This window comes from Hyella patelloides LEGE 07179, assembly GCF_900659865.1.
Taxonomy (GTDB): domain Bacteria; phylum Cyanobacteriota; class Cyanobacteriia; order Cyanobacteriales; family Xenococcaceae; genus Hyella; species Hyella patelloides.
The window spans coordinates 1-48148 of sequence record NZ_LR213786.1 but is presented as its reverse complement, the minus strand read 5'-3'; the positions used below and the strand labels follow the sequence as shown (position 1 = coordinate 48148).

Annotated in this window: 35 protein-coding genes, 1 tRNA gene and 1 pseudogene; 19 read left to right on the top strand and 18 right to left on the bottom strand. The window is 36.8% G+C overall.

Annotated elements, in window-relative coordinates:
* Positions 1–18 precede the first annotated feature (18 nt).
* The 3 genes from H1P_RS05575 to H1P_RS05565 form a co-directional block, all read right to left on the bottom strand.
* Entirely contained in the window at positions 19–828 is an 810-nt protein-coding gene (locus tag H1P_RS05575) for a response regulator transcription factor (RefSeq protein ID WP_144864971.1), read from the bottom strand.
* A gap of 58 nt (positions 829–886) precedes the next feature.
* Positions 887–2050, bottom strand: a complete 1164-nt coding sequence (locus tag H1P_RS05570; protein ID WP_144864969.1) for a PAS domain-containing sensor histidine kinase — start codon at positions 2048–2050, stop codon at positions 887–889.
* A 244-nt stretch (positions 2051–2294) separates the two neighbouring features.
* A complete protein-coding gene (locus H1P_RS05565) occupies positions 2295–5420 on the bottom strand; it encodes a two-partner secretion domain-containing protein (RefSeq protein WP_144864967.1) in 3126 nt (1041 codons plus the stop codon).
* 93 nt (positions 5421–5513) lie between these two features.
* Between H1P_RS05565 and H1P_RS05560 the strand changes: the two are divergent.
* From H1P_RS05560 to H1P_RS05535, 6 genes and pseudogenes are all read left to right on the top strand, one after another.
* Positions 5514–5687: pseudogene (locus tag H1P_RS05560) on the top strand (IS982 family transposase); the annotation flags it as partial.
* A 118-nt stretch (positions 5688–5805) separates the two neighbouring features.
* On the top strand, positions 5806–6432 hold the full coding sequence (locus tag H1P_RS05555; RefSeq protein WP_144864965.1) for a helix-turn-helix domain-containing protein: 627 nt from the start codon (positions 5806–5808) through the stop codon (positions 6430–6432).
* A 128-nt stretch (positions 6433–6560) separates the two neighbouring features.
* Complete coding sequence (locus tag H1P_RS05550; protein WP_144864963.1) at positions 6561–7244, top strand: sigma-70 RNA polymerase sigma factor region 4 domain-containing protein; 684 nt, start codon at positions 6561–6563, stop codon at positions 7242–7244.
* 71 nt (positions 7245–7315) lie between these two features.
* Positions 7316–8284, top strand: a complete 969-nt coding sequence (locus H1P_RS05545; protein WP_144864961.1) for a DUF1822 family protein — start codon at positions 7316–7318, stop codon at positions 8282–8284.
* Positions 8285–8305: 21 nt separating this feature from the next.
* Positions 8306–10675 carry a CHASE2 domain-containing protein gene (locus tag H1P_RS05540; protein ID WP_144864959.1) on the top strand — a complete coding sequence of 790 codons (2370 nt, stop codon included), beginning with the start codon at positions 8306–8308 and terminating at the stop codon, positions 10673–10675.
* 83 nt (positions 10676–10758) lie between these two features.
* Positions 10759–11589, top strand: a complete 831-nt coding sequence (locus H1P_RS05535) for a DUF928 domain-containing protein (protein WP_144864957.1) — start codon at positions 10759–10761, stop codon at positions 11587–11589.
* On the opposite strand, the gene H1P_RS05530 is transcribed toward H1P_RS05535, so the two are convergent.
* Positions 11560–12468: a tetratricopeptide repeat protein gene (locus tag H1P_RS05530; protein WP_144864955.1), complete on the bottom strand. Its 909-nt coding sequence runs from the start codon at positions 12466–12468 to the stop codon at positions 11560–11562. The genes H1P_RS05535 and H1P_RS05530 overlap by 30 nt on opposite strands.
* A gap of 225 nt (positions 12469–12693) precedes the next feature.
* On the opposite strand from H1P_RS05530, the gene H1P_RS05525 reads away from it, so the two are divergent.
* Positions 12694–13902 (top strand): 4-hydroxy-3-methylbut-2-enyl diphosphate reductase, encoded by a 1209-nt coding sequence (locus H1P_RS05525; RefSeq protein ID WP_144864973.1) that lies wholly within the window; start codon positions 12694–12696, stop codon positions 13900–13902.
* 154 nt (positions 13903–14056) lie between these two features.
* On the opposite strand, the gene H1P_RS05520 is transcribed toward H1P_RS05525, so the two are convergent.
* The 3 genes from H1P_RS05520 to H1P_RS05510 form a co-directional block, all read right to left on the bottom strand.
* On the bottom strand, positions 14057–14386 hold the full coding sequence (locus tag H1P_RS05520) for an MgPME-cyclase complex family protein (protein WP_144864953.1): 330 nt from the start codon (positions 14384–14386) through the stop codon (positions 14057–14059).
* Positions 14387–14550: 164 nt separating this feature from the next.
* Positions 14551–17616: a PhnD/SsuA/transferrin family substrate-binding protein gene (locus tag H1P_RS37235; RefSeq protein WP_144864951.1), complete on the bottom strand. Its 3066-nt coding sequence runs from the start codon at positions 17614–17616 to the stop codon at positions 14551–14553.
* A gap of 64 nt (positions 17617–17680) precedes the next feature.
* Positions 17681–19519: a two-component system response regulator gene (locus tag H1P_RS05510; RefSeq protein WP_144864949.1), complete on the bottom strand. Its 1839-nt coding sequence runs from the start codon at positions 19517–19519 to the stop codon at positions 17681–17683.
* Between the two features lie 498 nt (positions 19520–20017).
* On the opposite strand from H1P_RS05510, the gene H1P_RS05505 reads away from it, so the two are divergent.
* Positions 20018–23995, top strand: a complete 3978-nt coding sequence (locus H1P_RS05505) for a CHASE domain-containing protein (protein WP_144864947.1) — start codon at positions 20018–20020, stop codon at positions 23993–23995.
* A gap of 3 nt (positions 23996–23998) precedes the next feature.
* Positions 23999–25312 (top strand): response regulator, encoded by a 1314-nt coding sequence (locus H1P_RS05500; protein WP_144864945.1) that lies wholly within the window; start codon positions 23999–24001, stop codon positions 25310–25312.
* Between the two features lie 106 nt (positions 25313–25418).
* Here H1P_RS05500 and H1P_RS05495 read toward each other — a convergent pair whose 3' ends face one another.
* Entirely contained in the window at positions 25419–26441 is a 1023-nt protein-coding gene (locus tag H1P_RS05495) for a glucokinase (RefSeq protein WP_144864943.1), read from the bottom strand.
* Positions 26442–26890: 449 nt separating this feature from the next.
* Here H1P_RS05495 and H1P_RS05490 point away from each other — a divergent pair, with 449 nt between their 5' ends.
* Both H1P_RS05490 and tsaE read left to right on the top strand, forming a co-directional pair.
* A complete protein-coding gene (locus tag H1P_RS05490) occupies positions 26891–27115 on the top strand; it encodes a hypothetical protein (RefSeq protein WP_144864941.1) in 225 nt (74 codons plus the stop codon).
* A 52-nt stretch (positions 27116–27167) separates the two neighbouring features.
* Complete coding sequence (gene tsaE / locus H1P_RS05485) at positions 27168–27662, top strand: tRNA (adenosine(37)-N6)-threonylcarbamoyltransferase complex ATPase subunit type 1 TsaE (RefSeq protein WP_222426943.1); 495 nt, start codon at positions 27168–27170, stop codon at positions 27660–27662.
* On the opposite strand, the gene petG is transcribed toward tsaE, so the two are convergent.
* On the bottom strand, positions 27659–27775 hold the full coding sequence (gene petG / locus H1P_RS05480) for a cytochrome b6-f complex subunit V (RefSeq protein ID WP_144864937.1): 117 nt from the start codon (positions 27773–27775) through the stop codon (positions 27659–27661). The two genes, tsaE and petG, sit on opposite strands and share 4 nt — an antisense overlap.
* Before the next feature lie 192 nt (positions 27776–27967).
* On the opposite strand from petG, the gene H1P_RS05475 reads away from it, so the two are divergent.
* Positions 27968–28354 (top strand): c-type cytochrome, encoded by a 387-nt coding sequence (locus H1P_RS05475; protein WP_144864935.1) that lies wholly within the window; start codon positions 27968–27970, stop codon positions 28352–28354.
* A 173-nt stretch (positions 28355–28527) separates the two neighbouring features.
* Here H1P_RS05475 and H1P_RS05470 read toward each other — a convergent pair.
* Positions 28528–28598, bottom strand: a tRNA-Gln gene (locus H1P_RS05470).
* 97 nt (positions 28599–28695) lie between these two features.
* Positions 28696–29601, bottom strand: coding sequence for an alpha/beta fold hydrolase (locus tag H1P_RS05465; protein ID WP_144864933.1), 906 nt, complete (start codon positions 29599–29601; stop codon positions 28696–28698).
* A 144-nt stretch (positions 29602–29745) separates the two neighbouring features.
* Between H1P_RS05465 and H1P_RS05460 the strand changes: the two genes are divergently transcribed.
* Together H1P_RS05460 and H1P_RS05455 are read left to right on the top strand one after the other, a co-directional pair.
* A complete protein-coding gene (locus tag H1P_RS05460; protein WP_144864930.1) occupies positions 29746–31974 on the top strand; it encodes a PBP1A family penicillin-binding protein in 2229 nt (742 codons plus the stop codon).
* A gap of 106 nt (positions 31975–32080) precedes the next feature.
* Positions 32081–32464: a nuclear transport factor 2 family protein gene (locus tag H1P_RS05455; RefSeq protein ID WP_144864928.1), complete on the top strand. Its 384-nt coding sequence runs from the start codon at positions 32081–32083 to the stop codon at positions 32462–32464.
* A gap of 50 nt (positions 32465–32514) precedes the next feature.
* On the opposite strand, the gene msrB is transcribed toward H1P_RS05455, so the two are convergent.
* Both msrB and H1P_RS05445 read right to left on the bottom strand, forming a co-directional pair.
* Complete coding sequence (msrB, locus tag H1P_RS05450; protein ID WP_144864927.1) at positions 32515–32931, bottom strand: peptide-methionine (R)-S-oxide reductase MsrB; 417 nt, start codon at positions 32929–32931, stop codon at positions 32515–32517.
* Positions 32932–33028: 97 nt separating this feature from the next.
* On the bottom strand, positions 33029–34354 hold the full coding sequence (locus H1P_RS05445) for a flippase (RefSeq protein ID WP_144864925.1): 1326 nt from the start codon (positions 34352–34354) through the stop codon (positions 33029–33031).
* A gap of 823 nt (positions 34355–35177) precedes the next feature.
* Here H1P_RS05445 and H1P_RS05440 point away from each other — a divergent pair.
* Positions 35178–36128: a glycosyltransferase family 2 protein gene (locus tag H1P_RS05440; protein ID WP_144864923.1), complete on the top strand. Its 951-nt coding sequence runs from the start codon at positions 35178–35180 to the stop codon at positions 36126–36128.
* A 560-nt stretch (positions 36129–36688) separates the two neighbouring features.
* Here the strand turns inward: H1P_RS05440 and H1P_RS05435 are convergent.
* Both H1P_RS05435 and H1P_RS05430 read right to left on the bottom strand, forming a co-directional pair.
* Positions 36689–37975, bottom strand: a complete 1287-nt coding sequence (locus H1P_RS05435) for an O-antigen ligase family protein (protein ID WP_144864921.1) — start codon at positions 37973–37975, stop codon at positions 36689–36691.
* Between the two features lie 140 nt (positions 37976–38115).
* The gene (locus H1P_RS05430; RefSeq protein ID WP_144864919.1) at positions 38116–40338 is read right to left on the bottom strand and encodes a GumC family protein; all 2223 of its coding nucleotides are present in this window, start codon (positions 40336–40338) and stop codon (positions 38116–38118) included.
* A gap of 734 nt (positions 40339–41072) precedes the next feature.
* On the opposite strand from H1P_RS05430, the gene H1P_RS05425 reads away from it, so the two are divergent.
* Positions 41073–41504, top strand: coding sequence for a hypothetical protein (locus tag H1P_RS05425; RefSeq protein ID WP_144864917.1), 432 nt, complete (start codon positions 41073–41075; stop codon positions 41502–41504).
* A 51-nt stretch (positions 41505–41555) separates the two neighbouring features.
* Here H1P_RS05425 and H1P_RS05420 read toward each other — a convergent pair whose 3' ends face one another.
* The 3 genes from H1P_RS05420 to purC form a co-directional block, all read right to left on the bottom strand.
* The gene (locus H1P_RS05420; protein WP_144864915.1) at positions 41556–41936 is read right to left on the bottom strand and encodes a hypothetical protein; all 381 of its coding nucleotides are present in this window, start codon (positions 41934–41936) and stop codon (positions 41556–41558) included.
* Between the two features lie 406 nt (positions 41937–42342).
* Positions 42343–44859, bottom strand: coding sequence for a BamA/TamA family outer membrane protein (locus tag H1P_RS05415; RefSeq protein WP_425461524.1), 2517 nt, complete (start codon positions 44857–44859; stop codon positions 42343–42345).
* A 301-nt stretch (positions 44860–45160) separates the two neighbouring features.
* Positions 45161–45883 (bottom strand): phosphoribosylaminoimidazolesuccinocarboxamide synthase, encoded by a 723-nt coding sequence (gene purC / locus H1P_RS05410; protein ID WP_342799533.1) that lies wholly within the window; start codon positions 45881–45883, stop codon positions 45161–45163.
* A gap of 287 nt (positions 45884–46170) precedes the next feature.
* On the opposite strand from purC, the gene H1P_RS05405 reads away from it, so the two are divergent.
* The 3 genes from H1P_RS05405 (at position 46171) to H1P_RS35785 (ending at position 47954) form a co-directional block, all read left to right on the top strand.
* The gene (locus H1P_RS05405; RefSeq protein WP_144864909.1) at positions 46171–46434 is read left to right on the top strand and encodes a DUF7219 family protein; all 264 of its coding nucleotides are present in this window, start codon (positions 46171–46173) and stop codon (positions 46432–46434) included.
* 118 nt (positions 46435–46552) lie between these two features.
* Positions 46553–47578 (top strand): ABC transporter permease, encoded by a 1026-nt coding sequence (locus H1P_RS05400; RefSeq protein ID WP_144864907.1) that lies wholly within the window; start codon positions 46553–46555, stop codon positions 47576–47578.
* Between the two features lie 205 nt (positions 47579–47783).
* A complete protein-coding gene (locus H1P_RS35785) occupies positions 47784–47954 on the top strand; it encodes a hypothetical protein (protein ID WP_186375851.1) in 171 nt (56 codons plus the stop codon).
* The last annotated feature ends 194 nt before the right edge of the window (positions 47955–48148 follow it).

Here is a 48148-nt window from a genome sequence, read left to right as displayed (position 1 = left end):
GCTCACCCACTTCGACGACTATTTGTTCAAAGAAAAATAGGTTTGACGATTAGCTTTACGCCAGGCTTTCGGGCTAGCTCCATAGTATTGACGAAACTGGCGGAAGAAGTGATTAATACTTTGATAGCCCACTGCTTCGGCAATTTGTTCCACTGACTGTTCTGTTTCTAATAATAAACTTCGTGCTGCTGTTACTCGACGTTTGATAATCCACTGATTAATCGGTTCTCCTGTATGATCTTTAACTAACTTAGTTAAATAGCCTGGGGAAAAGCCGAGGTGTTTGGCGACATCTCGTAGACTAATCGATTCTTGATAGTGGCTGCTGATAAATTCATAGACTGCTTTTAATTGAGAACAAGAAGCAAATAAAGTGGCAAATTTAGCAAATTCATCGATTTCTGGTTCTGATGACTGGGCGATATCTTCAGATTTGACGGCAAACCACTGCTGGAAAATATTGTTTCGTTTGAGTTGGGCGGCGATCGCTTTTAGTAGTTCTTCTGGAGTAAAAGGCTTCAACAGATAGTCACTTGCTCCTAATTCCATACCTTGACGCAGTTCTTGTTTGGTATTTCTACCAGTCAGAAAAATTAGCGGAATAATGGCTGTATCTAGGTTTTGACGAAGTGTTCTAAGAACTCCATAACCATCTAATTTAGGCATCGCGATGTCACAAATAGTTATATCTGGTAAATGGGTATGAGCTTTTTCTACCCCAACTAGACCATTTTCTGCACCAATTGCCTTAAAGCCTTCTAGCTCTAAGAAGTCTAATAACATCTCTCTAGTTTGTTCTTCGTTTTCAATTACTAATACTTTGGTCATTTTTTGCTCCACATTTTACACTTAAGATTTTGGTTAAAGAATTGATTAGTGGGATAGGTTATTCTGATTTCGGAAAAGAAATCACAAATTCTGTTCCTATTCCCAGTTGACTTTCTACATTAATTTGACCGCCACTAAGCTCAACTAGCTTTTTGACTATAGCCAGTCCCAAGCCATTACCAGGGATGTTATCCACATTTTCTCCCCGATAAAACGGTTGAAATAAATGCGGTCGATCGCTTTGATTGATTCCCATACCTCGGTCTTTAATTTTGAAAATAACCTTTTTTGGGCTACAAGCAACTGTAAAATCAATCTCTTTCTCTTCAGGCGAATATTTGATCGCATTTTCTAACAGATTCGTGAGGATAAGCTGAAGTATTCTGCGGTCTAAATTTACTAATGAGTCATTTCCTTGATTAAAAAAGTTAATCTGCCGAGGACTGCGCTCGCCTAGCTTACAATTATTCGAGTGCAAGTTCGTATGGTAATCGCCTAACTGGAGATCGGATAATAAATTGTCACAGAATTGTTCTAAGTTGAATGGTTTTGGCTCAAATTTCAACTTTCCCGTATCAATTTTGCCTAAAATCAGCCATTCGTCAATTAGCAGACTGAGAGTATCGACTCCTCTTTGCAACCTTTCGAGATACTTTCTTACTTTGCTTGGCTTCCAGCGATCGCCGTAGTTCTTTAATAGTTTAGAGGAAAAGGAAATTACATTTAAAGGAGTCCGTAATTCATGGGAAACCATCGAAACCAGTTTTTTTTCTTGTTCGAGGACTTGCTGGATTTTCTGTTCTGCTTGTTTGTGTTTAGTAATATCGACTGCCACAATCGAGATAGCTGGCTTTTTAGCAAATTGAATTACTCGAAGTGAGCAGTCTAACCAGCATTCCTTGCCATTTTTAGTTGACAATCTAACCTCTTGTCTTTGAGTAGCACCATGATTTCCACAGTCCGATATTGGGCATTTTTGATGAAGTTGAAGCTGCGATCGTAAATTGGTATTAGTTAACAATTCATCTTGGTTGTAGCCAGTCAAGATTTTGGTCATTGGATTGGCATAGCAAATTCTGCAATCTTGAAAAATCAAGATCATAACTTGGGCATTTTCAATTAAAGTCTGAAATTCAAATACTTCTCCTCCACAGTTTTGTAAATCAAATCGATCATTAATTAAAGCCTTGTTCTTAAAATTTTTAGAGTTTGAGACAGCCATAAAATATTTCTTCTTATGTTTGATTTAACCCAGATAGCAAGGAAACAAACCAGTCTCACTACTCATCATGATATTGGTCAGATTTGAAAAAAACAACTAACAAAACTAATATAATGCTGATAAAATTAGCCCTCTTTAGTTAGTTTAAGGGGTACTGTTGCAAAAACTCGATCTGGTTTGTAATATAGTTAAAGCTTTCGATTGGAATTCGCAGTCAAGAGAAACTCTTACTGATAATTAATAATTATTGACCACAACCATAAGGATTTTCAGGAGTTCGAGACGTGATATTTTGATGGGGAACGGCAGTTAAAATAACAGTTCCATCTTCTTGTTTAATTACTCCTCTGGCAAGATAAATTGGTTCCCCATTATCTTTGTATGCTACTGGCTTTACATAATGTGGAATGTTATTGGAATCTATGTGGTTACCATTACTTTGAGGCAGAGCTAATGTTTCTGGTTCCCCATAAATAATTAAAGCATCGCCATCAAAGGGTGCAGTGGGTTCGTGAGGCACTCTGTCTTGTCCTTGAATTGTAAGACTAGAAACATCTTCGATATCAGATGCCGAACAAATATCAGATGCTGTAATAATCTCTGCGGAGACGATGTTATCCGATAGTTCGGTGGTTTCTCGCAAAGAATTATTATCAGGGGTTTCGATAGAAACTGTACCGTCTAAACCGTCTACTTCAGAACTAGCATCGATATCGTTAGTGGCGTTGTTGTCAAATGCTCTACGTTCTTCAATTCCTAGTAGAGACTCTGCTGTGATACTGATTCTGCCACCATTACCTTGTTCGGCACTAGCAAGAATATCATTGCCATTACCATTACCACTGCTGGGATAAGAAATAATAAATTCACTGTTGATGGAGACATTTCCACCATTAGCATTTTCTAGGGCTTGAGCGGATATCAGACTATTATTTCTGAGGGTAAGAGCTTCAGCAACTTCGAGAGTGATATTAGCACTATCATCAGTTTCCGATTCCGATTGACTCACTGCATTAATGGTGGCTCCATTGACTAAATCAATCGAATTGGCTTCAATGCGAATGTTCCCTGCATTCCCTTTCCCTAATGTTCCAGCCACAACTTGTCCTCTATCACTCAGAGTCAAATCACCAGTAAAAATTTCAATATTGCCCGCATTTCCTTGTCCTTCCGCATCAGCCCTGATGGCTGCCCCATCTCTAATTTCTAGTTGGGGAGTCGTAATTTTTAACTCTCCTCCTTTACCGATAGCTGTAGCTCCTACGCTTGTGGTTATTGTACTTTGTGATTCGCTATCGAGATTATCTTCTCCCGCTAAGCTAAGAGAACCAGCAGCTTTAATGATGATATTGCCAGCATTTCCTGTTCCCGCAGTACGAGCATCCAACCTTCCTCCATTACCAATCTCAACTGTTCCTGTCTCGATTGTCATATCACCTGCATCACCTCTGGCAATACCATCGACCTGCGTCAATAAACTTCCCCCGTTGCTAATAGATAACGAATCGGTATTAATATTGATGTTACCTGCATCCCCAACACCTTCGGTTGTGTTGACTAATCGAGCTTGATTATCAATTGATAGGGAGCTGCTCCTAATTGTAATATTCCCCCCATTGCCTTCTGCTGGAGGAATATTGGGATTTTCTAAGTTTCCTCCTATTAGGCTGAAGACATCGCTGCGTAGTCCATCAAAGACCACATCTCCACTAGCATCTATTGTTAAGTTGCCTGCATCCCCTTGTCCAAAACTGGCAGTAACCAATTGACCAATATTACTACTGATTAATTCTGGAGGAATTCCTGTGACTAAAAGCGAACCAGTAGTAATCTGAATATCCCCAGCACTGCCTTCTCCGCCTGCTTCCAATCTACTTCGGGCAAAACCACCATTAAAGACAACATCATTGGCTTTGATCGTAATATCCCCAGCTTCTCCTCTGGCAAAACCACCGACATTAGATTCCAAAGATGCTCCTTCCAACACAGATACTGTGGTGGCATCAATCTCAATGTTTCCACCATTGCCTTGACCAAATGTATTGGTAGCAATTGTTGCTCCATTGGTGAGATTCAGATTGTTGGTAGTGATACTCACATCTCCTGCATTGCCTTGACCAAATGCACTAGCATCAACTAGCCCTCCATTGGTGAGATTCAAATTGGCAGCAGAGATTTTAATGTCCCCACTATTTCCCTCTGCTCCTGGTATAACCACACTAATAGCCCCACTAGGAGCTTCAGTACTATCATCAATCCCATCAAAAGTCACATCTCCTTTCGCAGTAATAGTGATTCCTCCTGCGTTTCCTTGACCGATAAAAGTACTAGAAGAAATTTGTCCTCCATTGCTTACTTCCACCGAACCAGTGGTAATCTCGATCTTGCCTGAATTACCCACTCCATCTACCAGATTGAGAATATAGCTTCGATCTAGAGTTAGATTCTCAGTAACCTGAATTACAATATCTCCTGCTTGAGCATCATTAGAAGTTGAATCTGGAGCTATTCCAGAGCTAATTGAACTGTTATCTAATGTTATATTTTGCGCTGTAACATTAACACTGCCACCACCACTAGCAGTAACATCGACAACTGCTGTATTCTGTAATGTAATATCATCAAAAGAAGCTATCCCATCGTAATCTAAAGTAAAGCCAATATCTGTTTCAATGATACCGACTTCTCCAGCACTCCTCACACTACCAATTTCAATATGACCACCTTTTGCTGTTAAATTACCATCGTCAAGTAAAACATCACCACCAATAAGAGCTAAAATTTCACCATTAGGGACTTGTAACCCTACTGGATCATCAATAATATTAGTTTCGCCGTTGGGATTTCGACCTACAGAGGTATTAACAATCTCTGCTGGGTTATCTCGAAACCCTAAACCAATAGGTGCGTTAACCGTAATCAAAGGCGGATTATCTAAATCTGTCGCGCTAAATTCCCCATCGGGAAACACAATACTACTAGCAGTACTGCCATAAAACGAACCGCCTAGTTGCAAACTTGCACCTTCTCCAAAAATAATTCCTGCGGGGTTGATTAAAAATAAATTAGCTGTACCGTTAGCACGAATTAAACCATCAATGTTAGAAATATTACCCCCTGTAACTCGAGAGAAAATATTAGTTATATCATTGGCATTGTTGAAAAAAGCTTCACTTTCTGTGGGGAGCGAAAACTCATCAAAGCTATGAAATAAGTTACCGCCAGCGCGATTTCCATTATCGATGCGTACTCCCGTTTCTGTAAGAGTAACTGTCGTGGAAGTGGTGCCATCTCTGGTTATTTGAGCAGTAGCACTAAGAGGAAATAATAGAGTAAATAAGAAAAATACTGTTTTAAAAATCTCTTTCATCTTTGAATAAACCTAAATGGCATTGTATGGTGAGATAGTACTATAATTCTGTTTATTAAGGTACTAATAAGTAGCTCTGGGGTGTTGATTTTGGAAAATGACCAACTCCAGAATATCTTCCAAATTGAGCATCTTTTGCATCGAAGTATGGGGAATTTTCTAGTTAATCTGATGGCTGGATTAATTGCTTATTCCTCTTTGCCGAATCAACCTTCCCTGAATTTAGAGACGAAGGCATTACTAGCTCTACCTCCTGCTGTTTTTTAATTTTGTCGAACTCACGTTAGAACAAGCGTCAACAAAGAGATAATCGTAAACTTTTGTAACAACCTGCGTAACAACTGGGATTTTAATCGGAATCATCAGTAGAAGATAACTTGGCTCGTTGCAAGCTAAGCAACAAGTAAGCGATCTAGCTGTTATGATTTTTCCCATTTTAGCGATCGCATTTTACGATCCAAAATTGAATTTTATGCTAAGTAACCAATCAAGTAAAACCGATTTTCATCACAAGATATCTAATTACCAAGAGCATTCTAGTTGCGATTTTGCTGATACGGATCGAATAGAAGAAACTTTTGATAGATATGTCTACTCCCTGAGTTTTAATCTGGTTATTGAAACTCTAGATATCTTGTTCTTAGAGATGTATGATAAATCTCCTGGTACAGTAGAAGTGTTGATCTTAGAGGGTGTTTGGCAAAACAAAACCTATAGTGAAATTGCCAGAGAAAATAACTATAGTTCTGATTACTTTACTAATGTGGCTGCACCAAAGTTATTTAAAAAGCTTTCTAAATTAATCGAATGTCGTATTACTAAAAAAAACTGTCGCTCTCTAGTGACTAAATATGTTTTAAAAAAAATATCGACTAATATAGAAAGCTGTTTATCTAAAAAAACACAGTGTAAGGAAAGCTCAAATATCTTGTCTAATTATCATTTTAATTTCAAGCAAAAACAAAATTTTTCTTTTTTAAAGAATGCTATTTTTTCCTCTCAGACTATTTAGTAAATAGACAAAAGTTAAGCCTAGGTATAGTAATCCTATTAATTTAACTTGTATTGTAGCAATTAGAAGATAGTTATTGAGAAAATAGAACAGTATATAGACTGAAAATCCATGAGGAAGTATTAATAGTGAGTGAGTTTTCAGAAAATAATTTAAATAGCAAAGAACGTGAAGAATACCTCAAAAAATTGGCTATTGAAGCTCAAAAATACCCATCTCAGAGTAGTCAAAGACAGTTAGCTATTAGTCGATTAGTGAATGAAATTTGGCAATCTCCTAAATTAGGTCATCCTCAAAATGGTTCTTGGTCAGTCAATTTTTACACAGAAGTTTATCATGAGGCATTACAAAGAACTCTTCTAGAAGTTTGCCATCGTATCGATTTTTATAATCCTCAACATCCAGTAATGGCTTGGGTCAATTTTCGCTTACAGAAACAGTTTATTAACGTAGTTAATGACTATCGTAAAAAAGGCATCACCAACATTCCTAAAATTCGGCAAAAGGAGACAATTTTTATTCCCAATTTAGATGATTTAGATGAGCGTTTATCAGTTCAAAAAGTTTCTAATGATGAAGTATTATTACGGCAATTTATCGAACAAGATCCAGAAAGATTAATGGGGTCAGAATTTGTAAAAAATCGACCATTTATAACTTTTCAAGTATTAGCTAAAGCAAAATTTATTGAAGAGCGAAATTGGACAGAACTTGCCGATGAGTTTGATATTTCGCCGACAACACTCTGTAGTTTTTTTAATCGTCGATTGAAAAAATTGATGCCTTATTTTAAAAAGTATTTACAAGCGTAATTTTGTACTGGTATTCCCAAGCAAATAATTATGAAGAAATTTTATTCCTAATTTTCCAACCATAACCCAAAATGAAAGAGCTAATTTCAACTTTTACCTTTACCGTTCCTCTAAGTCCCATCGATCACAATTTAGCGCAAAAATATAGTCAGCTACAAAATAGTGCAGCTAAAGCCAAGCAAGTGTATCTAAATATTTTAGCTGTATGTGCCGTCAACTTTTATCTTCAATGCTTGTCAATTGAAACTAATTTGCTCGATAGTGATAGTTTCAATCCTCTCTTACTCAAATCTCTGGACGTGGCAGACATCTCTTTACCACAATTAGGTCAGTTAGAGTGTCGTCCTGTACTACCAAATGCAGAAAATTTAGATATTCCCCCAGATGTCTACTCGGATAGAATTGGCTATGTTGCAGTGAAGCTTTCTCATTCTCTCCAACAAGCCGTAATTTTAGGATTTACTACTACTGCTTCAGCACAGATACCTCTGGCTCAACTGCGATCGCTTGAAGAATTTCCCGAATATCTCCATCAGCTTAAACAGAGTGTATCTCGCTCTTCTTTCTCTTTAGTATCAAAAGTAGCACATCAGCCAGCTATTAAGCTTAGTGACTGGTTTGAGGGAGTTGTAGCAATAGGCTGGCAGACAGTAGAAACCTTAATTAAAGTAAATTATGCTCAACCAGTAGTAGTGAGGGACATGGAGCAACCAGAAAAAAAAGTTAAACGGGCTAAGGCGATCGACCTGGGAATACAACTAGGCAAAGATTCAGTGGTGTTGGCATTGGCACTAACTACTCAACCAGACGATACGATTAATGTTTTGGTGCAAATATATCCTAGCAGTGGAACACTTTATCTACCCAAGAACTTAAAATTAAAGATGCTTTCCCCTTCAGGTAAAATACTTCAAGAAACTGTATCTGGTAGTCTTAATAACTATACTCAATTACGTAGATTTAGCGGTCAGCAAGGCGATCTCTTTAGGCTCGAAATCACTCTTGATGAGGTCACAGTTCAGGAAAATTTTGTCTTGTAACTACTTGTAGGATATTTAAAGATGAGTTGGGCTGTTTCGATTAATTTGGGTTCGGGAAATTTACAACATGGCTTTGGAGAGATTACCGCTCAGGTTTCCTCTAATATGTCAGTTAGGAATTTATCAGATAAATTTGTTGCGCCCAAACCATTGCAAATTCGTGGCAGCTTACCCCCAGCACCAGAAATCGAGCAACTATATCGACAATGGAAACTACTCTACCAAGAGTTTTATCGAGAACGAAGTTGGCATTCAATCAGAGAAATTAAAATCGAATCTGGGGGAATAACCTATTTTTCGGAAGTTGAATTCTATGAACTCTGCCAGCAATTAACCACTCAATTCAATAAATGGCTAGATTCTGCCTCATTTCATCCGATAGATCGCAAACTGAGTCGCATTTTAAATCCCAAAGCAGAAATTAGAGTAATTATCGAAACAAACAATCCTCTGCTCAGAAGACTTCCTTGGCATCTCTGGAATTTTTTTGAAGATTACCCCCAAGCAGAGCTTGCTCTAAGCACCTTGGAATACGGACGCATCGAACCACAGTCAAGTTCTGGTGAAAAAGCGAGAATCTTAGCTATTTTTGGCAATAGCGATGACCTTGATTTACAGGCAGACCGTAGCGCAATTGAAACTTTACCTGATACCACTACCGTTTTTCTTGAATCTCCTGGGCTTCAAAAGTTGAACGAGCAGCTATGGGCAGAACAAGGCTGGGATATTTTGTTTTTTGCTGGACATAGCCAAACTGAATCCGAAACAGGTTGGATTTTTATTAATCAAACTGAAACTATTACTCTGGAGCAGTTACGTCATGGTTTAAAAAGAGCAATCTCTCGGGGTTTAAAACTAGCAATCTTTAATTCCTGCGATGGTTTGGGGTTGGCACAATCTCTAGCAGATTTACACATTCCCCAGGTGATCGTAATGCGAGAATCTGTACCAAATCAGGTAGCTCAAGAATTCTTTCGTTATTTTTTAGCTGTCTTTTCTCAAGGACAATCTTTATATACTGCGGTTAGAGAAGCCAGAGAAAAATTAGAGCCACTGGAGACAGAATATCCCTGTGCTACTTGGCTACCAGTAATTTGTCAAAATCCTGCTGCTCGAACGCCCACCTGGAAAGATTTCAATACTTCCCTAAAAGGCGATCGTGGTTTAAACTATCGTCAATTAAGTTTGCCAGCTTTATTGCTAGCTAGTTTTGTCGCTACTACCTTAGTTATGGGATTACGACAGCTAGGAGCATTACAGCTATGGGAATTAGCAACCTACGACCGCTTAGTTAATTCACGTCCAGCAGAACCTCCTGATCCTCGAATGCTGGTAGTCACCGTGACCGAAGCAGACGTACAAAATCAACCACTTCAAGAAAGATTGGGAACATCAATCTCAGATCGTTCCTTGGCAGAACTTTTACAAAAACTACAATCTCATCAACCCAGAGTTATCGGTTTAGATATATATCGTGAGTTTCTCCTCGACAATGGTCGTACAGATTTAATTGAATTGATTCAAAATGAAGATAGCTTGATTACTGTCTGCGAAGTAGGTACAGAAGAACAAAATCAAAGGTCTGGTACAAGACCTTTCTATGGAGTTCCCGAAGAGCGGGTTAGCTTTAGCGATTTTCCTGTGGATACGGATGGTGTAATCCGCCGTCAACTATTGGGTATGGCTACGGATCCCAACTCGGTTTGCACTGCTGATATTGCTTTTAGTTTACGAATTGCCCAAACTTATTTTGAACCAGAAGGGAAAGAAATTGAACGCAATCCTCAAGGAGATTTGCAGATTGGTGATACTATTCTCAAGAAACTAGATTCTCAGGCAGGTGGCTATCATCAAGTAGATGATTTGGGTTATCAGCTATTACTTAACTATCGCGCCTCACCTGGGGTAGCCAAAACCGTAACTTTATCCGATATTTTAAGTGGTAAGCTCGATAAACAGCTGCCCAATTTGGTTAAAGATCGTATTATTTTAATCGGTACTACCGCTCCCAGTTTCAAAGACTATCATTTCACATCAAATCGCACCGCAGAGCAGCCAGAAATAGCAGGAGTAATAGTTCACGCTCATATGGTGAGTCAGATTTTAAGTGCTGTTCGAGACGATCGCCCTTTACTAACATGGTTACCTGAATGGGGGGAAGTTATTTTACTCTGGGGATGTTCTCTAGTAACAGGATTTTGGTTTTTTTATTTGATCTCTTCTGTATATCGAGGAATTGCTGTTACCACTACTTTATTAGTTATTCCTGGAATTGGCTACATTCTGTTCTTGAAAGGAATATGGCTCCCGATAGCTGCTTCGGTTTTGGTGGTTGTAACTATGGCAGGAACGATAGTTTTTTGGACGACATTCCGTCAACACCGTGATTAGAGAGGGCGACTAGCCGTCGCCCTCTCTCACGGTCAAAGACAAAAACAACCAGTGCCTAAAGTTTGAATTTAACTCAGAACCAAATGAAGCTATCAAAATTATTAACCAATTTATCGATCGCAACTATCATCTTCATACTAATAATCTGCTTTGCTGATTCTTTAGCTCAATCTAGAGCAATGATAACTTCCCAAAATCAAGCTACAGAAGAGCAGTCCTCAGAATCATCTGAGCGCAACCAACTCGATTTTTCTGGAGATGGTAGACCAGGAAGACGTACAGGAGGAGGAAGTCGCAGCCTATGCCCTACCAGCGACATACCACTCACTGCCCTGATTCCTAACACCAATGTAGGAACGACAATCAGCGATCGCCCTACCCTGTGGTTTTATGTGCCTTATTCTTCGCAACAAGTGTCTGCTGGGGAATTTGTTCTCCAAGACGAACAGGAAAACGATCTTAATCGCCAATCCTTTACCCTACCTAAAACTCCTGGTTTGATTAGTTTGAGCCTTCCTAACACAGCACCATCTTTAGTAGCTGATAAATCCTATCGCTGGTATTTCAAAGTTTACTGTGGTAGTTCATCCTCATCTACTGCTAATTTTGTAGAAGGATGGATTAAAAGAATCATTCCCTCTCCAGATTTGGAAGCTCGACTTCAAAATCAAGCCATACCAGCATATAAAATTTATGGAAGCGAGTCTATTTGGTACGATGCCTTAAACACTGTAGCTCAAATGCGTTTAGCTAATAATAATCTTCAACTAGAACGTGATTGGAATCAACTGCTCAATTCTACGGGTGTTGATTTAAATAATTTAAGTCAAGAGCCTCTAATTGGTGAAGTTCGTTTTCGATCGAAGGTTACTACTGATTTAAGTTTAAGCTATTCTACTAGGTTGAGATTGTAAAATAAACTGTTCTAGAGCAAGAGCATTTCGTCGACCAATTTTATCTTCTTGTTGCTGACATTTTTGGATAACAATTCTTGTATTTTGTAATGCCAATTTATCTTGTCTTAGTTGATGATAAATCACGGCTAAATTCATATATGCTTGAGTAAAATCGGGATTGAGACGCACTACTTCAGTAAAATTTTTAATGGCAATTAAAGTCTTTTTTCCTTCATAAGCAGCACAAGCCAAATTAAAGTAAGAATACTCATCTTGTGGGTTTAAATCAATAACTTGCTTAAAATTAGCGATCGCTAGATCGTAACGTTGGAGTTTCTTATAAGTCAAACCCCGCTCGGTATAAATAGTGGCTTGTTGTTCCTGGGGAATCAAACCAGAAAATTTTAAAGCAGAATTGTAACTATTAATCGCTTTAGGGTAATCATTCAAAGCAAAATAAACCAAGCCTTGATTGTAGTAAGCACGATAATCGCGGTGATTGCGCCTAATTACCCGTTGATTTTCCATCAAAGCTGGCTGATACTCTTTCAATTGATAATAAGCCAATCCTAAATTAAGATGAGCCTCCCAATTATCAGGAGCGAATTCAATCGCTTGAAGACAATCAGACTTAGCAGCAGTGTAATGATGTAATTGTAAATTTACCAGACAGCGATCGCTATAGGCAACACCTCTTAAATCATCTTGAAAATCAATTACCGCAGTAAAATCTTGCAGAGCTTTCTCATAATCACCTTGATTCACCCTTTCCAAAGCCGAACTAAATGCATCTGTGCTGTCTAATTGAGACACCGCTAAACTGGAACTATTGGGGAAAAAAGTCATCCCCACAATCGAGAGCGAACAAACCAGAAGTAAACGAAGTAAATAAGCCATATAACGATCTCAATCTGCTATTTCTCGATCAATGCCCTAACTACCCAGAAAAATCAAGAGACAGCTTGTCATACTTCGCGTATTCGGGAAGTCCGCAACTTCAGAATTTATTCTGGAAGCTTGAGTTGGACGATTGCATCTTTCTGATTGCAATTGTTAACAGTGCAACTAAATCTTAAAATTATTGAAGTAAAAGGCGGGTTTAACTAAATGAACGATCACAAAATGGATACTAAAGCTTTTAAGCGTTCCTTGCAAAAGTCAGAGAACTATCATCGCCGAGGATTTGGTCATGAAGCAGAAATCTCAGGGGTATTGGATACAGAGTATCAAAGCGATTTGATTCAAACTATACGCAATAATAACTACACTTTAACCAGAGGAGATGTCACAATCCGTTTAGCAGAAGCTTTTGGTTTTTGCTGGGGTGTAGAAAGAGCCGTTGCTATGGCTTATGAAACCCGCCAACATTTTCCTACAGAAAAAATCTGGATTACCAATGAAATTATTCACAATCCTTCAGTCAATCAACGTCTGCAAGAAATGAATGTTGGTTTTATTGAAGTAGTTAACGGAAAAAAAGACTTTTCGGTAGTCAACTCAGGAGAAGTCGTAATCTTACCTGCTTTTGGTGCTAGCGTTAGTGAAATGCAGCTACTAAATGACCGAGGATGTACCATTGTCGATACCACCTGTCCTTGGGTATCCAAAGTGTGGAACTCCGTCGAAAAACACAAAAAACGCGACTACACCTCGATTATTCATGGTAAATACAAACATGAAGAAACTATCGCTACTAGCTCCTTTGCAGGTAAATATTTAATCGTGTTAAATCTCACCGAAGCACAATATGTTGCCGATTACATCTTTAATGGTGGAGACAAAACCGAATTTTTAACCAAGTTTACTGACGCATATTCTGAAGGTTTCGATCCCGATTTGGATTTGCAACGATTGGGAGTAGCTAACCAAACCACCATGCTAAAAAGTGAAACCGAACAAATTGGCAAACTTTTTGAGCAAACTATGTTGAAAAAGTATGGTCCTGTAGAATTAAATCAGCATTTTATGAGTTTTAATACCATTTGCGATGCCACTCAAGAAAGACAGGATGCCATGTTAAATCTAGTAGAAGAAGATTTATCTTTGATGTTGGTTATTGGTGGTTTTAATTCTTCTAATACTACTCATTTACAAGAAATTGCCATTGAAAAAGGTTTTACCTCATATCATATCGATAGTGCAGAACGCATTAAACACAACAATCAAATCGAACATAAACCCCTAGAAAAACCCATTGCTACCCAAGAAAATTGGCTACCTGAAGGTAAAATAGTCGTCGGAGTAACATCTGGGGCTTCTACTCCTGATAAAGTTGTAGCTGATGCAATAGAAAAGATTTTTGCTCTTAAATCTCAAGTAGCTACTGTTTAACATCTAGTACTTAAGATTACTCAAACTAGCAGTTGTCTTGATTTTACAAAGGAATCAAAATTCAAAAAATTAGGGATGGCTAAATAATAAGCTATCCCTAAAAACCAGATTAGGTAATTATTTTAAATAAGACTTTTTTCACTTCCTATAACTTCTAAGAAACTGTTTCCAAAGAAGCCAAAGCATCAGGAATAGACTCAGAAGGAGCCTCAAATTGCCCAGTAATTACATACTCTAATCTTAGTTTTAACCAAGTAATCATTTGTTTATTAGTAGAAATAACTGCAACTGAAGGTTGAGGACATTTAGCTTTTATTTCTGCCATTTCTGGAGCTTCTAAAAAAGCAGGCTGTTTGATTAACCAAAAGTCAATTTCTTTATTTTGTTCTTGATAATTACGAACTCTTTCTTTAATTACCTCTTCAAAAGGTTCTTCTTCTAATAAAAATTTTTGGCTGGCTAAAACGTAATAGTAAGTGGTCATTATGATTACTCCTGATTTGATACTTATTATTTTATGGTTGAATGTGGATTGAATTAATGGCTATTTTAGACCTCGTCTTAGTCTTATTAGAGAACTATTGCTCGATCGCGCTAAAATATCCTATCAGTTATTCAGCGAACAGTTTTAACTAAAAACTACTTTAACTAATTTGGCAAATATTGTTCGATTAAATTCACAATTGCCTTTTCCTGAAATCCCTGTGCCAATTCTTTGAGTTTGTCAGCAAGAGGTTCGTACTGTTTGTCTAATTTTTCCAGATATATAGCCCGTTCGCGAATTTTCTTCATGCTGCCTAGCATGGCTAGTTCGTACAGGATTTCCATTTCTTCAGAGGGCGGGGCAATCAAAATTTTAGTAGAGTTAGCCTCTGTAGTTGTCAGGTTATCGGAACTGGATTCTTCTATCTCTTCATAAATCCAATCCAACTGCAAATACTCTTGTAAAACAGCCAGTAACTTTATCTGATCTACAGGTTTAGGTAAAAAAGAATCACAACCGAGAATTCGGCTTTTTTCTCGATCCATGTCCAATACGCTGGCAGAAATGGCGATAATAACTATGTCTTTGACTTCAGGTAGATTACGGATTTCTTTAACTGCTTCAAACCCAGTTTTAACTGGCATGACTAAATCGGTCAAAATACAGTCAGGCTTTAGCTTTTGGGCAAAATCTATCTCTTGTTGACCATCATCTGCCACACTTATCTTAAACCCTAGAGGTTCAAGCATATTTTGTAGGACGAGGCGGTTTTCATCTTTGTCATCTACTACTAAAATATGTTTTCTTTCGCCTTGATAACCGACAATTTGACGTTGCTCTCTTTCGTCGGTTGTTTGATTTTTGAGAGTTTCTACTACTGGTAAAGTGATTTCAAACCAAAATGTCGAGCCTTTTTCTAATTCGCTAGTAACTTGAAGTTGACCGCCCATCAATTCAACTAATTGTCGGCTGATAGCTAATCCTAAGCCAGTTCCTTGTTCACGACGTTTTTTGTCTCCCACCTGTTCAAAGGCTTGAAAAATTTTATTTAGCTGTTGAGGATTCATGCCAATTCCAGTATCGACGACTTCAAAGCGAAAAGTTTGTCGGTTAAGAAAATTACTATTGTTTTCTTCCAGAGTTGCAACTTCTTTTTTTTTCGTACTAATGTTTAAAGTCACCCGTCCATAATCGGTAAATTTCACAGCATTGCCCAATAAATTGAGTAGCACTTGTCTCAGTCGCTTTTCATCAGCTATCATTCCTGCTGGAAGAGGAGTTAATGCTTGATATTGAAACTTAATATCTTTTTCCATTGCTCGCATTTTGATGATTCCCTCTAATCCAGACAAAAAGGTTTCGAGATGAATATCTGTAGGGTAAAGTTCTAGCTTACGAGCTTCGATTTTTGATAAGTCCAGAATGTCATTAATTAGTGTTAATAAATGATTGCCACTATCGTGGATAATTTTAAGACCTTTACTTTGATGAGGCGTTAATGAGCGATCGCGTCTGAGAATTTGAGCATATCCTAAGATACCATTCAAAGGAGTCCGTAATTCGTGACTCATACTGGAGAGAAATTCGCTTTTAGCTTGGTTGGCAACTTCAGCTTTTTCTTTAGCTTGAGCCAGTTCGTTAGTACGTTCGGCAACTCGCAATTCTAATTCTTCTTTGGATCGTTTTAGTGCTTCTTCAGCTTCTTTACGTACTGTAATATCTTGAAAAGTACCTAAAATACCAATTACTTTGCCTTCTGCATCATGAAGGGGAACTTTATTGGTTTCTATCCAAGCTTTTTTGCCATCTGCTTGGAGTTGAGGTTCTACAATACCCAATTCGGCGGTGTTCGATTCCATGACTCGGCGATCGCATTTTCGATAGAAATCTGCTTCTTCTGTTTTCCAAGCTAAATCGTAGTCTGTTTTATTCACTATTTGCTCTGGATTTTCTATCCCTGCTGCTGTGGCCAAGTTTTGATTGCAACCTAGATATACCGAATTACGATCTTTCCAGAAAATAAATTGAGGAATATTATCCATTACCAGTTGCAAAAGCTGCTTGGACTTTCTTAATTCTTCCTGAGCCTGGATTAATCCTGCTTCATTTCGTTTGCCTTGTATTAGATAAACCAGACTATAGGTAAGACCAAAAATCGCTAAACTAGAAAATCCCAGCCAATAACGATATTGATAAATCGCTTCTCCCCAGGTAAGGTTCCCCCAATATTGATAGGGAGGAACTTTTAAATGTCTTAGGATATCGTGGACTGGTTGATAGTTAGCAGGGATCGTCCAACCCTGATATTTCCCTGCTTTAGCTGCGGGAGTATCAGAAGGCATTTCGATTAGAGCGATCGCTACTTGTTCGCCTAACTCTGAATCAGTATGAGGCATCATGGCAAAGGGCCATTCTGGATACAATTGAGTACTTAGGGCAAAAGGAAATTTATCACCATGTTGCTTTTGCGGGTTGAGAATGACAAAATCATCCAGGTTAATTTTCCCTTCTTGAGCCATACGTTCTAAGGTATCGGTGCGAACCGTTCCCGCATCTACAGAGCCATCTAAAACTCTATAAACCACAGCATCATGGCTGCCACCAAACTTAATTTCCTTAAGATGACGAGATTTAATTCCCGCTTTATCTAGAGTTTCACAAGCCATCTGCCAACCGCCAAAGGCGATTTTGCTCACAGCCATAAACCTTTTGCCTTTCAAGTCTTTTAGCTCTTGAATATCGGTGCGATCTTTATGGCGAAAGATTACTGCGCCAAATTGAGTATAGGGTTTGCCCAAACGCAAGTTTTGTAAAGTAGCAATGCGTCTTGCTCCATATACCCATTCCAACTCCACATACATCCCAGGATTAGGCAATACAAAGTCAACTTGGTTATTAGTAATTAATTCTTCAATATTGTCGAATTTTAAGGGGACTAATTGAAACTTATAACCAGGAATATTATCACTTAAATAATCAATAGTAGGTTGCCATTTTTGGCGTGTTCTATCCACACCTCTAATAGCCATGACACCAACTTTAATAGTCTCAATCTTAGAGTTGTTTTTGACATCAGCTTTTTTGACAAATTCTAATTTTTGATTTGGTATTAATATCTCTTGAGACAGACTGAAAGGAGTAAATTTAAAAAAGATAGTTGAAGTGGTTGCGATTAAAAATAGAAATCTTGCTAATATTTTAAATTTATAGATATGCCAATTATTTTTCATTTAATTTATATTTCATTCTTTTTAAATGAAATCAGTCTCAAAAATTAATTCATTATTTATCAAATTAGTAAGCTGCGATTGATTCTGGATTGACAATAGTAAAGTCTTGGTTTTTCAATAATAATTTTGAAAATTCTTTAACAGGTAAAGGGCGACTTAATAAATTTCCCTGTACTTCATCACATTGATCTTTTGCCAAAAACTCTAGTTCTGCTTCGGTTTCTATGCCTTCTGCAACTACTTTTAGCTCTAGCTGATGAGCCATTTCAATAATACTTTTGGCAATAATGGCATTCTTAGAATTCCGATCGATATTTTCAACAAAACATTGGTTTATTTTAATAATATCAAAAGGAAATTGTTGTAAATAGCCTAAAGAAGAATAGCCAGTACCGAAATCATCAAGAGAAATTTTAATGCCCAATTTTTTGATAAAATTTAGTCTTTGAATATTCCTTTTTACATTGTCTACCAAAATTTGCTCAGTTAATTCTAATTCAAGAAATTCTGGTTCAAGAGTAGAATCAAAGATAATTTTAGTTAATCTATGAAACAAATCTAATTGCTTAAATTGACGACCTGACAAATTTACTGCTACACTCAGAAAATTAAATCCTGCTTGATGCCATATTTTAGTCTGTTTACAAGCTGTTTCTAAAACCCACTCTCCTAAAGGTTCGATCAAACTACTAGCTTCGGCAATCGAAATAAACTTATTAGGGGCGATTAATCCTAGTTTAGGATGATTCCAACGTATTAAAGCCTCAACACCAGCAATCTTACCTGTTTTAAGACTGATTTTAGGTTGATAGTATAATTCAAGTTCTTGGCGTTTTAAAGCATAATGTAAATCAGTTTCTAAAGAGATATTATTGGAATTATCTGAAACTATCATGTCTAATGATAGGGTATGCAGCTTATATTTATTCCCTCCTTGTTGTTGAGCATATTTCATAGCTTTTTGAGCTTGATTTAACAGTAAATCTATACCAAGTTTTTCATCATTATAAAAACTGATACCCATACTAGCAGTCAGAAAAAGCTCACAATTATCAATCAAAAAAGACGATTGTAATCTTTCTAAAACCAAATTAGCAAAGTCAGTTGCTACTACTTTTTGTTTGATTTCAGACAGAAGAATTGCAAATCGATCGTTTTGTAACCGAACAATAGCAGAAGTACTTTTATCCTGAAAATATTCTGTACATTCAGTTAGCTTTTCTACAACAGCTTTAATTAATAAATCTCTATTTTCATTACCTAAAGAATGTTGAATACGTTCAAATCTATCGATACTAAAACAAATAATAGCTAGTAACTTTTGATTCTCCTCTACGTTGCTAGGTTGATTTTCTGATTTTTGAATTTTTGAAGCAGATGCATTGTCATGTTCTGACAAAAAATACTCAAATAAATCGCGCAGAAAAAATTGATTGGGAAGTTGAGTTAAACTATCTATGTTTGTATTATGGTTTTTGACGGAATATTCAGAGATAGTAGCTTGTAATGAATCACAAATCGCAGTTTGTTCTTGGTGTTTACTTAAAGCCATTTTGATAGTTGCGTGCAATTCTCTGTCTTTAAATGGTTTGAGAATATAACCGTAACAACCAGTTTTACTGGCTCGATCTAAAGTTTTGTCATCAGCATAAGCTGTCAAGAAAATAATTGGAATGTCATGGTTTGCGCGAATGACTTCGGCAGTTTGAATTCCATCCATATTTCCTTTGATAGCAATATCCATCAAAATCAAGCCAGGGCTTTGAGCATTTACTTTTTTAATCGCAGCTTTACCAGAAGAAACTATGTCAATGACGTTGTAGTCTAATGTTTCTAGTTTCATTGCTAAATTTTCGGCAATTAATAATTCATCTTCAACAATTAAAATATTAATATTTTTCATGCATTTATATATTTAAAAATTATACCTATTATTGAATTTTAAAATATACATAAAGATAATGTCATTGTAAAAATTACGTATTTTAAATATTAGTTGAATTTAAGTAGGTTTCTTGATTATTCTGGCTATCGGATGCAGCGATCCTGTAAGAAATTAATTTTGTTACTTGATAGTAAAACGTTACACGTAAGTAATAATCGGAAAAATCTGAATATTTCGTTGAGCAATATTCTTGAAATCCAGTCACTGAGAACTTTTAAACCTCTTCTCAAGAGTTTAGCTTAGGTTGTAGAAAAAAATAATCTTTAATTTAATCAAATAATTTTTGTGAATTTTATCTATAGATTTGGGAATTATTAACTCATGTATATACTGATTAGCTAAATCTCTTTCTTGAAATAAAGCATCGCGAGTAAGTATACAATCTAATTTTTAAAAAACAAGTAAAGTAATCCAGAATAAATTTCAAGGCTACATTTTTAATAAAGACATAGCTTAATGGAACAACGACCAGAAAAATTATCTAAAACTAATAGTAGAAAAAATTTTTCTTATGGTGTAATACTAACTTTTGTCACTGGTCTGGTTAGTTCTGCGATCGCTTTTACGATAGTTTGGGATTTGGGAAAAAAAAAAATTGCTCAAGAGTTTGAGTATGATGGAGCGCAAGTTGCAGGATTAATTGAAAAACAAGTAGCCAAAAATTTACAAATTCTAGGGTCAATTAGCCACTTTTATAGTGCTTCAGATAAAGTTACTCGGCAAGAATTTCAACAGTTTACCAAAAATTATTTAGCCACTAATCCTCAAATTCAGGCTTTGGAATGGATTCCTCGTGTAGTTGATGAAGAAAGAAAGGCTTACGAACAAGCTGCTAAACAAGATGGATTTTTAGATTTTGCCATTAGAGAGCAAGACATTAGCAAACAAATGGTGAGAGCTAAATCAAGAATAGAGTATTTTCCTGTCTATTTTGTCGAACCTTACAAAGGAAATCAGGCTGCACTAGGCTTCGATCTGGCTTCTAATCCTAGTCGCTTACAAGCATTACAAACGGCTAGGGATCGGGAAAAAGCGATCGCAACTGCTCCCATTACTTTAATTCAAACCAACGAATCTTCCAAAAAAGGGTTTTTAGTTTTCTCTCCTGTATATCAAAATAATGTCTCCATCAAGACTATTAGCGATCGCCGTAAGCATCTTGAAGGTTTTGCTCTGGGAGTATTTCTGATGGGAGATATCGTCGAAAAAACTTTACAAGACTATCAATTCCAAGATATTGATGTTCTTATTATTAACGATTCTGCACCACTTAAAGACCGCATTTTATTTGCTTCTAATCCTTCTTTAACACCAGAAACTATCGACTCCGAAAGCGATCGTACTATTGCGCAATCATACAAGCTAAATTTTGCTGGACAGCAATGGTCAGTAGTCACTCAATCTACTTCTAAGTACATCTTGCAACACACCACTTGGCATCCTTGGGGAGTTTTAGGAGGGGGCATTTTACTGACAATGGTTTTGACTTCTTATATTAGCAATCGCATTACCCTAGAAGAAAAGTTACGAACTAAAGGACTACAGCTAGCAGGAAGTGTCAAACAAAAAACCGATGATTTAAAAACCACAGAAGCGAAATATCGTCATATTTTTGAGAATGTAGCCGAGGGGATTTTTCTTTGTACCCAGGATGGCAAATATGTAAATGTTAACCCTGCCTTAGTTAGTATTTATGGCTATGATTCTTCCGAACAATTAATCGCTGAAATAAATAAACAGCAACTCTTTGTTAATTCCCATGATTGGCAAAAATTAACCACAGAGTTAGCCAAGAATACTGCGATCGCAGATTTTGAGTGTCAAATTTATCGCGCTGACAACAGCAAAATATGGGTTTCACTCAGTATTCGTTTATTTCAAGAGCAAAATCAAAACTACTATGAAGGAACAGTAAGCGATATCAGCGATCGCAAAAAAGCTGAAGAAGACCTCCGCCATAGCAATAACTTACTCCAGGGAATTAGTTTAGCTCAGTCGAGATTCATCAAGGATAGTGAACCAGCAATTTTATTTGATGGCTTACTGGAAAATCTTTTAGAAATTACTAATAGTGAATATGGCTTTATTGGTGAAATTTTCTATACAGATGGAGGAGAACCCTATATAGAAGAGGCATATATGAAAATGCAGGGTCAACCCTATCTGAAAACCCATGCTATTACCAATATTGCTTGGGATGAAGCAACACGCAAATTGTACGAAGAGAATGCTGTTCAGGGGATGGAATTTCACAACCTCAACACCTTATTTGGTGCTGTGATAGTAACGGGTCAACCTGTAATTGCCAACAATCCCCAAACCGATCCCAGACGGGGTGGTTTACCCCCAGGACATCCACCACTCAACACTTTTTTAGGATTGCCTTTTTACAGCCAAAACCTTTTGTTAGGCATGGTTGGGGTAGCGAATCGACCAGATGGTTACGATCGAGACTTAGTCGAGTATTTACAACCTTTTATGGCTACTTGTAGCAATATCATTGAAGCTTCTGGTAGCGAGCGAAAACGAAAAAAGATCGAAATAGCATTAAAAGAAAGCGAAAAACGCTATCGTTCTATTGTGGATACGGCAAATGAAGGTATTTTGCTGCTTAATATCCACGGCAAAATCAGTTTTGTAAACCCTAGAGTTTGTCAAATGCTGGGATACGAGCTAGAGGAAATTTTAGAACGATCTTTATTTGATTTTCTCGACCATAGTAACCAAGAAAGGATAACTTTAGCTTCCCCTATTTCTCTTAATTGTGATTCCAAAACTATCAAAGACTACGATCTGCAATTTTGTCGTCGAGATGGTTCAAAACTTTGGGCAATAGCTCATATTTCTCTTATTTGTACTTATAACAGTAATTGTGAAGGTATTTTGGTGATGATCGCCGATATTAGCGATCGCAAACAAGCAGAAATCGAATTAGCAGCAGCTAAACATTCAGCAGAAATGGCAAATCGTACCAAAAGTCATTTTCTCGCTCATATGAGCCATGAGTTAAGAACCCCTCTCAATGGCATTTTAGGTTCAGTGAGACTGCTAAAAAAGAATTTGAGTACTTTCTCTGATAATCAAACTTTATCTTCATCGAATTTAACCAAAAGCTTAAACACAATTGAACACAGTGGTAGCTATTTATTGGGGCTGATTGAGGATATTTTAGACTTTGCCCAGATGGAAACTACCTCTATTAAGCTATCCCCTACAGCGATTAAGATAACCACTTTTGTAGAAGAGATTTTGGCAATTGTGCGATCGCAAGCTATGGCGCAAAACTTGAGCTTTACCTCAGAAATTCCCTCTAACTTACCCCTAGGAATTGAGGCAGATCGACAAAGACTCAAACAAATTCTGCTCGAATTATTAAACAATGCTCTGAAATTTACTAATCAAGGTCGAGTGACTTTAAGAATCGTAGTTATTGAGCCTAGTGAGCCTAGTGAGTCTTTGCCTATTCAAGCAAAAACTGACATTCATAAGCAAGATTTGATAACTCTTCGTTTTGAAGTAATTGATACGGGTAAAGGAATCAGCCCAGAAGAATTAGTCAAAATATTTTTACCCTTTGAACAATCTGGAGAAATCCATAATAAGGCTGCGGGAACTGGTTTAGAACTGACTATTATTCAACAATTACTACACTTCATGAATAGTGATTTAAAGGTTACGAGTTCCTTAAATATGGGTTCAACTTTCTGGTTCGATCTTACTTTGCCAATAGTGAAAAATTTTGTCATTGAAGATTTAGCCGAATCTGACTCAATCGTTGGTTATCAAGGAGAAAAACGCAAACTTTTAGTTGCAGATGATAAACAAGAAAATCGCCTGCATCTGCTTAATATTCTTGAACCTTTAGGCTTTGAGGTTTTCTTAGCTGAAAATGGTCAACAAGAAATTGAAATAGCGCAAAAAGTAAATCCAGATTTGATTTTGACCGATTTAGTAATGCCGATCAAAACAGGATTTGAGGCGGTAGAAGAATTACGTAGAATTCCTGACTTTCAGCACACACCGATTATTGCGGTTTCTAGCAGCATTTTAACAATTGATTCCAAACAAAATCAGATTGCTGGCTGTGATGCTTTTCTCGTTAAACCGATCGATAAGCAGAAATTATTGATTTTTTTACAAAAATCTTTGCAGTTGTTATGGATTCATCAAGAGAAAACAGAACCAATTGGAATTAATTACCAACAAACTAACTCGAAAATCCCAGACTTAATTGCGCCACCAAAAGAAAAATTAGAAGCTTTATACGAATTAGCGATGTTAGGCAGTATGAAAAAAATTCGCCAATGGGCGATCGCGTTAGAGGAATTAGACGTGCAATATCACCCCTTTGCCAGTCAACTAAAACAGTTAAGTCAAGGTTTTCAAGAAAAAGCAATTGTCAATTTAGTAGAACAATATTTATCCCAAAAATAAACTATGGATTTTACAACTAATTCTGAATTTAATGCTCCATTCAATCTTAAAGATCACAACATTTTGATTGTCGATGATAATCCCACTAATTTATCAGTTATTGTTGATTATCTAGAAGATTATGGATTAACAATTTTAGTCTCTCAAGATGGAGAAAGTAGCCTTAAAAGAGCAAAATACGCCAAACCAAGTATTATTTTATTAGATATTTTAATGCCTGGAATTGATGGTTATGAAACCTGTCGTCGTCTCAAAAATGAATCAGAAACCAAAGATATTCCTATAATTTTTATGACTGCTTTATCCAGCACAGAAGATAAAATTAAAGGATTTGAAGTAGGGGCAGTAGATTGTGTAACCAAGCCAATTCAGCCAGAAGAAGTATTAGCAAGAATTAAACTACATCTACGACTACGTCACATGAGCCATGTGCAAATAAAACAGAACGATGCGCTGATTGCTGAAATTGAACATAGGAAAATAATACAAAAGAAATTAAGCCTAATTAATCATCGATTAAAACAAGAAGCAAGCAATCGTATAAAAGCTCAACAAGCTCTTAAAAAACTCAATGAAGACCTAGAATCAAGAGTAAAAGAACGCACTGTTTTATTAGCCAAAAGTAATCAACAATTAAAGCAAGAAGTTTTAGAACATCAGCAAACAGAAATTAAACTTAAAAATTCTTTAGTAGAGAAAGAAGTATTACTCAAAGAAATTTATCATCGAGTCAAAAATAATTTATTAGTCGTTGCTAGCTTATTAGAGATGCAAGCTAGTTATATTGACGAGCCTGAAATTATTAAAATGTTCAAGAATAGCCAAGAGCGGATTTATTCAATGGCATTAGTCCACGAGCAACTTTATCGTTCGGATAATCTTCAAGAAATCGATCTCAGTATTTATATAAAAGATTTATTAGCCAAGATATCTGACTCTCATGTCAACCAAAACAAAAGTATTAATATTGAGGTTAATACTGAAAGCATTAATCTCAATATTGAAACAGCTCATTCTTGTGGTCTTATTATTAATGAATTAATTACTAACGCCTTAGAACACGCTTTTGTCGATCGAGAAAAAGGTAATGTTTGGATAAATTTGCTACGCACGGATAATGCTGAGATTATTTTAACAATTAAAGATGATGGTATGGGAGTTCCCAAAGACTTTGATTTTAATAAGACGGATTCTTTGGGATTAAGACTGGTTCGTATTTTAACCAGACAGTTAGAAGGAGATATAGAGGTAGATTTCAGCCAGGGTACTAGCTTTCAACTGACTTTTTCCGAATTGGATTATTGCGAACGTTTATAGTTGAGACTGTTGGGAATGAGGTTATTGCTTAATATTTTTAATATTTTATTTACAAACAGTCTCTAAAGCAATTTCGGCTATCTTTACTAAATCGAGATCGGTGCAATTAAATGTTTGTTTTTAAAGCATACAGAATAGAGCCTAGCAAACCTACTTCGGGATTTAAAACGACATGAATCGGAATTTCTGTTAAAAGATTACTCATTCTTCCTTTATCATTGTATGCTTTTAAAAAGCTCCCTTTTTTGATTAAGGATAAATTTTTTGCTGCAATTCCTCCTGCAATATAAATGCCACCATAGGGCAGCATTTTGAGTGCTAAATTACCTGTTTCTGCCCCATAAGCTTCAATAAAGATTATCATTGTTTTTTCACACAGAGTATCTTGTTTTTCTTTAGCTCCTTGGGCAATAATCGCAGCAGGATCTATATTCTGTTCTGAGTTAGTTTCCCAAGATTTTATTTGATTAGCAATTTCTTGGTTTTCGGCTGCAAAATTAGTATCCCTTAAAAATTGATAGATACCAACTATTCCTTGTCCTGAAACAACTCTTTCCACAGAAATATGAGTTTTATTGAGTTTTTTTTGCAGATATTTTAGTAACTGTATTTCTAATTCATTGCGAGGTGCAAAATCTGTATGTCCTCCTTCTGAAGGGAACACATGATACTTACCGTCTTGAGTAATTAAAAAACTTTCTCCTAAACCTGTGCCTGCACCAATCACGGCAATAGGGGCATTTTTAATAGTTTTTCCTGTTTGTAGGGTTGCTAGTTCTGATTCTTCTAAATCTAAGACACTATAACTATTAGCAGCAAAATCATTAATTAAGTAGACTTTATCGATACTTAATTCTTGTTCCAATCTTGAAGCGGTTAACTGCCAATTGAGATTGGTTAAATTAGAGGTATTATTAACCACAGGACCCGCGATCCCAAAACAAGCTGTTTGGGGCTGCTCCAGCTTATTTCCCCTCAAAAAAAGCTCCACCATTGGCACTAAATCAGTAAATTTAGCACTTACAAATTTTGCTTCTTTAATAGTGTTAAACGATTCTTTATCAGAGGCAACATTTACCAATCTTAAAATGGTTTTTGTTCCTCCAATATCACCACTTAGTAATAACATAAATTGCTTGATTTTTAATTGTTAATTATTGTTTATAAGTTGTTAATTGCTAATGGCTAATTATTTTCCTCTGCTTGATTTTTTACTTTCTAATATCTGATTGTAATGGGGAAATCTACAAAAAATCAAATAATCAAGGAACAGCAACGCGATCTCATAAAGCTTCTAAATCGCTCACTTCTGCTTGACCAACGGTCACGTGCCGTCTCCGTCTTCTCTTGGTGCGCGTTCCTTAGCCGAGGAAACATCGGCAGGGGTGGATAGGGGGGACTTTTCTGGTTTGATGTTTTGCTGACCACAGTTGATTGCGGTCTGTTGAAGTCCCCCCATCCCCGCGCACCGCTTTTTAAGGCGGAGTAACGGTGACTGTTAAGGTATGTAGACTAGTCTACTATCTTAAAAAAATATAAATTACTATTTAAGTATAGAGTAAGAAAAAAGCTAAATCTATGGTTGTCATTCTCACAGAACAACAAGTACTATCAACCAAACAAGTTTGTAGTAGCTGTTTGATGGCTGATAGTGGAGGTTTACCCCGTTGGCGGAAAGGAAAACTCTGTTGTGGTCATTTAGTTGAAAATTCCATTAGCGATCGCCTAGAAAACTCTCCTTATTGCGATCGCCCTAAAATATACGAGTGTGAGATGGGTTTTCGAGTGACAAATATTAAGTAAAATTAAAGAAACAAATAATCTTAGTTTTAGTTGGTTAATGAGCTTAAACTTTATGAGTAGTTGTTCAATCGACCTATTTCTGACTGATTCTCACCGCACAGAACAACTAGGTTATATTTTGGGCCAACATTTACCAGCAGGTAGCCTCATCTTATTACAAGGAGAATTAGGTGCGGGAAAGACTACCTTAATTCAAGGTTTGGGTAAAAGCCTGGGTATTACAGAGCCGATTTCTAGCCCTACTTTTACATTGGTGAACGAGTATACAGAAGGTCGCTTACCTTTGTATCATTTGGATTTATACCGTCTTGAAAAAGAACAAGTTAGTACAATTTGTCCTGAAATTTACTGGGAAGGAGAAGAAGTTGTCCCAGGAATTACGGCTATTGAATGGTCAGAACGTTTAACTTACAAAAGCGATCGCTATTTAGAAATTAATTTAGTTCACAACGCAAAAAGAGGTCGCCAAGCAACTCTTAATTTACTGGGAAAACACGACCTCAATCTTGATTTTTTGTTGTGTTTAGCTTCGACTACCGTAGATTAGTCTATTCCTAACTGATTTCCGCGCTTGTATTGCATATAAGCAGCAAAGAATAATCCTGCCAGAGTAATTCCAGTTAAACCCAATACGATACCGAGTAGTAAAGGTTCTATCACGGTGTTTCTCCTTATTTATAAATTTATTTGTCTTAACACATTGTATATGTTACCTGAAACCCAAGTTTAAGGCATACATAGTAATTAAGTTTATGGTTGAGATAAGCTAGAAATGCTTGCTTAGTTTGGCTATAAATCTTAAGCTATCTATAAATAAAAATAATATAACTACACAATTTAACAAAATCACCAGTGGATAACCAGTTAATCCAATCTCCTTTAGGGACACAAAAACGACTAATTATCGTTGTTACTTTAGTAATAGCGATCGCAGTTGGTCTTCTGGGTATCTATTGGCATCAAGATTCTGACCCTTATCTTTCTTACGTTCAAGAAGTTTTACCTCTTGAGGGAGATACAGCAAAAGGTCACGCTATTTTCCAGATTAATTGCTCGGGATGTCACGCTTCTCAAGTAAATGGAAGTGTGGGGCCCAATTTACAAAACGTTGCCAGGAGAAAGTCCAAAACAGAGATCATTGAACAGGTAATTAATGGTAAAACGCCACCAATGCCAAAGTTCCAACCAAATACTCAAGAAATGGCTGATTTACTCAGTTATTTACAACAGCTTGATTAGAATACAAATTGTTATTTACTTACTGTCTATCAATCTGTATCTTTTTCATAGTACAGGTTGATAATTTTTTACTTTTGGTTTTTGATGTCATACTTGCTGATAATACGTTACCTCAATGCAAAAACAACACCAATTTACTCTATATTTAACCTTTTAATCTGTAGCCTATTTTACTGGGGTGCTAGGATTCGAACCTAGGATGGCGAGACCAAAACCCGCTGCCTTACCACTTGGCGACACCCCATTAATTTCGTACTAAAACATAATAGCAAGTTTTCTCCTACTATTGTCAAGTATTTTTTTAAATTTTTAGCTCACAGTTATTAGATCGTATTTACCGATTACTTCTCGAAATTACTTTGCTCCAATTTTTTGAGAGCTTTTTGCAAATCGAAAATGTGTAGCCAACCAACATAACCAGCGTAGAGACATTGCTTGTTATTGTCAGTTACAAAAACATGAGTAATTCCTGCCAGATTTTTACTGGTGCGAATAACTATGCCTTGAGGAAGTTGTCTCGCTATTTGCGATCGCTCTAAATAACGATAGCTGGCATCAGTCATACCAGGAATTCGTTGTAAGCGTCGAATCACTGTAGTAGCTAAATCTGATTTAAGGCTAGTTATCTGAGGATTTGACCAAAACTGCTGAATAATGGGAACAAGGCTCAAATGACACTTTAAATGAGCATGGGGAATGCGATCGACACAAACAAACTGAGAGTGTGCAAATTTAGTAGTTGCGAGATTTACCATACCATCACTACCATTTCCCAAGTCACTAGCAATACAAAGAGTGGGAATTTTTTGAGCAATTTTTTCGGCAATAGCGCGACGATTTTTGCCTAAATCTTTAGCAATACCGATACCAATTCCTAAAGGATCGATAATGCGAGCTAAATCTGCACCGCCAATAGGCGAACCGATTACTACTAAAGAATGAATTTTTTGCCACCACTGAGGATGACGATTCAAAACTTCTAACCAAATCAATCCTCCCATAGAATGACCCATAATTTTTAGAGGAACTTCTGGGTATTGAGCAATTTGTTCCCTAGCTAGGTTTGCTACTTGTTCGATTAAAGATTCAATACGCCAATAGGTTCTCAGTAAGCCTAAACTAGGAGCGAAAATCAAAGTTTTGTCGGAAACTAAAGCTTGAGCTAATCTACTAATATCATTGCCATTATCAGACCAACCATGTTGAGCAAAAAATAAAAATTCTGGTTGTTGCGAGAAACTCTTCATTAAATTTGTTGTCAGTAACTATAAGTAAAAAACTGGAAAAATCATCTTTGTCGCCATTGTAAGTTCTGTAGAATTAATCGTGTGCGAGATAAAATACACTAAGATAAGTTTGCGCCTGTGCGTCTGGTGCGCTCAATAAGAACCATGACTAGCCAAAAATCTCAAGTTAGCAAAATAATTACTCAAGCAGTAGAAGCGATTCAAGCCAAGGTTAACTATAATGTTCGGCGAAAAGCAGGAGCGCAAATTGCAGAAATTCGGATTAAAGATGGAGATCAAGAGCCACAAGTATATCCCTTACATGGCGATCGCTATAACCTAGGGAGAAGTTCTCGCTGTGACATTACCATTCGCAACGCAGTAGTTAGTCAAGAGCATTGTTCTTTAACCCGAAATAGCAAAAAACCCCGTTCTTTCATTATTAAAGACGAAAAATCAACTAACGGTATTTATCGAGGCAAAAAACGTTTTAAATCTTTTTCTCTGTTTCACGGAGAAAGTTTTACCCTTAGCCCTCCTGAATTAGCCGATAGCGTTACTATTACTTATTACAATCCCCCTCCGTTGTGGATGAAACTGCTGCGATACTCTTTATACGGCACGAGTGGCTTTTTAGGGTTAATAATAGTGTGGTTGGGTATGGAATGGACAAATATAGCAGTATATCCTTTACCTAGAGAAGCTACTCGCCCTGTGGTGGTTTATGCCGATGATGGAGAAACTACCATTAATCCTATGGCAACAGATACCCATCGCGAATTAAAAAGTCTGAATAATTTTTCCCCTTATCTTCCTCAAGCGGTAGTTGCTTCTGAAGACAGTCGCTATTATTGGCATCTTGGTGTCGATCCTTACGGAATTGCTAGGGCGGTGGTTACAAATCTCAGATCCTCAGAAGTAAGAGAAGGAGCAAGCACTATTACCCAACAGTTAGCTCGTAGTGTGTTTCCTGAAGTGGGGCGACAAAACACCGCAGGGCGTAAATTGCGGGAGATGTTAGTTGCTCTAAAGTTAGAAACTTTTTACAGTAAAGATGCCATTTTAAAAGGTTATCTCAATCGAGTTTATCTTGGCGTTGGTTTATATGGATTTGAAGATGCAGCCCAGTTTTACTTTGAAAAATCCGCAGCCGATTTAGATTTATCAGAAGCAGCTACTCTAGTGGCAATTTTACCCGCCCCCAATGCTTATAACCCAGTAAAAGACTATGAAACAGCAGTGGGTTTACGCAATAGAATTATTAGTAGAATGCAAACAAGTGGCATGATAACAGAAGAGGAAGCAGATCGCGCACGGCGATCGCGGATTGAAGTCAGCCCCAAAGCAAAACGCACCTTTTCTAATGCCATTGCTCCTTATTTTTATAGCTATGTCTGGGATGAACTAGAAACTCTACTGGGAAGAGATGTCGCCCAAGAAGGCAATTTTATCGTCGAGACAGCTTTAAACCCCACCATGCAAAAAGCAGCAGAATTATCTCTGCGTAACGCAGTATCCGAAGATGGGGCGCGGTTGGGTTTTTCTCAGGGCGCATTAGTAACACTCAACAGCGAAACAGGAGAAATTGTCGCTTTAGTAGGAGGTGTGGATTATAACGAAAGTCAATTTAACCGAGCTACCCAAGCTAAAAGACAACCAGGTTCGACATTTAAAATCTTTGCCTATGCTGCTGCTGTGGAAAGAGGAATTAAGCCCAATAAAAAATATTCTTGTGATCCCGTATCTTGGAAAGGACAGAGATACAAAGCCTGCGAACGTAGTAGCGGTAACATTGATATGTCTGATGGCTTGGCACAATCCGAAAATGCAGTTGCGCTTCGAGTAGCTCAAGACGTTGGCTTAAATAGGGTAGAAGATATGGCTCAACGTTTGGGTATTCAATCTCCCCTTACTTTAGCTCCTGGTTTGGTAATAGGTCAAAGTGAGGTCAATGTCCTAGAAATTACTGGCTCTTATGGTGCATTGGCTAATAATGGTGTCTGGAATCGTCCCCATGCAATTAAAAGGATTTTAGATGGTGGAGACTGCACAGATTACAACGATTCTAGTACTTGTCGCGAAATTTATAACTTTGATAATCAACCTGAAAACCGTCAGGAAGCTGTAGATAAAAAAGTAGCAAGATCTATGACAAAAATGATGCGAAAAGCAGTCAAAGATGGCACAGGAAGGGCTGCTAAATTAGGAGAAGGAGAAGCAGGAAAAACAGGCACAACCGATAACAACGTCGATCTTTGGTTTATTGGATACGTACCAGAAATTGATTTTGTTACGGGTATTTGGCTCGGTAATGATGATAATTCTCCAACTAATGGAAGTAGTTGGCAAGCTGCTACTTTATGGAATAAATATATGCAAGAGTTTGTGGATTAAGTTTGTTAGTGGTTAGGGATTATTTATTAATATTAATAGTTTATGTAAAATGTGATTTAATACAACCATTTAATCGGTTCGCTATCCCAAATTTAATCAAACAACTATGACAAAAGAAGAAAAGTTAAAGTTGATTAAGCAATATCTTGCTGCATACAATACATTTGATATTGATGGGATGATATCTTTATTGCACCCATCAATTGAATTCAAAAATATCTCTAACAATAAAATTAATTGTCATACAAAAGGAGTTGATGAGTTTCGCGTCATAGCTGAACAATCCAAAGTACTTTTTAAATCACGCCAACAAATTATCAAGAATTTTGACGTACATAATGAACAAGTATCGGTTGAAATTTTTTTTGAAGGAGTAGCAGCTAAAGACTTATCCAATGAAATCAAATCTGGGGATAAGATTTCTTTTGATGGGCGTTCGGAATTTTCGTTCAAAGATAGCAAAATTTGCCAAATTACAGATATCAGTTAAAAATAATAAAAATCGATCGTAGGGCGAGGCACACCCCACCCTACAAATATTTAACTCTCTTTTTCGGCAACAAAATTAAGAGAAACACCATTCATACAGTAACGTTGATTTGTCGGACGAGGACCATCGCTAAACACATGACCTAAGTGTCCGCCACAACGACTACAATGTACTTCTGTTCTCACCATAAAGAAAGAACGATCTACAGTAGTTTCGGTTGCTTCTTCTATGGGTGCATAAAAACTAGGCCATCCCGTACCACTATCGTATTTAGTTTCAGAAGTAAATAAGGGCTGTCCGCAGCCAGCACATTCGTAAGTTCCTTCATCGTATACTTTATCCAAAGGACTTGTACCTGCTCTTTCTGTACCATGTTGGCGTAAAACCTTAAACTGTTCGGGAGTTAGCTCAGTTTGCCACTCTTGCTCTGTTTTTTGAACTTCAAATTGGTTTTTCGATGTTGTCATGATTGTCAAAAATTTTATTGATTGGTACTAATTACTTATTATTGCTAAAAATTGAAACGCTGTGTTAAACATCTGTTAGATTCTTGTCTTTAAACAGTTAGAGATCGTCTTGTTCGCCTCGATTTTTAGTTTCCACAATATAAAAGTAAAATAAGACAATCCATAAACATACCAATCTAACTCCATCAGAAGCTAAAGTTGCCCAAATTGCTCCATACAAACCACGAGTCGGAATCAACCAAATATTCAGAGATACATTAAGAATGGCAGCCGTTACTTGAATAATACTGCGAATTTTCTGATACCCCGATCCTGTTAAAGTATCCGCAGCTACTAAGTGTAAAGCATTAATTGCTGGAAGAATTGCTAACCAACGTAAAGTAGAGATGGCATTTTCGTATTCTGCACCCAAAATTTTGGGAATTAAAGGGGCAAAAACTTGATATGCGACAAAGCTTAAAATACCATAACCAATAAGAAGTGGTAGCAATTTTTTAGCAAAACCAAAACAGTTTTTAATTCCTTTGACACCCTGCTTAAAAAACCTGGGATAAGTAGCATTAAATAAAGCTGCGATGGGAACATTTCCGATATTGATAAAGCGATAGGCAGAACCATAAATTCCTGTAGCTTCTAAGGTTGCCATACTAGCAAGCATTGTTTTATCGACATTATTATTGATATTACTGGCTGACATTCCAATAGAAAAATAAATTCCCTGACCAATATCTGATTTTATTCTTGATAAATTTAGCCGAGGTTTACCCGCTATTTTATTGACAGTTATCAGTGACAGAAAGCTTACTAAAATTGAGCTTATTAGGTACAAAATTGCCCAGATGTTAATGCTAGCATTACCAGTAGAGCTAATATTTTTAAAAAGAGTAACTAAACATAAAGCAGCTAGCAGTTTGCCTACTGTATTTAAAACAACCATTTGAGCAGTCTTTTTGATCGAATCTACGGCTCTAAAAGCTTTGTTACTAGCTTCAAGTAAGCCCAAACAAAATAAATCTGCCACCAATAAACAAGCAATTGTGGGTAAAGGAATATTATCAGGAAAAATAAGAGGAGATATTAACAATAAAATACTAGTCAGACAAATACTATTAATAACTAAAATTAATAAAGTATTTCCCCAATGACTTGAAAATACTTGACGGTTGACTGAAACTTCTTTAACCAAAACATTATCACTTCCTAAAGCAATAAAAGGAAATAATAGAGATGCTAAAGAAGTAACGCCCACAAAAGAGCCATAATTGGCTGCTCCGAGAGCGCGAGCTACAATAACAAAATAAGCTGCTTGGACAACCACATTAATTAATCTGGCAATTAACATCCAAGAAGCATCTTTAAATAAGCCTTTTTTTGTAATCTGAGCAATCTTGACTTTAATTACTTCGACAATGTTTGAATTCATATATTATTTCATTGTATGAATATTCATTTAAGGTTAATTTTAACTGTAATTTTGTGGTTTTTCTTTGTTGTTTGCATCAAGATTATCTACTAATAAATATATGCATTTTCTAATTTATGAGAAAACTTAATTGCTTAATTTGCGGTGACGATGATGTTTTCCTCTGAAAAAGCTGGAAAATTGACCAGATTTTTTACTTATAGCTAATGCTTATAGCGATCGCTATAAACTAATTTAATCAATAGGTAAAGATATTTTATCTAAATTGTAAAACAGTAATCTCATATTCTTATTTTTGAATTTCAAAGACAATTTTTACATTTTTCACAATAAGAGACAATATTTTTTTTAAATCAAATAAATTAATTAGCTATTATGTTTTTTTAACTAATTTATAGTGAACTACGTAATAACCGAAAGACAACATGATATCATTACCTAATTACTATTAATTGCAACTACTATGTAAACAAATAATTCCTTGAGTCTGCATTGATTATTGCTAATGCCAAGAGAAAAAATAGTCTAAAGTTCTAAAGTTAAACCAAGAAAAAAAGTTAAGAGTAGTATGTATAATAATAAGTATGTAATAGTCTTCATACTTGTAAGATACACTTTAATTCTTCCGTGTGTTGATATTTCTTCGTCAACCTTCCTTTTTCTTTTCCAAGATTAATTTTGCACTTTACCCATTCGATAAACGCGATCTTTACTATTTATCATTAAATTATCTAACAAGCATACTTCATTACTATTATAGTACGTTGGTATGCTAGCTTAATACACATTAACTACTTTATTAATTAAAAGCTCTTATCCAATTATGCTAATTTCTGTTTGCGTTATTACATATAAAAGAGATCGAGGATTGCGACGCTTATTAAAAGGTTTAAATGAACTAGTCTTTGAAAAAATAGAGCGTCCTGATATTGAAGTAATAGTCGTTGATAATGACACTGCTGGATTGGCTGCTCAAATTTGTGCCGAGGTACAACCAGGATTTCAGTGGACACTCAAAACAGATGTAGAAACTCAACGGGGTATTACCTATGCCCGTAATAAATCAGTATCTCTAGCTTCTGAGGACGCTGACTTTATCGCTATTTTAGATGATGATGAAATACCAAAACCTTCCTGGTTAGAAACTTTATTATTAGTACAAAAAGAGTATAAAGCAGATATTGTTACAGGACCAACAAGTCCTTATTTTCCAGATCAAAAAGTTCCCAATTGGATCGTTAAAGGCGGATTTTTTACTCCTCCTCGTTTCCCCACAGGAGAACAAAAATCGGTAGCTTTTACCAATAATGTTTTAGTCAAAGCAGAAATATTTCGTCAATTAAATCCTGTTTTTGATAACCGTTTTGCCATTGCTGGTGGTTCAGATGCTTACTTATTTTTAACCCTCGATAAAGCAGGATACAAAATTGTCTGGGCAGACGAGGCAGTTGTTGATGATTGGATTCCTTATTCTCGTACCAACCTCAAATGGATTTTATTCCGTGGTTATCGTACTTGGAGCAATTACAGTTCTTATGAGAGAGAGCTATATCCTTCTTTGATTCTTCAATCGATACGTGTCATCAAAGGATTAGCCCTAATTATGATTGGTCTTTTAAGATTAATACCCTCTTTATTATTGGGGAAAGTTGCAATCGCCAAAGCTCTACTCTATATTTTTCGAGGTTTGGGAACTTTGGGGGGTTTATTAAACCTTTATTATCAAGAATACAAAAATATTACTGCTTCATCAGAGTACAGTCCATCAAATTGAGGAGATTGTCGTTAAAAAAAGTCTCTAAAGTTATGTTTTTGTTTCCTTAACTTTTCCTTCTAGTCGAAGATACTGCACATTTTGTTTGGTGTAGCTTGCTTCGGCTTTTTGAATTTTATCTCTATAAGTGTCAGGTTAAAATCTTCAAAAAATCCGCCCTATTTTCCCATTTCCTGCTCTTCCCTACTCAATTTAACCATTGAAAGTCACGACGCGCGAGTCGCGCGACGGGGAGCGAGTCCTTTAGGGCGTTCCGACAGCACGAGGAAACCTTATCCCTTCGGTGTCCCTAAAGGGATATATGCGGAGCGGTATCCGTGATAGACACTTCGATATATCCGTGATAGACAGCAGGTTCACTCGTCAAAAACCTACCCTTGTGGGGTAAGAGTATAAAAGTGTGGGTGCTTAGCGGTGGTACTATACGTGGGCTACGTAACTCTTAAATATCCCGAATTAGCAATGAGTTTTGGGACAAAAGTCCAACAATGAGAATTGTTATCAGCCAACCCTATTTTTTTATAGCCTTAAGCCTCTAGCAATCCATAAAAATACAACGCCTAAATTGATGCTCTTTGAAAATTTATTTCTCTTTTGTTCTCACGAATTGCTGCTAAAGAGAAACTAACCGTGGTATACAATGCCCAAGTCATCGTGTTAAGGCTAGATAAACTACCTTCTGTCAAGTTAGTCAAAATAAGATATGTTAACCACAGTAAAGGCCAAAAACCAGCTACAGCATTACTTTTACGTAATAGAGATAATGATTTACTAATAACCAACAACAAATTAGCAATAAATAAAGTAAAACCAATAAAGCCAAAATTGACGCAAATATCCAAAAACCCATTGTGAGCATAGTGAACTCTGACTCTCATTGCTCTTTGTACGTAAGCAGAAGGTCCATCTAAACCATGCCAATAGCCATTTAAACCATAACCTAACAAGGGTTTTAACTGAATCGAATCCCAAACATAAGCCCAAATTTCTGTCCGACTAGATAAGGTTGCATCTTTTCCTAAAGTATCGAATAAAAGCTCGGCACCGCCAAATTCAACAAACCATAAAAGTCCGCCAGAGCCAACAATTAAAATTAGCAAGATAGCTGAAACCAAAATTTCATATCGCCAGCGAAAAACGCGGTAGGATAAGCAAAGAAATAACATCACCACCATCAGTCCCAAAGCAGTACTAGAACGGGACATGATACCAAAAGCGATGCTCAGAACGAATAATCCCCACTGCAACCATTTTTTTTCTTGGGCATCGATAGCCTGTAAGAAAAACACAACTACAGATAATACGATTATGGGAGAAAATACGTTTTTGTGAGTATAAATCCCTCTAACCGCACCTTCATGAACTCCCGCCATTATGCCATAATGAGGAATAGCGATCGCAAATAAAGTACTTAAACCAAGAATCGATCCTAAAGTCCATGCTAGATGATTTAATTGTTCTTTGAGGTTGTATCTACTAGCGAAATAAATTCCAAAAGCAGTAGTTCCTAAACCATAAACAACACCTCTAAAGGTATCATCTGGCATGGATGACCAAAAGTAAGAAAAAGAGGCAAAAATAACAAATGGCCAAAAAAAGATATTTTTAGAAGCAAAAATTAGAACTTTTTTCCAGCGTAATACTAACAAAACACAGGCAACAAAATAAATCAGAAGATTGATCTTGGCTATTAAAGATAGGTCAACAGTATTAATGTCAACTCCATCTCCTTCACTAGCACCCCCTGAAAGAATCAAGGGGAACAGCGCACTAGACATATGAAATAGAGACAATCGCACAAAGATTGCTTCAAAATTTTTGAATAACGAAGAGGGAGTGTTCAACATGGAGTGAAAACTATGTCTAGGAAGATTAAAGGGAACAGGCAACGCCTAATTAGAACTAATCACGATTATTAATTTAGTCGGTAAAAGATAAAAGAGAGTAAAAACGATTACCTTTTAAACTGACCAATAATGAAAGCAATTTAAACAGTTATTGTTGAAGATTTAGTCTTGTCTGAGGATTTCTTATCAGAAAAATAACCCTTACCGTACTTCGCTGAGTAAGAGTAGCGGTCACATTCTTTGCCATTAACACCATTAATAACCATACCCAGAACTTTCTGTCTAGTTGATTCTAAAGCCTCTATTGCCAGTTCCGCACTTTCGTGTTCTATAACTCCAGGGCGACTGACAAAGACAATGCCATCTACCAATTTGCTAATAGTTAAAACATCTGCGGTAACTGGGAGGGGTGGAGCATCAATTAACACAATGTCGTATTCTTTGCGTGCTTTAGCAACTAACTCGCCCATTTCATTAGAGTCTAACAGTGCCAAAGGGTTGGGAGGAATCATGCCTGAAGTAAGGAGGTCTAGCTTTGCCATCGGTTTAGAAGCGACATCTCTCACGGATGCTTGATTAGTTACAAGGTCTTTGATGCCGACTTGATTACTAACTCCCCATAGTTGATGTTGAGATGATTTGCGTAAATCACCATCAATTAAAAGAACTCGTCGACCTAATTGAGCGATCGCAGCAGCTAAATTAGCTGTCACGGTAGATTTTCCTTCTCCTGGTGCAGAGCTTGTAATTAAGATCACTTTGGGGGGTCTTTGGGTGGTCATAAATTTCAAGTTTGCCTGAATCATACGATAAGTTTCGCTGGCATAGGAATCAGGCTCTTGTTGCACAAGAACTCCTTGTCTATCGGATAGCTCATTAATAGGGACAATACCTAATACTTTATAAGGTAATTTTTTCTTGATGTCGGCGATCGTTTTGATAGTGCGGTCTTGCATATCCAGATAAATCGCTGTCAGGTTAGATAGTAGTAGACCCATGAGGATACCTAACAACATTAATGCCATACGACCAGTACTGCCGTTTTCTGGGGCGATCGCCTGTTCGATAATTTCCGCATTTCCCGTTTGCTTGTTACGCAGAATTTGTAACTCTTGCTGAGTACTCAACAAGTTTTCATAAGTTGAGCGGGCTGTTTCTACCTTTTGGTTAATCTCTCTTTCTCTTTGTTCCAATTTGGGTAGTTGTTCGGCTCTTTTGAGATAAGCTTGCTGGTAATCATAGGTAGAGCTTAGTTGCTGCTGTAGGCTAAGTTCTTCAATTTTCAGGTTAATAAATTTTTCTAAAGGATTTTCTTGGAAACGATTATCTTGTAACAAGCCATCAGAGACTTTAACTCCCGTACCTACGGCTTGAGCCACTTGTTGTTCTATGTCTTGACGAAGGTTAGCTTTTTTTTCTAAGAGACTGGAAATACTGGGATGAGAGTCTTTAAATCTTTGTCTTTCCTGGGCTAATTCAATTTCGGTATTACCTAATTCGGTAAGTATGCTTTGAACTGTGGGAGAATTACCTAACTGACTAACAGCGATCGCTTGATTTAAACTAAGACCCAATTGCTTTTGTAAACTTGCTGTTTGTGCTTGAGTCCCTTTTAGCTGAGAACCTGTAGTGGCAATTTGGCGATTTAAAGTTCCTAATTCTGCAACTAAGACTTTTTTCTCTTCTTGTAGATCGACAATTTTATGTTTAGTGCGAAACTCTTGAAGTATTGATTCGTTCTGTTTCAGTTTGTCTTCCACTTGAGGAATTTGCGTGGTTACAAAACTGTCTGCATTCTCCGTTTCTGCTTGGTTACTGCGAACTTGATTTTTAATATAGACATCCATTAAGGTGTTAACTACTTGAGATGCTTGAATGGGATCTGAGTCTTTATAAATAATTTCAATAACATCACTACCACCAACCAGACCGACTTGTAGCTTCCTTCTCAAATCTTTGGCAGTTAAAGTTTCTCCCTCTTCATTAGTTAATTTAAGAATTTCGATAGTTTGTTGTAGGACTGGTGCTGAAGAAATTACTTCTTGTTGGGTTAAAAGAGGAGTTTGGTTGTTAAGAAAAGTTGTAAGTTCTCCTACCCCTTCTCCTACGGGAAGCAGATTGTTTTTTTGTTTAAAAAGTATCTTTCCTTCAGCTTGATATTTTTCTTCTAGGAGACTTGTGGCAGCAAAAGTACTTACCACTGTCAGTAAAAACACTGCTAAAGCTGGCTTCCATCGTCTTTTTAATTTTTGAAAATAACTTGCTATTTCAATATCAGTAGATTCTCTAGATTCCTCTAACCCATAATTAGGATAAGAATTATCTGGCTGCGAACCACCATTATTTGTCAGTGAATTTACCATAAGTCCAACTATTTTGCCGATTAGTTATAAATAGATATTCTGTTATTTTTTCCCTTATATAGAAATTTATAATCTATAAAACCAGGGTAATGTTTAAAGTTTCAGTAAAGTTGTCCGTAAAAATCATGAATAAATCGATAATTTTTTTAAGCTTGCCTAAATCAAATAAAATCGATCTGTTGATAATAAAATACCATTTTAAATTAAATATTGCTAGCCAAATATTCCTAAAAATATAGGACTAGAAAAAGTTACTGAGTAGGTATACACAAAAGATTCTAAAATTTTGTTATTTGTTGCTTACTCCTAATAATCTTTTTTACTATTTTCTATTTAATTACACTAAGCTCCTAGAAGGAGAAACTTAGTGCCAAAAAATCAACTTTCAATACTAAATATGGTTTAACACAGACTATTCTTATTTTCTGTTATCTCTTAATCTATTCGCAATTTTTTTTCGAGAATCTGGAATGCTCAGCAGAACTACTAATAAGTGACTGTTGATAAACTGGAACTACTTGAGGATCATCGCGTCTCATTGTTTATTAAGCTGAAATTGGAAGTTTAGGTATTGATTAAGAGAATACAGGCTAAAAATAAACAGAAGTCTCTGAAGTTTTTCTTCAAAACCTCTTTTTGCCATAATCGCGCTCATATAGAGCGATGTTCTGTACTTAGTTCACTAGTTTACTAATTTTTTCCTAGTATTTGCTGTTGTCTTTAATATGAATTATATGAAATTTTGGTTAGCCTTTGGGATGAAAACTATAATGTTGCTCACAATCGTTGCTAGTACTTTTAGTAACAGTGCAACACTAGCTGCACCAAAATCAGATACCCATAACCAGACTATTCGGGGTAACTCTGGAGGTCCAGTGGACAGTAAAAACTGTGGTTTTGTGGCTAATACTCCCAGTTATACATTATCTTTATCGAATCGCATTGACTATATGCGAATGTTTGTCGAAGTTAACGGAGGACAACCCACTCTCTTAGTTATCGGACCAAAAGCAGATGATAGTTTTTGTGTTTTAGGAGATATGAATACAGGGTTAAATCCTGAAATATCTGGCGTTTGGGAAGCAGGAACTTATAATGTTTATATTGGCGATCGCTATGGAGAACGTCACCAATTTACTCTTAGGATATCTACGGATAAAAATTAATTTGATTCTTCACGAATCGCGCGTTCGGTTACGCCTAGATTAAGCGCGGGATCACTCGTCAATTTGCTGTACCGAGACTTCTACTGCATCGACATCTATTATGCCAGGAGGTGTGATGCGAGCAAAATGCCCATCTGTAACTTTTAAAGGTTCACTACAACTAGGGCATTGAAATTCCGAATTTTTAAATCCTGTAAATTCATAATTACATACAGGACAATTATCTTGAACAAAATTAAGTTTTAGCCACCATTGCACCCCCCAAAAAATCAGAATAGGAGCAATAAAAGCCAAAGCAACCAAAATAAAAAAGCCATTGATAATCCAGCCCAAACCAACAGAACTAGTAAGGAGGGCAATGGCAATAATGGTTAGCCAACAACCTAATCCAGAGAAGTCGTATTGTAATAGTTTATTAAAGCGATTGTTCACAATTTTACTGTCATTTCTACTAGCTTTTATTAATTCCAGTGTAGATGATCCCCTCAAATGTGAGTTGAATGGCTTTTCAAATCATAATAAGTTAAGAATCAGGAGTCGTACGGGGGAATGGTCAACACGGGAGTGGAATAGCGCAACAGCCTTGCAGGAGGGTTTCCCTCCGTAGAGGACTGTTGTAAGACAGCGCGCTTTTCCGTGACCGCATTTCCTCCCGTCATTCGCCCAGACAAAAATTACCGAGCAGGGAAAGAGAATTGTTGAAACAAGGAAGAAAGTTTTATGGCATTGCCTCATGGTGAGATAAAAATTGAAAACCTTTAAACAATAGTAGTGGGCAATCAACAATTAACCATCAACCATCAATTTTGTTCCTCTTTCCTTAGAGAGCTTTACCCGATTAAAATCTTTCACCAATACCGAAATGAATGCGGTTGTCTCCATCATCATTAATCGCATAGTCTACTCGAATTGGGCCTAGGGGAGAATTAACTCTAATTCCCAATCCATAACCAAAACCACTTCCAGGGAGTTCTCTGCGAATAGAAGGTTCGCCAGGAACATCTGCATCTGTGCCGAGTACTGTTCCATAATCAAAGAATAGTGCGCCACCAACAATTCTGAAGATAGGAAAACGATATTCTGCGGTGGCTTGGAAATAGCTTCTGCCATTAGCAACTTCTCCTTCTGCAAAACCACGAACCGAGTTACTACCACCAATGACAAAAGCTTCGTAAGGGGGTAAATCCCCTAAAACTGTTCCTGCTTGAACATTAAAAGCTAAAGCTTGAGGCCCTTCTGTAAAACGAATTATATTTAGAGGAACATAATAGCTATAACTAGCCCGAAAACGATTGAAAAAGATCGATCCAGAACCAAGGGGAACGGTTTGATCGACACCAAAACGGAGTAGAGAACCACTAGTAGGCTGTAAACGATTATTTCGTTTGTCTTGAGTTGCGCCAACGCGGAAAATAAATAAATCATCGTTACCACTATCGCTAAATGCTAGATTTTCACTTCCATCCTCATCTCTTGATATAGGGGAAACGTCGCCATCTTCGTTTTTAATGCTGACACGCTGGTATTGAAAACCTGTAGATAAAGTCCATTCTCCTCGCTCAAAAGGAGTGGGGGATATGGGACGAGAAAAGTTAACTCCTCCTCCTGTACGAACTACTCTGGGGCTATCATTACCATCTTCAGTTCTGATATCATCGTCATCTCCGTCAAATACCAAAGAAATAGAACGACGGCGGAAAGCATTAATGGTGTAAGAGGTGCGGTAGGGGTCGCCAGCAATCCAGGGGTCAGTAAAACTAACATCAAAGAGTAATTCTCTTTCCCCTAACTGAAACTCTGTTCCCAGAGTTTGATTATTGCCACCTAAGTTTTGTTGTTGATAACTGACTGTACCAAACAAGCCACTGGAGGAACTAAAACCAGCACCAGCAGCTACCGAACCAGTACTACTTTCTACTACATCTACATTGACAATTACCTTACTGGGGTTTTCTCCTGGGCTAAAGGAGAGACGTACATCTTCAAAAACACCTAAACCAAATACTCGTTGTAAGTCTCTTTGTGCTGTATCTCGTTTAAAGATGTCTCCTGATTGGAGTTCAATTTCACGGGTCACTATGAAGTCACGAGTTTTTCCGTCTGTAGGTTCGTCTTCTTCATCAAAAAATCGGACTTGAATATCTTCGATGACTCCTTCTGCAACAACCAGGGTTACAGTACCATCAGGACTTACTCTGGGAGAACCCACAACTTGAGCGAGTTCGTAACCATTTTCGGAATACCAGTCATTAACTTGTTTGATGCCATCTTGGAGTTCTCGCAAGTTCAGAATTTCTCCATAGCGATCGCTAAATATTTCCTCTAGTTTTTCTGGAGGCAAAACTTGTTGTTCTGCATCGGGAGGAATGGTTTCGATAATAACTTGACTTAAAGTCGGATTTGCTTCAACCAAAAATGTGATTCTAACCCCTAAAGGCGTATCTTCTGGAGTTACTTCGATGTTTTGAAACAAGCCTGTGGCGTAAACTGCATTAATATCTTCTTGAAGCTGAGAACGAGTAGTAGTTCTTCCTGGTTCGGTATTAATGTTGGCATAAACTATATCCTGTAATTCTTCTTCTACACCTACTACAGCTACTTCTGCTACTAATACTCTGGGTTCTTGAGAGGTTGTAGGGGTTTGGTTTTCAGGCGTGGGGGTTTCTTCTGGTGTAGGGGTTTCTTCTGGTGTGGGGGTTTCGATAGGAATTTGGTTTTCAGGTACAGGAGTTTCTTCGGGAGTCGGGGTTTCAATAGGGATTTGATTTTCCGGTACAGGAGTTTCTTCGGGAAATTGATTTTGTGATACTAAAGTTTTCGTTGTCGCGATTTTAGAAAAACTTTGATGATTTAAGAGTTGTGTCTCTTCTGAAGGAGTTACAGATAGACTAGAATTTTGTAATGCCAGAGCTTCTTTTGTGGCAATTTTAGAAGAAATTTGATTTTTTGGAGTGGTAGTCTTTCCAGAAGATTTTTGAGCTACTATTTTGGTTTTATTAGCCCCATTGTTAGTGTCTCGATCTTGGTATTTTGTAGTCAAAGATTTACGTTGAGAATTACATTGTGGGGTGTTAGTAGCTACTTTTGTCCTACAATTAGGGTGAGAGTTTCCTAAATTGTTTTTCTTCGGCTCTATTTCTACTATCTCTTGTTGAGGTAATACTATATCTGCTGAATTTGTTAATACTATAGGTCTTTCAACCAGTAAAGGAGGCTGTTTGACTGGGTAAATTTTTGTTTTTGGAGTAATTTCTTCAACTGGTTCTTGGTCATGAGTTTCTGCTTTGGCAGATAAAGTAACATTGCAACTTAATGATGTTACTAAGATAGTTACAAGAGTAGGAGATAAACGCACTGTTTTGATCCTCAGATTTTTCCACACACCCAATAAAGCAATCAATACTTTAACATTGTTCATTGGACATTTATCATTGAACAGTTTTTTTGTCTCATGTATCGATTGAGTACAGTTTAGTTTGCTGTACCAGTTAATTTGCTGTACCACACTCAGCAATCGTGACTAATTTTATGTGATAGTTGTTCCTAAAGCAGCTATTAACTATTAGATAGTTTGTATCAAAGTGAATAGTGGTAGTTTTAACCTTTAAAAGAGTAAACCTCATAGCTAACGGCTCAAGGCTAACTGCTAATAGCTACTATATATTAAGAGCAGCTAAAACTCTTTCTTGAACTTTTGAGTAAGCTGATTCTACTTGACCTAAATCTTTACGAAAACGGTCTTTATCCATTACTCTAGCTTGGGGATCGGTTTCTGTTTGATCCCAAAGACGGCAAGTATCAGGGCTAATTTCATCAGCCAGAATGATTTTTTGTTGGGAATCAAAACCAAATTCTAGTTTGAAATCTACCAGAGTAATCTGACAGCGATTAAAAAATTCTTGAAGATGCTGATTAATTTTTAATGCCATCTTATGGATAGTAGATAGTTGCTCTTCGGTTACAATATCTAATAAGAACAGGCGATCGCGTGTTAATAAAGGATCGCCCAAATCATCATCTTTAAGATAATACTCTACTAAAGGACAGGGTAACACTGTTCCCTCTTTTAACCCTGTTTGCCGACACAAGCTACCCGCAGCGATATTTCTGACTACTACCTCTACAGGAATTATTTTCACGGCTTTAACCCGCATTTGATTGGGAGTAGGACAGTCAATGTAATGGGTAGCAATACCATTAGTCTCTAAAGATTGAAATAAAGCCGAAGCAACGGTGCAGTTGATCTCTCCTTTACCTTTGATTGTGCCTTTTTTCTGAGCATTAAAAGCTGTAGCGTCATCTTTGTAAACGGAGAGCAAAATTTCAGGATCTTCTGTTGAATAGAGTATTTTGGCTTTTCCTTCGTATAGTTTGGCGATTTTTGACATTGAAAATTACTCCTGAGATACTTTAAGGTTAAGAGAAGGTTAATGTAAAATTAAGATCGACTAAAATAAGAAGATGTAATGACATCCAACTAATAGAGGTATTTAATATCAGTAGGCACAACAGAGAATAAATCTGTAAGACATTTGTTTCCTATAGGATGCATTAGTCCATCACTTTTACGACGGGATAACTCTGATTTAACGAATGAATTTGAGTGTCTGAACGATTTTATCTCTAAAAAGTCCAAAATTATCATTAATAAACCCACGAATCAACTATGATTAACAACAACGATAAGAATGATTTTTTATATCCCCGAAGCCCTTATCATGGCAAAGTTCAACCAAAGAATTTAGTTTTTAATGCCAATTTACAAGAATTTGCTCAACAAATTAGTTACATCTGTAATTTAGAAACTGGAGGCAAATTACCTCCCAATGAGGCATATAAACAAATTAAATCTTTGTGGAAAGAACTCAAGCGTAGTAAAAAAGCGTTAAATATTGGGAAGCATACTTCTGAGGAAGGAAAAAATTCTTAACTCAGCTATAGTTGACAACTATTGAGTAATAATTGATAACTGATAATATTATCCCGCTTGATACTATCTGGCTTGATGAGACGGGATGGAACTGTTAACCAATAACTGAATTTTAAGAATGTCTCGTTCAAGGGCGTTACAATACTATATTTTTGTTCGTTTGCTTTTGGCTCCTTTAATGTTGCTAACCATAGCCAGTTTAGTATTTTTGCTATTAAGAGCAACACCAGGAGATCCTGCGGATGCAATTTTGGGGACTCGCGCACCAGAATCGGCGAAAATTGCTTTAAGAGAACAATTAGGCTTAACGAAACCTCTTATAGTTCAATATTTTGATTATTTAGGTAATTTATTTCAGTTTGATTTGGGTAGCTCCCTTACAAGTAGAGGTTTACCTGTATGGGATGTAATTCAACAGTATTTTCCCGCTACGGTAGAGTTAGCTTTTTTTAGTATGGTAGTGGCGGTGACAGTAGGTATTGGAGTAGGCGCGATCGCAGCTTCGCAACCTGGTACGATATTTGATATCTTTGGGCGTTTATTTGGTATTATTACCTATTCTCTACCTTTATTTTGGGTAGGGATGGTATTACAGTTAATTTTTGCCGTACAGCTTGGCTGGTTTCCTTTGGGAACAAGGTTCCCTATCAATGTGACTCCTCCCCCTAACGTTACGGGTTTATACACTATAGATAGTTTATTAACAGGAAATATCGAGTTATTGGGTACTACACTCTATTATTTGATTCTTCCTAGTGTTACTTTGGGAATTCTCTTGAGTGGGATTTTTGAGCGCATTGTTAGGGTTAATTTAAAGCAAACCCTCAAAGCAGACTATGTGGAAGCAGCTAGAGCTAGAGGAATCCCTGAAAAAACTATTTTAATCTCTCATGCTTTTAAAAATGCCCTAATTCCCGTGATTACGGTTTTGGGTTTAACCTTTGCTGCTTTGCTTGGTGGTGCAGTTTTAACAGAAGTAACTTTTTCTTGGCCAGGTTTAGGGAACCGTTTGTACGAGGCGATTTCACTACGAGACTATCCCACAGTACAGGGTATTATGGTATTTTTCGGAATTATTGTGGTTTTTGCTAGTATTGCGATCGACTTAATTAATGCTTATATCGATCCGAGAATTAGATATTAGATACAATCTTTGATTCCCCATACTTTAATATAGTGATTACTGTCATAACTAGCAATGAATTCGCGATCGCGAATTCATTGCTAAATAAAGAATTCTTCGATGATAAGCTTTTTACCTGATGTAACCATAGTTCTGATGATGAGATAACTATAAAGTATTTTAGCAGTTAAGTTTGAAAAGTGCGATCGCTTTATAGTTTTTCTTCATGATAGGTACACTATTAATTATTTTATTGGTTGAGATTTCCATTGCGTTTTACATAGATGAAGTGGGAGAAGACGAATCTCATCCTCTGGCTTCATTAATGGAGGTTATTGGGGTTTTAATTGAAAACTATGAAGATCGTTATGTGCCAGATTTAAACGATAGTTGGTAGCCAAATCAAAGCAATTTGTACCCAGAAATAGAGCCATTTAGGTCGTTTTTTTTGAGGAAACTTTAGCCCCAATACTGTTCGGTTAAGCTAAAAGATGAGTTAATGAGAGTATTCGTAACCGAAATCGTATGGAACTTAAACCTTTAACTCTTATTGCGCCAAAAATCCAAGTGAGTGAATTATTTCCCGCTTTG

Coding starts and splice junctions, on each gene's coding strand:
- H1P_RS05575 (WP_144864971.1), bottom strand. CDS start 828: ATGACCAAAGTATTAGTAATTGAAAACGAAGAACAAACTAGAGAGATG.
- H1P_RS05570 (WP_144864969.1), bottom strand. CDS start 2,050: ATGGCTGTCTCAAACTCTAAAAATTTTAAGAACAAGGCTTTAATTAAT.
- H1P_RS05565 (WP_144864967.1), bottom strand. CDS start 5,420: ATGAAAGAGATTTTTAAAACAGTATTTTTCTTATTTACTCTATTATTT.
- H1P_RS05545 (WP_144864961.1), top strand. CDS start 7,316: ATGAAAGAGCTAATTTCAACTTTTACCTTTACCGTTCCTCTAAGTCCC.
- H1P_RS05540 (WP_144864959.1), top strand. CDS start 8,306: ATGAGTTGGGCTGTTTCGATTAATTTGGGTTCGGGAAATTTACAACAT.
- H1P_RS05535 (WP_144864957.1), top strand. CDS start 10,759: ATGAAGCTATCAAAATTATTAACCAATTTATCGATCGCAACTATCATC.
- H1P_RS05530 (WP_144864955.1), bottom strand. CDS start 12,468: ATGGCTTATTTACTTCGTTTACTTCTGGTTTGTTCGCTCTCGATTGTG.
- H1P_RS05525 (WP_144864973.1), top strand. CDS start 12,694: ATGGATACTAAAGCTTTTAAGCGTTCCTTGCAAAAGTCAGAGAACTAT.
- H1P_RS05520 (WP_144864953.1), bottom strand. CDS start 14,386: ATGACCACTTACTATTACGTTTTAGCCAGCCAAAAATTTTTATTAGAA.
- H1P_RS37235 (WP_144864951.1), bottom strand. CDS start 17,616: ATGAAAAATAATTGGCATATCTATAAATTTAAAATATTAGCAAGATTT.
- H1P_RS05510 (WP_144864949.1), bottom strand. CDS start 19,519: ATGAAAAATATTAATATTTTAATTGTTGAAGATGAATTATTAATTGCC.
- H1P_RS05505 (WP_144864947.1), top strand. CDS start 20,018: ATGGAACAACGACCAGAAAAATTATCTAAAACTAATAGTAGAAAAAAT.
- H1P_RS05500 (WP_144864945.1), top strand. CDS start 23,999: ATGGATTTTACAACTAATTCTGAATTTAATGCTCCATTCAATCTTAAA.
- H1P_RS05495 (WP_144864943.1), bottom strand. CDS start 26,441: ATGTTATTACTAAGTGGTGATATTGGAGGAACAAAAACCATTTTAAGA.
- H1P_RS05490 (WP_144864941.1), top strand. CDS start 26,891: ATGGTTGTCATTCTCACAGAACAACAAGTACTATCAACCAAACAAGTT.
- tsaE (WP_222426943.1), top strand. CDS start 27,168: ATGAGTAGTTGTTCAATCGACCTATTTCTGACTGATTCTCACCGCACA.
- H1P_RS05465 (WP_144864933.1), bottom strand. CDS start 29,601: ATGAAGAGTTTCTCGCAACAACCAGAATTTTTATTTTTTGCTCAACAT.
- H1P_RS05460 (WP_144864930.1), top strand. CDS start 29,746: ATGACTAGCCAAAAATCTCAAGTTAGCAAAATAATTACTCAAGCAGTA.
- H1P_RS05455 (WP_144864928.1), top strand. CDS start 32,081: ATGACAAAAGAAGAAAAGTTAAAGTTGATTAAGCAATATCTTGCTGCA.
- msrB (WP_144864927.1), bottom strand. CDS start 32,931: ATGACAACATCGAAAAACCAATTTGAAGTTCAAAAAACAGAGCAAGAG.
- H1P_RS05445 (WP_144864925.1), bottom strand. CDS start 34,354: ATGAATTCAAACATTGTCGAAGTAATTAAAGTCAAGATTGCTCAGATT.
- H1P_RS05440 (WP_144864923.1), top strand. CDS start 35,178: ATGCTAATTTCTGTTTGCGTTATTACATATAAAAGAGATCGAGGATTG.
- H1P_RS05435 (WP_144864921.1), bottom strand. CDS start 37,975: ATGTTGAACACTCCCTCTTCGTTATTCAAAAATTTTGAAGCAATCTTT.
- H1P_RS05430 (WP_144864919.1), bottom strand. CDS start 40,338: ATGGTAAATTCACTGACAAATAATGGTGGTTCGCAGCCAGATAATTCT.
- H1P_RS05425 (WP_144864917.1), top strand. CDS start 41,073: ATGAAATTTTGGTTAGCCTTTGGGATGAAAACTATAATGTTGCTCACA.
- H1P_RS05405 (WP_144864909.1), top strand. CDS start 46,171: ATGATTAACAACAACGATAAGAATGATTTTTTATATCCCCGAAGCCCT.
- H1P_RS05400 (WP_144864907.1), top strand. CDS start 46,553: ATGTCTCGTTCAAGGGCGTTACAATACTATATTTTTGTTCGTTTGCTT.
- H1P_RS35785 (WP_186375851.1), top strand. CDS start 47,784: ATGATAGGTACACTATTAATTATTTTATTGGTTGAGATTTCCATTGCG.